This window comes from Paraburkholderia sp. BL10I2N1 (assembly GCF_004361815.1).
GTDB lineage: Bacteria > Pseudomonadota > Gammaproteobacteria > Burkholderiales > Burkholderiaceae > Paraburkholderia.
On sequence record NZ_SNWA01000003.1, the window covers coordinates 567,837 to 625,507 of the forward strand.

Here is a 57,671-nt window from a genome sequence, read left to right on the forward strand (position 1 = left end):
CGCGATGCTCGAGCCGGTGGCGGACTTCATTGCCTCCGCTGCCCGCGACGGCACGATCAGCGTACCCGACGCACCCGATGCCGCACGCGACCTGCTAACGCTGGTGGCCGGCAGCACCGAAGTGCTGATGGGTATTCCGACCACACGCGCGCAACGCTTGCAGCGCGCCGCGCACATTCAGCAGTTGTTGCTCCTGGCGTGGAGGTACAAAGCGCCCAGCCAGACCGACGCCGCGCAGACCTAGCGCCCGACAGCCGCCCGACGCCTCCATCTGCCCCATCACCTGGAATTGCGCTGATGCCTGAGCGATACGTTGACCGTTCGCCCAGATCGAACAATCAGAAAACACCACGCGCTTACCGGTTCGAAGCACCTCCACGTGAGCCTCGACCCAATCGCCGGGCTGAGCGTTACCCAGAAAATTGACCGTCAAACTGGTGGTCAAAACCTTGAGTGCGGGCTCGCGCGAATACTTGCTCGCCCATTTGATGGCGGTATCCGCCAGCATGCAGACCATTCCGCCGTGCATCATCTGCCCGAGGTTGCAATGTTGCTCGCGCACACGCATCCCGACCACCGGCCCCCGCTCGCTTTTCCTGTACCAGGTCGCGCCGACCAGTTCGTGGAACGGCCCGAACGCCGGCATCAGTTCGAACCCCTCGGGGACATCATCGACGTCGTCCTCCGCAACGCGGGCCACAGCATTGATCAGGGTTTGCATCAAACGTTCTCCTTGCGCGCCTTTTTGTGCCTTGCGACGGGACGACACGCTTCTTCATGATAAAAATGTAGCGTATCATTATTCGCACACAAGTCAACTATACGTACGGAGACGAAGTTGATCACTGCGCCCTTATTTACACCACTGTCGGTCCGCGGAGTCACGCTCGCAAACCGTGTCGTCATGTCGCCCATGACCCGGGGCTTCTCTCCTGACGGCCTGCCAGGACCCGATGTCGCTTCGTACTACCAGCGGCGCGCCGAAGGCGAGACGGGACTCATCATCACTGAAGGCGTCGGCATCGATCATCCATCGGCGCTCGGTGAAGCCGGACTCGGAGAGAATTCGATTCCGACGCTGGCAGGATCAGAGTCGGTCGAAGCCTGGCGGCGCGTGACGGATGGGGTTCACGCGAGTGGCGGTGTGATTTTCCCGCAGTTGTGGCATATGGGTCCGATGAAGGAAGCCAATACCGGGCCTGTCCCCACTGCTCCGCCGATGCGTCCGTCTGGACTGTGGGGCCCGGCGGGTCGCCAGACCTCGCTCGACGCAAACTATCTGACTCGCGTGCAACCCGCCACCCGCGCAATGACCGACGAAGAGATCGCCGATGTCATCGCCGCCTATCGCCGCAGCGCGTCGTATGCGAAAGCTGCGGGATTCGACGGGATCGCCCTCCACGGCGGCCACGGTTATCTCATCGATTCGTTTCTGTGGAACGAAACCAATCAACGCATCGACGCGTGGGGCAAAGACCGGGCCGCGAGGAGCCGTTTCGCCGCGGAGGTGGTGCGCGCAATCCGTGCGGAGATCGGCGATACGATCCCCATCAGTTTCCGCTTTTCGCAGTGGAAGCAGCAGGATTTCAAGGCGCGACTTGCAACCACGCCCGACGAGCTCGAACAGATTCTCACCCCGCTCGCCGAGGCTGGCGTCGATATCTTCGAGGCAAGCACACGGTATTTCAATCGCGCAGAGTTCGAAGGCTCGGATATGAATCTCGCCGGCTGGGCGAAAAAGGTGACTGGCAAGCTGTCGATGACCGTCGGCGGAATCGGGATCAACAAGGGCTACTATGACTCGATGGCGGGCGCGGAAACGATTGCTCAACCCGACCTCGCCCCCTTGCTCGCTCGCTTCCTTAGCGGCGAATTCGATCTGATCGGCGTGGGACGATCGTTGCTGCACGATGCGCAGTGGGCCCGACGCGCACGCCTCGGCGAGCCGTTCCTTGGTTTCAGCACGGATTCTCTGACGAGCCTGACCTGAGCACCAGAGTCTTCAATCCGACAGCGGAACGGAGGTCCAATCCGCTGTCGGTCTGTTCGGGTCGCACAGGTTGATCGCAACAACGAGCGGCTCGACGCCGCGTGATCTACAAGCGGCCGGTGACGGGGATCGACGCGCCCGTCACGGCAGACGCAGCGCGCGAAGCGAGGAAGAGAATAACCGCTGCGATGTCTGCGGGCTGCACCCAGCGCGAAAAATCGGCATCGGGCATGTCCTTGCGGTTCTGCGGCGTATCAATGATCCCCGGCAGGATCGCGTTGACGGTAATCCCGCGATCCTTCAGCTCATCGGAGAGGGCCTCGGTGAGGCGCAGCACACCGGCCTTCGACGCTGCATAGGCGCCCATCCCCGCGCCAGCCCGCAGCGCAGCGCCTGCGCCGATATTGACAATGCGCCCGCCTTCCGGCCCATCCGCGAACTGCTCCAGCGCTGCCCTCGACGCGGTCGCCGCCGTACGGACGTTCATCTGGTACATCAGGTCCCACGTCTCCAGATTGCTGTCCGTCAGCTTTTCCCAGCGAAAGCCGCCGGCCACGTTGATCAGCGCGTTCAGGGGGCCGAGCTGTTCGGCCACCGACGACATGGCCTTCCGCGCGCTACCGAGGTCGGTCAGATCGACACCGCCCAGCGGCCATTGCGCGTCCTGCCCGTCCGGGGTTGGAATATCAGGCGCCGGCGCCCGGTCCAGCAATGCAACCTTCCACCCATCAGCGGCAAATACGCTGCCAACCGCCCGTCCGAGGGTGCCGAACCCTCCTGTAATCGCGACTACACGTTGCATCTGGAACACTCCTGTTTCGACGGCTGCGCGCGATTGGATCGTTCATGCCGCAGCCAGGCGAGCATGACTTAACGGCCCTTGAACACCGGCTCGCGCTTCTCGCGAAACGCATTTACCGCTTCCTGGTGATCCTCGGTCTGATTCGACAGCGCCTCATACGCAATGGACGCATCGAGTATCGAATGAGCGAGCTGCTTCAGACCAATGTTGATCGATGTCTTGGTCCACTGGATAGCCTGTGACGCGCCCGTTGCGAGGCGCTTCGCCATTGCGGCGACGACCGCATCGAGTTCGTCTGCAGGAACGGCATGATTGATCAGCCCGAGGCGAGCCGCCTCTTGCGCGTCGAGCAGATCGCCGGTCAGCAGGTATTCCTTGGCCCTGGCGTAGCCGATCAGTTGCGGCCAGATCACCGCGCCCCCGTCCCCCGCGACGAAACCGACCTTCACATGTGGATCGCCAATCTTCGCGTGGTTTGCCGCATAACTCAGATCGGCGAAGAGCGCGATGGTCGCCCCGAGGCCAACGGCATGACCGTTGATCTTCGCGATGATGGGCTTCGGACAGTCGAGCATCGAAAAGATGATTTTTTTCGCTCGCTGCATGCCGGCGAGAAACAACGACTGATCGTCGATCACCTGCTGCATGTGTTCGATGTCGCCGCCAGCGCTGAACGCGCGACCCGCTCCCGTGAGCACAACGACGCGCGTTTCGGGATCTTCCGCGACATCGACGAAGAGCCGCGACATTTCGATGTCCATCTGTTCGTCGAACGCGTTCAACGTATCGGGGCGGTTGAGGGTAACGGTGAGGATGCCGCCGTCGCGCTCCAGCAACAACGCCTGATAGTCCAGTAAATTCATGGCTTGCCTGTCCACAGTGACGCAAACGCGCGGGACATTGCAAGTTCTCCCACGATCGCTTCCGTAATCATTTGATCAAACAAAAGACCGCACGAGGCACACCTGACGACGTGCCTCGCCGTTATTCAGGCACTCTGCAGTTACGCCCGGACCGGCATGAAGCGGCGTCCGTTGTCGTACATGATTTTCTGGGTGTCCTGTGCGGACAACGGCTCACACGCCTCACGCGCAAAATCGTTCGGTTCGGGCACGCCTTCCGCGTGCGGGTAGTCTGAGCCCATCAACAGAAAGTCCGCCGAGCCGGTTTGCGCGACGATCTGCGCGAGGTCGTCTTCTGGATACGCTACCACGAAGACATTCTCCTTGAAAATCTGGCTCGGCCGGCTCTTCAGCTGACCGCAGGGCCAGTAGCCGTTTTTCGACATGCCCCGGCACTTGTCCATCTTGACCAGCATCGAGGGCACCCATTCGGCACCGTTTTCCGCGCTGCACAGTTTGACGTTCGGAAAACGTTCGAAGAAATTGTAGAAGATGAACGACGAGAGCGTCTCGATCACTGGACGCTCGCCGTAACCATGCATCCATACAAAAGCAGTCTGGCGCTGGCGCGACTGCTGCACCGGCTCGCCCCATACGGCCATATGGTCCTTCATGTAAATCGCTTCGGAAACGTGGAACGTGACGCGCACACCTGCTTCGTTGAGAATCGCCCAGTACGGATCGAAATACGGGTCGGCGGGTGCGCGTCCATTGAACGGTCCCATCGGCATCAGGATCACGCGCACGCCATTTGCCACCAGCCATTTCGCCTCGGCAACAGCGGCGTCGAGATCGTCGAGCGTGACAATCGGGGTACTGTAGATGCGATCCTTGTAGTTGAAGGTCCAGTCATCCAGCATCCAGCGGTTGTAGGCGTGCAGCACGGCGTTTGCAGCGACCGGTTCGTTCAGATAGGAAATACATGCGACCATTTCGCCGACATACATCGTGCACGCCTCGACACCGAATTCATCCATCTTCTTCAGACGCGCGTCGCGGTTAAACATGTCCGCAGTGGGAGGAACCCGCATTTCCACATTATCCTTGCCGTCCTTCATCGCCCGCAGCCATTCGTGCAGTTTCCCGGGCGGCGGCACCAGTCCCTCAGCTGATGTGTAGCCTTCACTGATCTCGACCTTGCGATCGCCGACGTACATGCAGCGATTGCCTTCCGGGGTGACCCGGCTTGTGAACCCCCATTCCTTCTTGAACTTTTCTGGCAGGTAGCGGCTGTACGCGTCCTCCACTTCGTAGAAGTGCGTGTCGGCGTCGTAGATCTTTCCTTGAAAAGTTTGCATGAAAAAGTCTCCTGTTTATGTGACGAGCGATAAGAACCGTACCCTTGAATGAAAGTATCGGTGCACGCAGTTGGCGCACAAACCTCCATATCGAGACGAGAAATCGCAATACCGGATTGATATCAAAAAAAGCGACCGCACCGAAGCAACGCCAGCCCCCTCAATAAACACAACTATACGTACATCGTTCAACTATGAGAGGATACGAAAAATCCAATCCAAGGGGACATCCCATGCTGGCTGACGCACCGCCGCAATCGTCTTGGCGCGAGCCGCTCACAGAAGGTCGGCGGCGCTGGTTCCTGCTCGCGGTGCTGATGTCAGCCGTGGCGGCATCGTCCGGCATCACTGTGATCTACACGATGCTGGTGACGCTGTATCGGGTTTTTCCCGGGTCGGCGTCGGTGGGCTGGACCGTCACCGTCTATTGGCTTGGCGCGGCAATCTTCGCGGCTATCTGCGGGCGCCTGGGTGACCTGCTAGGCTACCGGCGCGTTTTGCTCATCGTGCTGGTGATCGCTGCCGTGGGAGGCGTGGTGGCGGCCTGCGCGCCCAGTATTGCCGTGCTGATCGCGGGCTGCGCAATGCAGTCGATCGCGTCTGGCATCACGCCACTTTCGATGGGGCTCGTCCGCGAAAACCTGCCCGCTCGACAGATCCCTTCTGCGGTCGGGTTAATCAGCGCTGCAGGTATGGTGTCGGCCGGATTGATCTACATCTGCGCCGGTGTTGTAGTCGATCACTACTCGTGGCAAGGCGGGTTCTGGCTCAAGGTGGCGTTGTGTGCGATGACGATCGCGGCGGTGCGTTGCTGCGTGCCGAAATCGCATCGCCGCTCAGGCGCGCGAATCGACTTCGTGCGCGGCCTCGCCTTCGCTCCGGCATTGTGCGCGATCCTCTTTGCGGTACAGCAGGTCCATGCCTGGGGACTCCAGGATCCGCGGATATGGGGCTTGGTGACGGCCAGTCTGGTGGTGCTGTGGCTTTGGACGAGGCATCAGCGCAGGGTAACGGTTCCGCTTATCAACATCCGCTTGCTGGCAAAACGTCAGGTCATTCTCGCGAATGCCTGCATGATGTGCGTGGCGATCGGCGCGATGCAACTCGGACAGGTCTTCTCGCTGCTGTTACAGCAGCCGGCGTGGACGCATGCAGGCTTCGGACTGACCGCGACTCAGGCGGGATTTCTGATGTTCACCATCAACATTGTTGCGATGGTTGCCAGTCCGTGGAGCGGGCGCATCGCTACTCGCTACGAGGCGCGTCGGGCTGCGCTGATGGGCATGACCATGCTGGTGATCACGTGGACCTCCCTGATCCTGCTTCATCGCAGTATGTTGCTGTTCGTTCCGGGCGCGATGCTCTGCTCGTTCGGCCTCGCCTTTGCGCACACCGCCGTCTACAACCTGATCATCGAAGCGACGCCCGCCGAACAGACAGGCGAGGCGACCGGCCTGCTCTATGTATTTTTCTCGTGTTTCTTCGCGGTCGGGGCGCAAGCCGTATTCACGCTGCTGCAGGGCGCATCCGTCAGTGAAGGCGGCGCGTCCTTCCCGGCGGCGCAAAGCTATGTGGCGGTGTTCGGATATGTCGCCGGCAGTGCGCTAGTGGGACTCGTTGTCGCGTATGCGTTACCGAAGCAGGGCAACCCGGGCCGTCGTTCCCGCGTTACGGACGGCGGAGGATTGAGCGGCCCGGCACGCACGCGGTGAGTGTGTGACCGGCGCTGCCGCACGCCGCCGTAAGGTGCCAGAAATGTTGCGCACGCGGGCGCGTCAGCAGCGTTACTCTTCTTCGCTCACTTTGCCCAACGCCGACGCGCGTTGTGCAACGACGAGCATATGTTCCTCCAGGCGTTCCCGTTCGCGATCGAATCGCTCAAGCGGCGCGCCGACCGCCATCGCCGCGATCACTTCGCCATCAGGCCCAAAAATCGGCGACGACAGACCTGCCGAGTCGGGCAGCAGCTCGCCGCGGCTGACCGACAAACCTGTCTCAACAATGTTTTGCAGCTCCTCGCGCAGGACTTTCTTGTTGACTGTTGTGTGCTCGGTGTGGCGCTCGAGTTTGACGGTACGCAGGTACTCGGCCAGAAAATCTTCCGATTGGTACGCCAGCAAAACACGCCCGGCGGCGGTGCAATACAGCGGGCGACGCATCCCGACCAGCATCGAATATCGAACAGACTGTGCACTTTCGATGACGTCGACGTACGTAATGACCTTATGCTCCGCGTCGAGCACGCCGATATAGACCGTTTCGTGAGTGCGCTCCGACAATTCGACCAAATACGGACGCAGCATCTTCGAAAAATTCCACACCGCCATCACATTCGCCGACAGCCGGAAGATGGACGGTCCCAACCGGTACCGGCCGCCGTCGTGCATCAGAAATCCTTCTGCCACTAGCGGCCGCAACAGGTTGAGCAGGCTGCTTTTGGGCGACTCCAGTGCGACATTCAGTTCTGCAAGAGACATCCCGTCCGGCGCTTTCGCCAGTACATCGAACAGCCCGAGCAGGCGAGTCAGCGAACGCGGTCCGGTGACATCTTTGTCTGCCGAGGCCAGGATTTCTTTCGACATATCACTCCCCTTCCATTTAATTCAACTCATTATAAATGAACCATTCACATAGTCTCACGTCGGTCGCCGGTTTAGCACACATATTCTTTGGGGATCCGGGATAACGCCAAGGCCACGAGACGGCCCATTCTCTATATAATTGAACGACGTTCGCAAATTTGACCATGACAACATCGCACAATATTGTGGGCCGGTTTGATCTGTGGCGTGTGTGCGTTTTCCATCGGCATGTTACGAAGGAGTTGATTAATGAACGGACTACAGAACCGTGTTGCGATCGTGACCGGCGGCGGGCAAGGATTAGGGCTCGGTATCGCGACTGCGCTGGCACGAGAAGGCACGAACCTTGTCCTGACGGGACGCACCGAAGCGAAGCTCAGACAGGCGGAGTCAACAATGAAGGCGCATGGCGTTCAAGTACTGGTGGTGCCTGGGGACACGCGCAGGCGCGCCGACGCAGACAACACGGTCGCACTCGCAATCGAACACTTCGGACGCGTCGATGCGCTCGTGAACAACGCGCAAAGCAGCACGCCGGGAGTGCCTCTGGAAGCGGTCACCGATGAAAACTGGTGCGAAACGCTCGAATCCGGCCTTTACGGCACACTGTATTTCATGCAGGCCGTCTTGCCGCACATGAAGCATCAGCGTAGCGGCAGGATCGTTAATTTCGGGTCGCGTACCGGCATCGAAGGCACACAGGGATTCGGTCCGTATGCGGCTGCCAAGGAGGGCATCCGCGGCTTGTCGCGAGTCGCCGCACGCGAATGGGGCGCTTACGGCATTACGGTCAATGTGGTGTGCCCCGCTGCGCTGACACCTGCCGCAAACACATATCTGGAAGCGAATCCCAGCGAACGCGCGCGCTATCTGTCCGAGATTGCGCTTGGTCGTTTTGGCGACCCCGAGAAGGATATTGGACGCGTAGTTGCATTTCTATGCAGCGAGAGCTCGGGTTACGTCACGGGCCAGACCATCAACGTCGATGGCGGTCAGTCGATGCTTTAGATGCGCAAGGCGACTCCCAGATCTTCAACGCGCAACGCCGGTTGGCAACGCAGATTTCTCCTCCATCGAACTTCGCGAGAGTGCGATGAAGTTTGGCCCTTGCTCCTTCACCGGAGTCAGGGCCATTTTTTGCCAGGAGTGCGCCGCATGACAGCGCCTGACGGATCAGGCGATGAGCCTAGATGACCTTGCGCGCACGCAACGCGTCGATATCCGCACTTGACATCTCCAGCAGCTCGCGCAACACCACATCGGTATGCTGGCCGAGCATCGGAGGCGGGGTGCAGGAATCGATCGGCGTGCCAGACATCTTCACCGGATTTGCGACCATTCTCACGGCCTGGTCCGACAGCGGATGCGTGACTTCGACGCACATGCCACGCGCCTGAACATGCGGATCAGCGAACACCTGCTGCAAGTTATTGATTGGACCTGCCGGCACGCCCGCGGCGTCGAGCGCAGACAGCAACTCGTCGCTCTGCCACTGTACGATCAGCGGCTCGAACACCTCGCCGAGCGCCCGGCGGTTCCTGACCCGCAGTGCGATTTCACTAAAACGCGGGTCCATTGCCAGTTCCGGATGGTTCAGCACCTGGCACAACCGCGCATACTGTTCGTTGTTACCCGCCACGATCATGATGTCGCGGTCCGCGCACCGAAACATGCGCGACGGCATGCCACCGTTGCCCTCGGTGCCACGTCGCACTGGAACCTCGCCAGATACCAGATACTGGCTGGCGTAGTGCGAGGTAGCGGCGATCATGGAATCCAGCAGCGAGAGGTCGATATATTGTCCGTCGCGATCCGGTCCACCGCCGGCGTCGCGATGATAGAGCGCCGCTACGATAGCAGACGCTGCATATTGCCCGCAGAGAATATCGGCAAGACTCGGTCCGGTTTTCATCGGACCGCCGCCGGGCACGTCGTCGCCATTTCCCGTGATGCTCATCAGGCCGCCCATCGCCTGGAAAATCGAATCGTAGCCAGGGCGCGGACTGTACGGTCCGGTCTGGCCGAAACCCGTGATCGAGCAGTAGACGAGACGCGGATTGACGAGCTTAAGACTTGCGTAATCGAGACCGTATCGCATCAGGTCTCCTACCTTGTAGTTTTCCAGCAGCACGTCGCATTTCACCACAAGCGACCGGATCAACGCCTGACCCTCGGGGGTCGCGATGTCGCAGGTAATCGACTTCTTGCCACGGTTCGCGCTGATGAAGAAAGTCGATTCACGTGTGTCGTTGCCATCGCGGTCCTTCAGGAACGGCGGCCCGAACTGGCGCGAGTCGTCGCCCTTGCCCGGCCGCTCGACCTTGATCACTTCCGCCCCCAGATCCGCCAGCATCTGAGCACCCCATGGCCCTGCGAGGATGCGGCTCAGATCGAGCACGCGAATCCCGGCCAACGCACCTTTTGTCATATCGAACCGTTTCCGTTGAATTCATGCCGGACGCAACGTCCAGACCTTTCGACCAGGCGTGACAGCGGCACCAGATGCCGCCCGCCAGTGCCCAGCTTGTTGCCAGGTTAGCGCCCGGCAAATCTTGCCGTGCGTTTTTCGACAAACGACTGGACACCCTCTTTGGCATCTTCCGTGTTGTAGAGAACCTGCTGGGTCGACTGGATCTTCGAGTATGCGTCTTGCCAGCCGGACCCGAGCGACAGACGCGCATTTGCCATGGTAGCCTGCACGGCCAGCGGCGCCTGGGCGGCGATGCGCTCCGCGATCTCCAGCGCCCGCTTAAATTCTTCGCCCGCCGGCACCACTTCCTGCACGAAATTCATGCGATACGCCTCCTGTGCCGTGAACTCGTCACCCGTGAGCAGGATCTTCATCGCGTTGCCCCACCCCGCGCGCTCCACCATCCGTATCGTCGCGCCGCAGCCTGCCATGATGCCGCGCCTGACTTCCAGTTGAGAGAAACGGCAGTTATCCGCGGCTACGGCCACCTCTGAGGCCAGCATCAGTTCGACGGCCACAGTGAAGCTGATGCCCTTCAGTGCAATCACCACCGGCTTCTTGCGCAGCGGTTCGCGCAGATTGAACGGGTCGACTTCGCCAACGGGAAAGAGCGGCTTACCCTCGCGGCGCAACGGCACGATCTTCGGCATGTCGAGGCCGGCGGTAAAGTGATCACCCTCCGCATAAAGCAGCCCACAGAAAATATCGGGGCTCGCTTCGAGACGCGTGTACGCCCTCGCCAGTTCCTCGAACATTTTGGGGGTAAAGCCATTGCGCTTTTCCGGACGGTCGATGCCGATCAAGAGAATATGGCCGCGCTGTTCCACGCGGATCTGTCCGTCCTCATGGCGTGTCGTCATGCTGTGCCTCCTTGCCTCTTTTGATGAAGCGTCGACCCGAAGCTCAATTGACAAAGCCCCGTCGCGCATTCAGAATTATAAACATCGTTCAAAATACGGGCAAGCCCGGTCCATGCCGGCTCGCCCAGCCCGGTGCTGCGATGCAGCACCGGAAGCAGGTGCGCACAGTCAGCCTGCCTTGTTGCAACTGCGGCAGGCTGGCATCGGTGTTCGTCCGCATTCATGTAAGGAAAACTCATGGCCTACGAAACGATCATCGTCGAAACGCGCGGCAAAACGGGGCTCATCAAGCTTAACCGACCGCAGGCATACAACGCGCTGAACAACCTCTTGATGGACGAGTTGACTGCCGCGCTCGATGGTTTCGAAGCCGACGAGGCGATTGGTGCAATCGTGCTGACAGGCAATGAGAAAGCATTTGCTGCCGGTGCCGACATTAAGATGATGGGCGAATGGACTTACATGGACGTGTTCAAGAGACAGTTCATCACCTCCAACTGGGAACGCACGGCGCGTTGCCGCAAGCCGGTGATCGCCGCGGTGGCCGGCCTCGCGCTGGGTGGCGGTTGCGAGCTGGCCATGATGTGCGACTTCATTCTCGCTGCCGACAACGCCCGCTTCGCATTACCCGAAATCACGCTCGCGACCATTCCGGGCGCTGGGGGCACACAACGTCTCACCCGGGCACTCGGCAAATCGAAGGCGATGGAAATGATCCTCACGGGTCGCAGGATGGATGCCATCGAAGCCGAACGCTGCGGCCTCGTCAGCCGCATCGTGCCTGTCGACGCATTGGTGGACCAAGCGCTGAAAACGGCGGACGCCATCGCCGGATTCTCGCAACCCGTCGTTGCGATCGCGAAGGAATGTGTCAATCGCGCGTACGAGTCCAGTCTCGCCGAAGGCATCCTGTTCGAGCGACGCATGGCCTACGCAACCTTCGCAACGGAAGACCGCAAGGAAGGTATGGCCGCGTTCGCGGAAAAGCGTCAGCCCGTGTTTCGCAATTGTTGATAATCAGGCGCGGGCATGCATCCGCCTTCGTCAGGATCGATTGAAGCGCATGCATTCGACTGATTCCAATTCAACCTGTCATTCGCCCATATGGCCTTACGACCGACCATGAACCCTCACAAGAATCGCATCACCGAATTGCTTGGCATCGACTACCCGATTATCCAGGGAGGCATGCGCTGGGTGGCTCGCGCGGAGCTCGCGGCCGCAGTCGGCAATGCTGGCGGGCTCGGATTCATTTCCGCTCATACGCATGCGAACGCCGACGCGCTGGCGCTAGAGATCGACCGAGTGCGCGCGCTCGGCGACAAACCGTTCGGCGTAAACCTCACGCTGCTCGGCAGTAACGCCGGGCTCGACTATGAAGGCTACGCGCGCACGATCATTGAACGGGGCGTGCCCGTCGTTGAAACGGCTGGAAGCAATCCCGCGAAATACATCGCCATGTTCAAGGCTGGCGGTGTCAAGGTAATCCACAAGTGCGTTGCCGTGCGGCATGCGCTGAAAGCCGAAGCACTAGGCGCGGACGCGGTGAGTATCGATGGATTCGAATGCGCGGGGCATCCGGGTGAAGACGATATTCCGGGGCTGATCCTGATCCCCGCCGCTGCTGACCAGCTGAAGATTCCGCTGCTCGCGTCCGGCGGGTTCGCCGATGGCCGGGGCCTGATGGCCGCGCTCGCGCTTGGCGCGGACGGCATCAACATGGGCACGCGCTTCATGCTCACGCAGGAATCACGTGTTCATCCGGCCATCAAACAGCGCCTGCTGGAAGCAACCGAGCGGGATACGTTGCTGGTTGGACGCACGCTCGGCGATTCGAGCCGCGTGATCAAAAACAGCGTCAGTCTGGCGGCAGTCGAACTGGAGCGCGCACGTGGCGTCACGTCTGCCGATCTGTATGCGCTGACCGGCGCGAGCCGCTGGATGGACGCATTCGCGAGTGGCGATGTCGAAGGCGGTGCCTTTCCGGCTGGCATGGTGACGGGCCTGATCCACGATCTGCCGACCTGCGCCGATCTGATCACGGCAATCATGCGGCAAGCAGCCGAAATTGCGCAACGCGGCTTCCCGTTCAAGGTGCCTGCCGCATGAAGCTTTCGGGCGTTCGCGTCGTCGATCTGTCGCAGTTCATGCCGGGGCCGATGCTCGCGTCGAATCTTGCCGATCATGGCGCAGACGTCATCAAGGTCGAACCGCTGACAGGCGACGCCGCCCGCGGCTCGCTGGAATCGGACAGCGAGTTTTTTGTCGCGCTCAATCGGGGCAAGCGGAGCATCGCACTCGATCTGAAACATCCCGATGGTCTTGCCGTCGCATTGAGATTGATCGACGAGGCCGATATCGTGATCGAGTCGTCGCGGCCTGGCGTCGCGGCGCGTCTGGGCATCGGTTACGACGCGGTGAGCCGCACCAATCCTCGTCTCGTCTACTGTTCCCTGACAGCCTTCGGTCAGACAGGCCCCCTTTCGCATATGCCGGCGCATGACCCCGTCATCCAGGCCCTGGCGGGAACCTTGCCACGCGACGAGCGCGGCGCGCCCGTGACGTCGGGCGCATCGCTCGCTGCATTGGCGGGCTCGCTCACGGCATTGTCAGCGGTGTTGATGGCGTTGTTGCACGCGCGCGAAACAGGTCGGGGAGACTTCGTCGACATTTCGCTCTACGACGCAGCGCTGACGGCACAACCGCATCTGACTGGACGCGCGCTCAACCCTGTTGAAGGGGACGCTGTCGAAACCGCGCATGGCGGCAATGCGATTGCCCTGCTCGCCGCGTATCGGACGGCCGATTCGCAATGGCTATGTCTCGGCGGCCGCGAACTCGACTTCGCGACCAATCTGCTGACGCCGCTTGGCCGGCCGGATCTGATTGCCGTCGCGGTCGGAGCCGCCGGCGAAGCACAGGCCGATCTGCGTACGTTCCTCACCCAGGTTTTTCTGACGCGCACGCTGGGCGAATGGCTCGCCTGGTTCGAAGGCCGTCGAGTGAGCGTCGCACCGGTGCTGTCGTTACGTGAGGCGCTCGCGCATCCGCACACTCACGCCCGTCAGATGGTGAAAGTGGACGCTGCCGGCCGCCAGCACGGCGCAAGCGCGATTCGGTTCCGGCGCGATCCAGCACAACCCGCTCTGTCGATACCCGCCATCGGCGAGCACACGGCGGAGATTCTCAACACGCTCGGTTATGGGCCGGAACACATCGCCGCACTCGGTTCATCCGGCGCCATCCGCGCACAGAACGCCACCGCGAAGGCGTAATGTCATGCCCTCGCCAATGTCATGATCAGCAACCTGCCGCCCCTGCCCTTCGCGACCTTACAGCCTCATGCCTAAGCTCCTGCAACCCGGGTCCATCGACTTCGCGTCCATCGTTCTGCCTGGTGACACCATTATGTGGGGTCAGGCAAACGCAGAACCGGTGCCGTTGACCCAGGCGCTCGTCGCGCAACGACACCGTATCGGCCAGTTCCGCGTGTTCCTTGGCGCAGGCGCCACCGATACCTGCAAGCCCGAGCACGCCGACTGCATCGACTTCGTTTCCTACTGCGGCACCGGCACGAATCGCGCACTGGCGCGCGCGGGCGCGCTCGATGTCCTGCCGTGCCACTATTCGCAGTTTCCGCAGATGATCCGCTCCGGTGCGCTCAAGGTAGACGTGCTACTGCTGCAACTCGCGCCGCCGGATGAGGAAGGCCGCTACAGTCTGTCGATCGCACACGAGTATCTGATTCCGGCACTCGACACGGCCCGCATTATCGTCGCCGAGATCAACGATCAGGCGCCGTGGACGTATGGTGAGCGGTATCTGCGCGACGACGATCTCGACTTCACGCTGCCAACATCGCGCGCGCCACTCGAAAACGCGCCAGGAAAAGCTGGCGACATTGAGCTGGCGATAGCCGGTCACGTTGCTGACTGGATCGAAGACGGTGCGACGCTACAGTTCGGTCTCGGTGCGATTCCTGAAGCCGTGCTCGCGCGTCTGTCGGACCGGCGGGACCTTGGCGTTCACTCGGGTACGATCGGCGACAAGGTTGCCGATTTGATGGACGCTGGCGTGATCAACAACACGCGAAAGAGCGTTGACAGGGGGCTGACGGTGGCTGGCGTCATGATGGGCAGCCGCCGCATTCACGACTTCGCGCATCGCAACAGTGCCGTGCAGTTTCGCTCGACGAGCTACACACACGATCCGGACGTGCTGGCCCACATCGACCGTTTTGTCGCGCTCAATTCAGCGCTCGAAGTTGATCTCAGCGGGCAGATCAACGCAGAGATAGCGGGCGGCGGCTATGTCGGCGCGGTCGGCGGCGCACTCGACTTCCTGCGCGCTGCACGGCGCGCCAAAGGCGGCTTGCCCGTGGTCGCCTTGCCTTCGACAACGGGCAAGGGCGCGAGCCGCATCGTGTCGACGCTCAGTGGCCCGGTCAGCACGCCGCGCAGCGACGCCGGCATCATCGTGACGGAATACGGCGTCGCGGATCTACGCGGACTCACCCTCACGCAGCGACGCGAGCGCCTACTGGCAATTGCGCATCCCGACTACCGGGCCGTACTCGAACACTCCACCAGCGGAGCCGCCTGAAGCAATCCGGTCAGGACGATGCAGCCGGCCAAACCTGGTATGGTAGCCAGCACTTTCCGCGCCATTTGAAGGAGCTCATATGAAGCGAGCAGCGATCGTCTCTCCTGTACGCACCCCCGTTGGCACGTTTGGCGGCAGTCTGCGCAGCGTGCCGGTCGAAGAACTCGGCGCTCTGGTCATCAGAGAAGTCTTGAAGCGCATCGGGCTCGATCCCGCCCGCATCGACGACGTGGTTTTCGCGCAGTCGTACGCGAATAGCGAGACGCCCTGCGTCGGGCGCTGGGTCGCGTTGCAGGCGGGACTGCCAGTGGAGGTGCCCGGCATGCAACTCGATCGACGCTGCGGCGGCGGACTGCAGGCACTCGCGACAGCAGCGATGATGGTCCAGACCGGAGCCGCCGATGTCGTGCTCGCGGGCGGAGTCGAAAGCATGAGCAACATCGAGTACTACAGCACCGACATGCGGTGGGGCGCGCGCGCGGGTTCAGTGCAATTTCATGACCGGCTCGCGCGTGGCCGCGAACGCTCGCAACCCGAGGAACGCTTCGGCTATATCCCGGGCATGATCGAAACGGCCGAAAACCTCGCGAACGACTATCACATCAGCCGCGAACAGGCGGACGAGTATGCGGTGCGCAGCCATCGACGGGCGGCCGAAGCGTGGGCGTCGGGCCGCATGGCGGACGAAACGGTGGCCGTCACTGTGCCGCAGAAAAAAGGCACACCACTGCTCGTTGCCAGAGACGAAGGCTTCCGCGAGGACGCCAGCATGGAGAGCCTCGGCAAGCTGCGCACGTTGATCCCGGGTGGCACCGTCACGGCAGGCAATTCCAGCCAGCAGAACGATGCGGCAGCCGCCTGCCTTGTGGTCGCCGAGGACAAGCTCGAAGCACTCGGTCTGGAGCCGATGGCCTGGTTCAACGGTTGGGCCGCAGCGGGTTGCGAGCCTTCGCGCATGGGCATCGGCCCGGTACCCGCCGTACAGAAACTGATGGCGCGCACCGGGCTGTCGATCGATCAGATGGATCTTGTCGAACTGAACGAAGCCTTCGCGTGCCAGGTGCTGGCCGTGCTCAAAGGATGGGGATGGAACGATCCGGACCGTCTGAACGTCAACGGCTCGGGCATCTCACTGGGCCATCCTATCGGCGCAACGGGTGTACGCATGATGACCACCCTGCTCTTCGAACTGCAACGTCGCAAGGGCCGCTATGGTCTCGCGGCAATGTGCATCGGTGGCGGCCAGGGTCTCGCCGCGCTATTCGAGCGGGCTTGAGCAGCGCCTGCGATGTTATTGCAGCAGTGGTGACAAAACGGGGGGATCTGATGGATCCGGCGCGCGACCGCGCGCGCCGCTGCGCTGATCGGGTCTCTTGCCAATCAATCCGGCCCCGACGGCGGTCCGTTTGATCCTTGATTGAAAAAGCGCTCGCGCTGAATACGCACTTCGTCGGAGGTCATCAAAGCATCGAAAATGGCTCGCGCGCTTTGCATGCCCGCTTCGAAGTCGATACATTCGACCGAAGCGGCGATCGCCTCCAGCGCCTGCGCGCGCGCGTGAGTATTCCCCCCATTTGCCGCGAGTCCCGCGCGCGCCGTCGCGAGAACCTGTGTAGCGTGACTTCTGGATACCGTGAGATTCCGGATCAAAGGCAGCGACAGGTCGTTATGCTCAACCAGTGCGTGCGCCACCCGCCTGGCGGAATTCAGAGCCTGACCAGGCTCGACGATACGATCAAACAAAACGGTCCCGGCAAACGACGCTGCCCGTTCTATCCGCGCCGAGAGGATCATGTCGATGGCCCGCCGGAGGCCGACCGCGCGCGGCATGCGTTGCGTGCCCGACAACGGAATGGTGGCGAGCCCGACTTCCGGCAGCCCGATCCGCGCATCGGCTTCGACGACGCGATAGTGGCACACCAGCGCGGTTTCCAGGCCACCACCCACCGCCATGCCATGAATGGCGGCGATGACAGGCTTGTTCATTGACTCGATCAGCGGATGAATGTGCATCGACAGTCCGGGCGGTGCGGCAGCCGCGGGCGTTCCAAATTCGCGGATATCTCCGCCCGCGCAAAAGCCGTTGCCGTGCCCGGTCAGAATGACCGCCTTCGCGTGCCCGTCTGCTCGAGCCCGCTCGAAGGCTTGTATCAAACCGGCTCGCACCACGACGTTCAACGCATTGACTGGCGGGTAGTCAATCGTGATAGTTGCGACATCGCCGGCGCGAACATAGCGTACCGGCTCAGCACTAATACTGGCCACTGACGGCTGCACCGCGCCCCTCGTCTGGTTCGGACCTCGGGCCGCCTGTCACTGTTCGGCGCATGCTGTGATGACAGGTATGAGCAAGGTCCGCCTGAGCGATCGAGTTTGAAACAGTTATTGCCCGCGCAAGCACTAGCCAATCAGCGGACACGCAGTGCAGGTCGAAAGAAGCGCGCCCGGCAGCCTGCATCAGACTTGAATCATCACAAATTCAGCTTTCGCCGCACCGCATTCCGGGCAAGCCCAATCGTCGGGAATGTCGGCCCAACGCGTGCCCGATGGAAAACCTTCCGCCGGGAGACCGACTGCTTCGTCGTAGAAAAAGCCGCAGAATATACATTGCCATTGTTTCATCGTTTTCGTCCTGTCATGGATAAGGGAAGAGAGTCAGGACGCGACTTTCCATGTAAGCGGCAGATAAAGCATCCCGTTCACGGCGCCGGAGCCACAACGCGGCTTGTCACCTTCGCGAATCCTGAAATCGGGAATGCGCTTCAGCCATTCCTGCAAAAACACCTTGATTTCGGTGCGCGCGAGGAACGATCCTGGACAGCGATGCGGTCCATTGCCGAATGCAGCGTGCAGCACCGGCTTGCGGGTCAGGTCGACATCGAGCGGATTGGAGAATTTGCGGTCGTCAAGACCAAACAACGAGTTGGGCAACTGGATCTGGTCGCCCTTCTTCAGCGTCACACCCTTGTACTCGATGTCTTCGGTGACGAGCCGCGCCGTGTTCGCCACGCCGAACCGGCGAATCAGTTCGTCGACAGACGAAATCATCAGTTCGGGATTCTCGATCAGTTGACGTCGATGGCTCGGGTTCTCGGCAAGAAAGCGGGCGATGAAGCCCATCAGCGAAGCGACCGTATCGAGACCGCCGAACAGCACAACGATGAACATACCGAACATGCGATCGGGCCGCATCGGTGCGCCGTCGATCTGCGCATTCGCGATCAGGCTGATCAGGTCGCCGCCCGCGTTGGCCTGGCGTTCCGCCACCCAGGTAGAGATATAGGCGCCAAGCAGATTCTGCGATTCCATACGTTCCTCGAGCTTGCCGCGAACCGACATCTCAGCCCATTCGAGCAGCCGTTCACGGTCACTCAGCGGTAGATCGGCAAGGCGCAGAAAAATCACGATCGGCAAGATCTTGGCGAACTCGGAAACGAATTCACATTTGCCGCGCGGCGCCAGCTTTTCAATTAACTCCACGGCGAGGGCGCGTACATCATCTTCGAGCGAAGCGATTGCCTTCGGCAGAAACGACGGCGTAATCAAGTTCCGATAAGCGGTATGCTCGGGCGGATCGAGTTCGAGCGGTACGAGCTGCACCTGGCTCAACGGCGGAATATTGACGCTGCGATGCGAGAAATGCGTATGATCCTTCTGCATCGCTTCGATGTCTTCTCCGCGCGTTGCGATCCAGTGTCCACCATAGTATGGAGACCACACGATGTCCGGACCGGCATGCAACGCCTTCCATGCCAGATGAACGTCATCGGCGGCGCCCGGTGGATTCATGTAGTCAAAATCCACCACTCGCTCATGCGGTACATGGTCCGGCACGCTCCAGTTCTCTGGCAATGTCATCTTGTGGTCTCCTCGCAGATTGGGATCGCGCCGCGCATAGTTCATAATATGCAACGCTGTTCAGTTTTGTTATTATAGGCCGATGGATTTTCTACATCAACGCCTGTATCGAATGGAGACGACAGTGAGCGATATCGTGAAGGACAAGGTTGTGGTCGTAACGGGAGCGGGGGCCGGCATCGGCCGCGATTTCGCACTCCAGTTTGCGGCGGCTGGCGCGAAGGTCGTGGTCAACGATCTGGGCCGCCATGCGGAGAGCGGTGAGTTCGCGGCCCATCGTGTCGTGGCGGAAATCAAGGAAGCAGGCGGCGAGGCAGTAGCCAGTACAGATAGCGTCGCCGAATGGGATTCGGCGCAGAAGATCGTGCAGGCCGCGCTGGACACCTTCGGGCGGATCGATTGCGTCGTGAACAACGCGGGCATCGTGCGCGACCGGATGTTCTTCAATATGAGCCCGGAAGAATGGAAGGCCGTCGTCGACGTGCATCTGAACGGTTCGTTTTTTGTGGCCCGGGCCGCCGCGCCGCACTTCAAGGCGCAAAACGGCGGCAGTTACGTCCACATGACATCCACCTCCGGTCTGATCGGCAATATCGGCCAGGCCAACTACTCGGCCGCCAAGATGGGCGTCGTGGGACTGTCGAAGTCGATTGCGCTCGACATGGCGAAATTCAACGTGCGCTCGAACTGTATTGCGCCGTGGGCATGGACCGCGATGACTGCATCGATTCCGTCTGATACGCCGGAGCAAAAGGCCCGCGTCGAGATCATGAAGAAGATGGAATCCCGCAAGGTCGCCCCGCTCGCGGTCTATCTGGCATCGGACCGCGCTGCCAAGGTATCCGGGCAGATCTTCGGCGTGCGCGCGAACGAAATCTATTTTTTCAACCAGATCCGCATGGTCCGCTCGTTGCACCGCGACGGCGGCTGGACGCCGGAATCGATCGCCGATCAGGTCATGCCCGCGTTCGAGTCCAGCTTCTTCCCGAACGTACCGTCGCTCACCCTTACGCCCTGGGACCCGGTTTAACGCACACGGTCTGCATGCAACAGGCCGCCGCCAACTACAGCGACCTCCATGGTCAGCCGCTCATCTGCGGCTGGCCAGGTTGGAGTTCAACCAGGCGCGTTAACACCCGCCTGCCTGCAACGGGCGTTTCGCCGGCGCAGGTACCGGCTGGCGCATTGCAACCTACGCGCCCGTCGACCTGCGCTCCATCATTGCCAGCTGGCGCCTCGCCTTGAGGAGAACCGGCAGGTCCACCATCCGGCCGTTCACCGATACCGCGCCGCCACCTGCGCGCGCGAACGCTTCGACCACTTCTCGCGCCTTCGCAAGGTCCTCTTCACTCGGGCTGAAAGCGGCATTGACCTGGGCGATCTGTTTTGGATGGATGCAAAGCTTGCCGCCGAATCCCAGATTTCTCGCACTCGATGCATCGGTCGCGAGTTGAGCGGCGTCATCGAGCGTCACGGTCACACCATCCACTGGAGGCAATAACCCGGCCACCCGAGACGCGAGCACGATCCGCGAACGCGCATAGAGCAGCGCCTCCCCAGAACCCGAGCAATCTACATCGAGTTCGAAATCGACCGAGCCGAACACGAGCCGTTCAACGCCAGGCATCTGCGCCACCTCGAGTACCTGCCATACGCCAAGCGCCGATTCGATGATCGGCAGAATCGGCCTGGCGGTCGCGCGAGCGACAGCTTCGAGGGCCAAAGCGCTCTCCGCCTTCGGCAATACGACGCCGTCGAGGCCGCCCAACGCCAGCAACGAGAGGTCTTCACCGAACCATGGCGTGCCAAACCCATTGATGCGCAGATACACGCGCGTGGTCGATGCGGCGAATGCCGCCATTGCATCTGCGACATGCTGGCGAGCCGGCCCCTTGTCCGCTTCACTAACGGCGTCTTCGAGATCCACGATCACCGCGTCGGCGCCAGAGTCGAGCGCCTTGGCGAAGCGCTCAGGCCGGATACCGGGAACAAATAGAAACGAGCGCATAACACCCCAGGAAAAATGAAGGTCAGATACCCGCGTGACCGCTATTTACATCAGGCAACAAAGCAGACAGCTACGCGAGAACAGCGTTGGCCTCCATGCGCAATGTGCCATCACTGCCGGCGATCCACAGTTTGACCGTTTTACCCTCCTCGCTTTCGGGCCGCCCGCAAACAAAAAATGGACTCGTGTCGATCACCGGGCTCATTGCGCGAAACGAAAAAGCCGTGACCGCCTCCTGTGGCCGTTCACGGCGCAGCAGATCGAGCAACAGCGTCGCCAGCAGCGGGCCATGCACGACGAGGCCCTGATAGCCCTCCTGCTCCGTGGCGTACGGTCGGTCGTAATGGATGCGATGACCATTCAATGTCAGCGCTGAATAGCGAAACAGCAGCACCGGGTCGGGACGAATCTCGCGCGTCCACTGCGCGCCCTCCGGTGCGAGTCGGAGTACCGGCGACTCCTCGTTGGCAGCGGGATGATCACGATAGACGATGTCCTGGCGTTCCGTAATCGCCACGCCTGCGGCGTCGCTGATCTCATGCAGCACCTTGACAAATACGAGGTCGCCGCTGCGGCCGTGCTTGTGCGTAACGTCCTCGATGGTCGACAGACGGGTAACCGCATCGCCGGCCCTCAGCGTCCGCGAAAACGCGAGCTGACTGCCCGCCCACATTCGACGGGGTAATTCCACCGGTGGCAGGAAACCGCCGCGCTTCGGGTGCCCGTCCGGGCCTATGAGCGACTGTCGGTGCACCGGCAAAAAATAGAGCCAGTGCCATAGGGGTGGCAGCGCATCCCCTGGCGCGACTGGCAAACCGTCGTGGTCGAGCGTAGCGGCGAGCGCGGCCATTGGCGTCAGCGTAAGCGTGTCGGAAACACGTTCGCTCCTGCCGATCCATTTCTGTAAATGAGCGAGATCTATTGTCATGACATCAACTAGCTCAGGTTCAATGCCTGGCGGATCGCCTGCGCGATCGGCAACAGGGCATCCTCTTCCGGCGATGTTGGGTTAAACAGCTTGTTGTGGCAGATTGCAACGGCCAGACCGATGTCCGGATCAGCCCAGCCGATCGAATTCCCCTGCCCCGGATGACACAATGCGCGCGGCGACTGAACCGCCGTCACCGGCGGATGATTGCCGCCGAACCAGAACCCGCCGATGGTGATCGGTATCGGAAATCCGAACATGACCGGATCAGGTTCCTCGCTGTTCGCCCGCGGCGTGTTCAATGTCGCGACAAGTTCTTTCGACAGCAGCCGCACGCCGTCGATCTCGCCACCGCCAGCCAGCATCGCCCAGAAGCGCGCTTCGCTGCGTGCGTTAAATATGCCTCCCACACCGGCCACCTCCGCGCGACGCACATCGGGCCGTTCGAACACAGTGGGATTCAGCGCAACCTGCTCGGGCATCGACGCCAGGAAAAGCGGCGGCAGATATTCGGACGGAACTGGCACCATCGCGTCGGTGAGTTTCGCGATGCGTGGCTCGACGGCGTCCGGGATGCCGATCCAGAGGTCCGAAATACCGAGCGGCTCTGCGATTTCTTCACGCACAAAGCGCCCCAGCGAGCGCCCCTGCGGATCCGCGCGCCGCACCAGTTCGCCGACGATCCAGCCAAAGGTCATCGAAAGATAGAGCGTCTTCGTGCCAGGCTCCGCCAACGGCTTCAGGTCGGCGATCGCAGCGGTCATCCAGGCCCAGTCGCACATTCGCTCGGGCGTCACGCCGTCGGGCATCTGTGGCACGCACGCACGATGCGTCAGCACATCCCGAACCGTCGTGCGCGCCTTGCCGTGCGCGCCATACTCAGGCCAGTAGCGCACCACCGGCGCGTCATAGTCGATGCGGCCGCGATCGGCCAGGATGTGCAATGCGGTCGCCGCGACGGCCTTGGTCACCGAGTAGACATTAAACAGCGTCTCGCCGTCCACCGGGCGTCCGGTCGCCAGATCGGCCACCCCGCTCCATGCGTCGATCACCAGCTTGCCATCCAGATAAGCGGCGACCTGGACGCCGATTTCGCCACCTTCGCGAGTCGCGTAGCCCAGCGCCTGCTGGACGATCTGGGTATCGTTCAAAGTTTGCGCCGATACGTTCATGCAGTATCTCCTTGATCAAGATTCCGTGGGTGCTGCCGCGCCGTTCACGCCTGCGCTGCAACGCTGCCGAGCCCTTCAAGAGCGAGGCCGTAGCCCAGTTCCTCGAGCATCCGGCGCTTGAACGGCTGGACAAACACCGTGCGCGTGTACCGCAGTGTTGCGGCCGGTTTTGCCGCCAGTTCTCTCGCGAGATCCCAGGCACGCTCAAGCAGGCGCTCAGGCGCCAGCACTTCACTGACGACACCGAGTTCCAGCGCCTGATGTGCCGAAAGACGCTGACCCGTGAGCAGAAAATAGCGGCTGCGGTTGTGGCCGAGCAGCATCGGCCACACAACCTGCACGCCGTCCGCCGGCACCACGCCATGGATGAAGTGCGCCTGATCGGCGATGTCTGCATGGCTCGAGGCCAGAACGATATCGGACAGCGCGGGCAACTCCGCGTGAATGTGCGCGGGTCCGTTTATCGCGCCAATCACCGGGACCGGGATATCGAGCAGTTGCATCAGAAGGTCCTGCCCCTCGCGCTGCAGACGCGGCCAGACCTTCGACATCGGCTCCGACGGCAGTTCCGCGTAATTCATGTTGTCGCAGAACACGTCGCCGGTGCCGGTCAGGATGACCACCTTGTTCTCGAGGTCGCGCGCGACCTGGTAGAACGCCTCGCCGAGTTGCGTATGAATGCTGCCGTCGAGTGCCCCCCATCTGAGCGGACCGCCTTCGGTATGCAGCCGGATCAGGAGAATGCCATCCTGCCTGTCGAAATGAATGTTTGCGTAACGTTCGCGATACTCGTCAAGCCGGGTCATCGTGCGTCCTCCAGGATCAGATCGGCGGCCCGCCATGCCATAGCCATCATCGGGCCGTTCGTGTTGCCGGAAATCATCGTCGGCGTGATGGACAGATCCATCACGCGCAAGCCGCCAACACCCCGAACACGCAGCCGCGAATCGAGCACGGCAAGGCTATCGGTGCCCATCTTGCAGGTGCCGCAAGCGTGATAGCCCGACTGGCCTTCGCGCCGGTACAGATCCAGGATCTCGTCGTCGGACTGCAAGGCGAAGCCGGGTCGCGTTTCGCCATCCATCAGGCTCGCCAACGGTTCTGCTGCGAAGACCTTGCGCATCAGCCGGAACGCGTTGATCGCCATCCGCTGGTCATAGGGATCGGCGAGGTAGTTGGCGACGACCTCCGGTGGCGCGTTGTGGTCGGCGGAAACAATCCTCACGTGCCCTTGACTCTCGGGCCTGAGCGGATAGCTGAAAAGCTGCATGCCGGGGAACGGCTCGAAACCATACCCGGCAGCGCCAAAATCCAGGGAATACGGCGCCATCATCAATTGCACGTCAGGCCGGGTGGCATCGCGCGCAGTTTTGACGAACCCTCCCACCTGATACGAGCCAAGCGCCATGACGCCGCTATGGAACAGAAAATATTGCAGCGCATTGCGCCACAGGCGCGCCCCGGCAAACTCCCGATTCTGCGAATCGCGCGATTGCCTAAGGCGTGCCTGAATCATGTACAGCAAATGTTCCCGCATGTTCAGGCCGACCCCGGGGCTCGCAGCAACCACACGGATGCCCAACGACTGCAGATGCTCGGGATTACCCACGCCCGACAGCTGCAAAAGCCGCGGCGACTCGAGTGCACCTGCTGACAGCACCACTTCACGTTTTGCCTTGTATGTCATCTCGACGCCCGCGCGCCTGCATTGCACGCCCACGGCGCGCGTGCCTTCGAATATGACCCGACTGACTTCTGTGCCCGTGACGACCACCAGGTTTTTTCGCTTCCTCGCGGGCTTGAGAAACGCTTCAGCGGAGCTTTGCCGACGACCATTTCGGATCGTGTAGGTCAGGTACGCCACGCCTTCGTGATCGAGCCTGTTGATGTCTTCGAGGCGTGGCACGCCGAGCGACTGACAGGCGTTGAGTACCGCTTCGCCGAGACGGTTGCGCTGCGCGTACAGCGACACTTTCAACGGACCGCCTTCGCCACGCAGTTCATCCGCGCCCAGCGCGTGGTCTTCGATGCGCCTGAAGCACGGAGCCACGTCCTGCCAGCCCCAGCCCTCCACGCCAAGCGCCGACCACCCGTCATAGTCTTCGGGATGGCCGCGCATGTAAACCATGCCGTTGATGCTGCTCGATCCGCCGAGCATCTTGCCGCGCAACCAGACTTCGTTGCGATGGCCATTGCCGTTATCCGGCTGCACCGGGATGAACCACGCGTGAGTGGGATCGCAAAGCAGCTTGCCGAACCCTTTTGGCATCCGGATGAGGGGGCTCGTATCCTCCGGGCCCGCCTCGATCACCAGTACTTCATGGCGCCCACTCTCCGACAGGCGGTTTGCCAGCACGCATCCGGCGGCCCCCGCCCCCACGACGATATAGTCGAATTCGGTCATCAGTTCAGTCTCCGACCGCCGGCCGAACGATCTCGCTTCCGGCAAGCGGCATTCGCGGCCGCGTGTTGTTATGGATATAGAGACAGGGTCCAGCACGATAGGCCGGGTGGACCCCTGCGCCTTTTGCACTCAATCGAATACGACCGGAATCGAATGCGGAACGCGCATCATGATGCCGTTGATGAGGGGCGACGGAGCCGCAGGATCGAGACGCAGATTCGGCAACCGGTCGAGGATCGCGTTGAGTGCACGCGTCATCTCGACGCGCGCCAGATGCTGACCGATGCACACGTGCGGCCCGTATGCGAACGCGAAATGCCGGTGCGTGCTGGTGCGGAAAATATCGAACCGGTCAGGATCCGTGAAGCGGCTGGGATCGCGGTTGGCGCTACCCGCCACCACGTCGAGAAACGCTCCCGCCGGAATATCGACACCCCCCAGCGTCACATCGCGCGCCGCCACGCGCGACTGCATCAACACCGGGCCATCCCAGCGCAAGGCTTCTTCAATGGCACGCGGCACAAGCGTGCGGTCGCGGCGCACGGCGTCGAGTTGATCCGGATTTCTCAGCAGTCCGAGCAGCAATACGCTGGTCGCACGGTAGGTCGTGTCGCCGCCCGCATTCACCAATTGCCGGAGAAATGAAATGACGACTTCTTCTGGCAGGAACTCGCCTTCGACCTCAGCCGTGGCCAGCATGCTGACGAGGTCGTCGCCGGGGCTATCTCTGCGCTGCGCGACGAGTTGCGCGAAATAACTTCCCAGCTTGGTAGAAGCTTCGACGCCGTGCTCGATATCGACTGAGACGAGCGTCTGAGCGATGGCGAGCTTGTGGAATATCTTGACGTCTTCCGGTGGCAGCGCCAGCTGACGGTAAATGATGTTGAACGGGTAGTGCAGCGTAAATTCCTGCACGAGATCGGCACGGCCGCGACCGGCGAATTTTTCCATCAGGTCGCTCACCACCGGGTCGACCAGCGTATCGCCCCACGCAGCCACCGTATTGGGCAGGAAGGCCTTCTGGAAAATCCGCCGGTACCTGGGATGCTCGGGGGCGTCCATGGTCGAGATGCTGCGGCCGAAACTGATACCGATATTGCGTTCGTAAGACCGATTCGAAAATGTCGCCGGATCGCCGAGCACCTGCGAAACCTCGTCATAGCCGAACACACAATAATGCGCGACGTCGGCCATTGTCAGGTCGGCATGCGTGCCCATGAGTACACGATAGTCTCCCTTCTGCACTGAGCCTTGCACGCGTAACCCGGCAATACGCGGATAAGGATCGCTATCCGCGCCGTAGGCCAGAGCATCCTCGAAAAAGGGATTGAACGCAGGATCGTCGAAATCCTGAAGTCGCAGCCGGTCACCCATGATGCTGTCTCCTGTTTATGAGTTCGCATAAGGCCTGCGCGCAAACGCGTCGCCAAGTGCTAATATGCGAACTATGTTCGATTTTGCACGATTGTGCAAGACGCATTTATTGTCTGAAGATGGCGTCGATGTCACCGGATACGGGACAGCGTCGCCCCTCTGGTATCAGTAACAGGGAAGTACGCCATGCCGTCTAACAGCAACAGCTCCACGCGCACCACCGCCGCGGGCAGACCCGCCACGGTGGCCGCGCCAGTTGCGGTCGCCCGACGCACAACGCCCGAGCGCATCCTTGACACCGCCGAGGAACTTTTCGCATTGCACGGATACTTCGGCACATCGATCCGCGACATCATGCAAGCCTGCGGACTGGAATTCAGCCTCGCGCGTTATCACTTCGGGAACAAGGACGCGTTGTTCCGCGAAGCGATCGGACGGCGCGCAGGAGAGATCAGCAAGCAGGTCATTGCTTCGCTCGATGCGTTGCTGGAAAGCACCGGCAACATGCCGCCCGGCATCGAGGCCATCGTGACTGCACTGTCCACGCCTGCATTCGAGCACCTGAAGAGCGGCGACCGCGGCTGGCACAACTACCTGCGCCTGCTGACCCAGAACAGTTGTCTGCTCGAGCGGCCCGACCTCACTGCGCCCTTTTACGATCAATATTCACCGGCCGCAGCGCGTTATCGCGAGGCGTTTGCGCTCGCGCTACCCAACGCGGATACCGACACGGTCAGGCTGGTGCAGAGCTTCGTCGAATCGGTATTTCATCTGGTGCTGAATGAGCTGTACGCGCGCGCCGCGAAGGCAGGTGCAAACGCCAGCGCACCGCCGCTTTCACCGAGGGAGGTCGAACGAATGCGCACGTATCTCATCCGCTTCGCCGTTGGTGGCATCGATGCGCTTGCACGACCGGGCTCACCACCCGGGAATCCCGAGCATTGACAGTCGACCGACAAAGCGTTCACACTTAAGAACGCTATTCAAAAAAATAAAATGATTGTTTTGGCATCGCAGGGCGCGCGATGACAACGCGAGACAGGAGTTCGCCTCTATGACCACCGTAGACCCAAAAGACATCGCACTGATCGTCGGTGCCGGCCATGCAGCCGGCGAGTGCGCAACGAGCATTCGCGATCAGGGCTGGACGGGCCGCATCGTGCTGGTCGGAGAGGAGGCGCATCTGCCCTATCAGCGGCCGCCGCTATCAAAGGCTTTTCTTTCGGGCGAACTGACCGCTGAACAACTTTACCTTAAGCCACAAGCCACTTACGACAAGGCCCGGATCGAATTCATTCCGAATACCCGAGCTGAGCGCATCGATCGCGCAGCGCACACGGTTGCCCTGTCGGACGGCCGCGAAATCGCCTATACGAAGCTCGTGATCGCCACCGGCGGGCGCGCACGGAGGCTCGCTTTGCCGGGTATCGAAGCGATCGAGCGGCAGCCGAACTTTCACTATCTGCGCACGCTCGACCACGTCGCGCGCATCCGCACGCAGTTCCATGCCGGCGCGCGCCTCGTCATCATCGGTGGCGGCTATATCGGCCTCGAAGTGGCCGCGATCGCTGTCAAGCGTGGCCTGCACGTCACTGTTCTGGAAGCATTGCCGCGCGTGCTCGCGAGGGTCACGGCCCCGGAGCTTTCAGCCTTCTACGAACGCGTGCACCGTGAGGCTGGCGTCGACATCCGCACCAGCACGGCGGTTAGCGGCTTCGAACTCGACACGTCGGGCGATGCGGTCGCGGCAGTCGTCTGCACAGATGGTTCGCGTATCCCGGCGGATCTCGTCATCGTCGGTGTCGGACTGCAGCCCGCCACGGATCTTGCGGAAGCGGCGGGCCTCGCCGTGGACAACGGCATCGTGGTGGACGAGCGTACCCGCACGTCAGATCCCGACATCTTTGCTATCGGCGACTGCACCAATCACCCCAACGGACTGCTTGGCCGGCGCTTGCGGCTCGAGTCGGTGCCGAACGCGATGGAACAGGCGCGCACGGCTGCGGCCACGCTGTGCGGCAGGGAACGCGTGTACAACAGCGTGCCATGGTTCTGGTCCGATCAATACGATCTGAAGCTGAAGATGGTGGGCCTGTCGCAGGGCTATGACGAACTCGTGCTGCGCGGCGCACCGGAAAGCCGCTCGTTCTCGGCGTTTTATCTGAAGGAAGGCGTGGTGCTCGCCGCCGATACCGTCAGCCGTCCACAGGAATTCATGTTGGCCAAGCGTTTCGTTGGCGAAAGGATTCCCGTGCGAGCGATCGAACTCGCCGACGATTCGATCCCGCTCAAAAGCCTGCTTCCTGCAGCCTGATCGACCTTTCTACACTCAACAACATCATGCCTATTATCCGTTTCATCCAGGCCGACGGGCACGAGACCGTCGCGTCAGCCAACGTCGGCGAATCCGTCATGCAGACCGCCATCAGCCATCAGGTACCTGGCATCCTTGGAGATTGTGGCGGAAGTTGCAGTTGCGCAACCTGTCACGCCTATGTCGACGAAGCGTGGGTTAGCCAAATGCCACCCGCCGAGCCGTATGAGATCGACATGCTGACGTGCGCCATGGACGTACGGGAGCATAGCCGGCTCACTTGCCAGATCAACGTCACACCGGAACTTGACGGTCTGGTGGTTCGGCTGCCGAGCACGGCCTGAGAGAGCGCAGCGGCGCGCCCGGCTCCGCTGCCAGCCGCTCCGCCCGGAGGCAGCGCCGGCGGTAGCGGTAGCGTCAGGGCCAACGCGTCAGCGTGTCGATCGTGGCCGGATCGCAAGCTTCCCAGAACGACGCCCACGCCGGGAAAGACTGCGGAAGGCGCGGCTGATATTTGTCCCTATCGTACTTGCCGGGCCAGTTCTGAAAACGCGGTGTTCCCGGCCGTTCCAGCCAGTCGGTCGAATACCAGTGGCGCTCGTCCCGGCGCTCAAAATACCAGGCGCCATCGCGGCGCACGTAGTGATCGAAATAGCAGATTGCCATCACCACCCATTTGCCGTTGTCCTCGTGCTCCGCGCGGCAATACACCCGGCCCGTCGCATGGTCGGGGTCGACCAGGTCGATGGCGTGCCCGCAGATCTGGTGAATGCTGCGGTAGAAGCTGCGAAGAATATGCTCCGACCCGTAGAACGTTTTCAGCGCTGCACGGCCGGTGCCCCACCGGCCGCAATTCACGTCGTCGATGAAGAGTGCAACAAGGCTGTCGAGGTCACGCGAATCGACGGCGAGTGCATAGCGAATGGGCAACTGCTGGATCGCCAGTTGCGCTTCGATACGGTCGATCCGGGCGAGCAGGTCGGGCGTGATGGTCATGTCGTCCTCCTCACGCCCTTCGTCACGCTACCTGCGCGCGGGCGCGGATTTCATCTGCATAGTACGGTTGATGCGACAGCAGCCCACCGTCCACGTTGATGATTTGCCCCGTCACAAAAGCCGCCTCGTCGGACGCCAGATACACCACAGCATGGGCGATGTCTTCGGGCTGACCGAGCCGCGGAGTGAGATGATGGCTGAGCATCATCTCACCCGCAGGTCCCGCGTAATGGCCGACTGTAGCCGGCGTAACGATCAGTCCGGGCGCAATCGCATTGCAGCGAATGCCCTCCTTGCCGTGCTGCGTGGCCACATAGCGCGTCAACGCTTCGATACCTGCCTTGCAGACGCCGTAAGCGCTATACCCGAGCGCGCCCGCCTGAGCCGCGCCCGATGACGTGTTGATGATCGAACCGCCACCGCGTGCGCGCATCAGCGGGATGGCATAGCGCGAGGCCAGCATGGTGCCGCGCAGGTTGATACGCATCGTGTCGTCCCAGACAGAGACATCGACCGTTTCCACGGCGGCATCGACGGTGCTCGACAGCGACGTTGCCGCCGCATTGTTGTGCAGCACGTCGAGGCCTCCCCAGGTTTCGCGGGTGAGCGCAAACAATGCCGCTATCGATGCCTCATCGCCGATATCGACCCGCGCGGCCATGGCTTGCCCACCCTGCTGCTCGATGCGCCGGACCTGCGCGTGGGCCCCGTCGAAATCCCGGTCCGCCACGACCACCTGCGCGCCTTCAACAGCGAGCATCGCGGCACACGCCGCACCGATACCTGACGCTGCGCCCGTGACGATGGCGATCCTGCCTTTGAGTCGCGACATAAGTGAAAATCCTCGTGAATGAACATCTGGCCCGATTCAATGCGTCGCCGCAAAACGCGCGAGGTGAAAGTCGATGTCACCGAACATCTTTTCCATCATCGTCATCTTGCGGAAGTAGTGGCCGACCTGATACTCCTCGGTCATCCCCATGCCGCCGTGCAACTGGATGCCTTGCGCACACACGAATCGGCTCGCGCGCCCGGCGACTGCCTTGGCCGCCGAAATCACGCGGCTGCGTTCGTTTGCCGGCCGATCCAGATGGGCGATCCCGCAATAGAGCATCGAGCGGGTCTCCTGCACGGCCACAAACATTTCGGCCATGCGGTGTTGCAGCGCCTGAAATTTGCCAATCGGCTGACCGAACTGCACCCGGGCCTTGATGTATCCGGCGGTGATTTCCATCACCGCTTCCATCACGCCGAGGATCTCGGCCACGCTGGCGAGCGTGGCGAGTCCAGTCGCTCCTTCAAGCACCTCGCGTGCGCGATCCGGAACGATGAGCAGCGCGGATTCATCCAGTTCGACGTTGCGAAATTCGATGTCGGCGGCGCGAGAACCATCGAGCAGACGATACGTGTGGCAGGTCACGCCCGCGGCGCGGCGGTCCACGACGAAAATCCCTGGCTCTTTCACTGAATCGTCGAGTCGCGCGGTCACGAGCAACTGGTCCGCCGAACCGCCCGCGCTTACCAGCGTCTTGGCGCCGCTCAGCAGATAGCCGTCCGGCGTCTTGTGCGCAACGGTATGCTCGGCACAACCGAGCCTGAACCGCGTACCCGCTTCACTGTCAGCCAACGACAGCAGTAACCGGCCTTCGATCACGGCAGGCAGGAGAGCCTGCCGTTTAGCCTCCGAGTCACTGTGATCGATGATGGTCGAGCACAGCAGCGCCGTTTGAACGAATGGCTCGAGCACCATGCCGCGCCCGAACGCTTCCATCACGATGGCCGTCTCGACAAACGAGCAGGCTAGCCCGCCGACATCTTCGGGCAGCGTCAGGCCGAGCCACCCGAGGTCCGCGTAATCCTGCCAGCGAGCACGGCTAATGCCCTCGTCGCTCGCGGCAATCGCCCGGCGCGTTTCAAATCCGTATTGCTGCTGGATGAATCGCTCCACGCCGTCCTTCAACATCAATTGCTCTTCGGAAAGATTGAAGTCCATGGTCAAAGTCCAAAGGCGAGCCGGGCGATAATGTTCTTCTGCACTTCCCGCGTGCCGCCGTAGATGGTCGAAGCACGCGCGATGAGATACCCCGTCGTGCGGCCTGCCACGTAGACGGGCCATGCGTCATGTGCGGACGGCTCGTCAAAGGGCCAGTCTCCGTGCTCCTGAAAGCGCATGCTGCGCGGACCGAGAGCGTCGATCTGCAGTTCCGTGACACGCTGCTGCATCTCCGAGCCACTGATCTTGAGCGCCGACACAACCGCATCGAGATCGCGTGTGTTCTTTTCTTCGGCGAGGATTCGCAATACCGACCACTCAAGCGCCAGCAGATCCACTTCAACCGAAGCCAGCTTGCGGGCAAAGTCCGGAGTATCGATCAGACGAACGCCATCCACCCTCTCCTGCTCGGCAATGCTTTTTGCGCGCTGCAATTCGCGCTTGTTGAAATACAGGAAGGCACTCGTCGTCCGCTCCTTTTCGAGCAGATATTTGGCGTATGTCCAGCCCATGCCAGCTTCACCGACGAGGTGCGTGCGCGGCACGCGGACATTCTCGAGAAAGACTTCGTTCAGCCCCGTTCCGCCTTCGATTGAAACGATCGGGCGCACCGTGATTCCCGGCGTGTCCATCTTGACGAGCAGAAACGAGATGCCACGCTGGGGCTTGACCGTCGTGTCCGTCTTGACGAGGAAAAATCCCCACTCGGCAATCGTGGCGTCGCTGGTCCAGATCTTCTGACCGTTGATCACGTATTCGTCGCCGTCGAGTACCGCCGTCGTCCTGAGACCCGCGAGGTCCGAACCCGCATTCGGCTCGGAAAAGCCCTGACACCAGAATTCCTCTCCGGAGAGAATCGCTGGCAGAAAGCGCTTTTTCTGCCAATCCGAACCGAACGCGATGATCACGGGTGCAACCATATGCACGGCTTGCCAGCCGTAATCCATCGCGTCCGCGTTGTACAGCTCTTCCATGAAAATATGCTTGCGAAACGCAGTCCATCCCGTTCCGCCATGCTCCACTGGCCAATGCGGCGCGCCCCAACCGCGCTGATGCAAAATGCGCTGCCACGCGCGGATGTCTTCCTTCAACGGTGGGTGCGCACCAATCGTCCAGCGATGCGAGATCGCTGGGGGCAACTGCTCCTTGAAGAACTTTCTGACTTCCTGACGAAACGCTTCGTCTTCCGGGCTGTACGCGAAATGCATGCCTGACTCCTCCCGCTATTTCCCCGCTCGCAAGGTCCTGCCATGGCTCGCTGTGTCTCCGGTCCACAGCCGCTTGCGTCGGGTTCTGTAATTGGCCTAACGTCCCCTGAACGAAGGCGCCCGCTTTTCCCGCGCAGCGAGTCGTCCTTCGGCGGCATCTTCGGAATTCACTGCTAGCGCAACGGAATTCAGTTCCTGGACAAGAAACTCTTCCATGCTGCCCGCGTTCAAACGGAACAGTTGCTTGGTCAGTCCGATCGAGAAGGTCGGCATCGCAGCCAGTTCGGCGCCCAACTCCTCAGCGGCTTCCATGAGCCTGGCATCCTCGACGACGCGACTTGCGAGGCCGCACTCAAACGCCTCCTGCCCGGTCAGCTTGCGATTGAGATACATGATCTCCTTCGCGCGGAACTCGCCGCAGTGACGCGCAAGAAGATGCACCATTCCGCCCTCCGGCAACGTCGCACGCATCAGGAACGCCGGAATGAACTGGGCTGTGTCCGACACCAGCAGCATATCGGCGCAGAGCGCATAGCTCCATGCAATACCCACCGCCACGCCTCGTACCGCCGCGACCACGGGTTTGTTGAGGTTGTAGAGCTTCAGCGCAATCTGCTGATAGACGGCCATCGACTGGCGCGCATGCGACACGCTCATCCGCGGCGGTGCTGCGCCGCTGCCCTTGATATCAGCGCCCGCGCAAAAGGCTCGTCCTGCGCCCGTCAGGATGACTGCGCGGATTTCCGGATCGCGCTCGATGCGATCGAGATGTTCGATCAGCATGGCCAGCATGTCAGGCGTCAATGCATTGAGCTTCTCGGGACGGTTCAGGCCCAGCGTGGCGACCGTGCCCTTCAATGAAAGTTCGACATCCATGATTGCGGTTTTTCAGTGAGTCAGTCGGATGGTTCGGATGGGGCCGCATGACGAGCGGCCGCCTCATTCACCGCGCGCATGCAGCTTGATCATGCCGTCCCCGAAAGGCTCATCACGACGCTTGAGCGCTTCCTTCAGACCATTGGCTTCCATATCCGCCTTGAACTGCGCGCGGCGCGGCCCCTGGCTCTGATGCGCGCGAGCATCGTTCTCGACCGCGAGGCGCTGCAGCGTACGTGCGCCCGCCAGTTCAAGACCGAGATTCACGATCCGTTTGTTGGCCGACAGCAGATCGGCGTCGACAAAGGACAGCCGGCGTGCCAGTTCCGCTACTTCGGCGTCGAGTTCGCTGGCCGGAACAGCGTCCATCACGAGACCGATTTTCGCGGCATCGCGGCCCGTCAACGAATCGCCTGAGAGCAACAGGCGTTTCGCCCACTGCGGACCGACGTGATAGAACCACATGTGCGCCGGCGGCGAGCCGTTGGCACGCGTCGCCGGAAAGCCGATCCGCGCGTTGTCCGCCGCAAGCACCATGTCGCAGGCCAGCGCCAGATCAGTGCCGCCCGCGAGGCAGTTGCCATGCACCTGCGCGATAATCGGCTTGTGGATCTCGGCCATCAGGTTGACGGTTTCGGCCTGCCGCTCCATCGACCAGCAGTCGTCATCGAAGCTGCGTACCGTGCCGCGATAGTCACCCGGATCGATCTGCTCCGCCGCCCGGTCCGAATACGTCGTGACGAGGTCATAACCGGCGCAGAAGTCCTTGCCGGCTCCGCACAATACGATCACGTTAACTGATTTCAGATCGTCCGCCTCGAGCAGCGCCTCTTTCAGTTCCCGCAACAGGACACCGTTAATCGCATTCCGCTTGTCCGGGCGATTCAGCGTGATTCGCGCAACACGCTCGGCCACGTCGAATTGAACGCATTCCGTACTTTCGAGCCATTTGCCCATGATTCACTCTCATTCGAAGAAGGCGGCGTGGCCGCCACGCGTTCTCAGCTGCCGAACCGCTGACGCAACACGACCTTGCTGATCTTTCCGGTGGGCAGACGTGGGAGTTCGTCGACGAACTCGATGGACTTTGGACATTTGTAGCTGGCGATCAACTCGCGGCAAAACGCAATCAGGTCGGTCTCCTGCGCCATTTCGCCGGCGCGCAGCACGACAATCGCCTTCACGCATTCGCCCCATTTCTCGTGCGGCACCCCGATTGCTGCCGCATCGATCACGGCAGGATGCTGAAGCAACGCCTCTTCGACTTCGCGGCTATAGATGTTTTCGCCGCCCGAGATGATCATGTCCTTCTTGCGGTCCACCAGGAACACATAGCCGTGGCTGTCCTGATAGCCCATGTCGCCGCTGCGATACCAGCCGTCGCGCAACGCTTCGACCGTCGCCACGCTGTTGTTCCAGTAGCCCGTCAGCTGGGTCGCGGAGCGCAGCCACACTTCGCCCGTCTGGCCCTGCGGAAGGTCGATGCCGTTATCGTCGACGATGCGCAATTCAATGCCCGGGCACGGATGGCCAACCGAAGCCAGACGCCGGATCTCTTCAGGGGTGCCATGCGGCCGCACTTCATGTGCGGGCAGCCAGCAGGCATTGCTTTCGGTCATGCCGTACTGGACCGCGAATACCGGGCCAAGCACCTCGATGCCGCGCTGGAGCAGCGGCACAGGCACAGGTGCGGCCGCCGTCGTAATGTTCTCGATACTCGACAGATCGTACGATCGCAATTCGGGCACATCGAGCAACGCCTGCAGCATCGCGGAGACAAGGAACGTGAACGTGATGCGCTCGGCCTGGATGGTGTCGAGCATCGCCTTCGGTTCGAAGCCGCGGTGCAGTACGGTCGTGCCGCCCACCCATGCAACCGCGTTCACATAACCGATGCCACCCACATGAAACGCCGGCGTGGTCTGCAACACCCGAGAGTGCCCGGTGAATTCGGTGACAAGCGCGCAGCTATCGGCGGTCGCGCACATCGCGCGATGCGTGCGCACCACGCCCTTCGGGCGCCCGGTCGTGCCGCTGGTGTAGATCAGGTACGCGAAGTCGTCGGGCTGCGAGCGGATGGGCGGCCCGTCAGCTGATCCGGTCTCCATGACGGATTCGAATGACATCGCCCACGACGGCGCGTCACCGATGCAGATGTACCGTTCGATGTCCGGCATCTGCGGGCGCAGACTGTCCACCAGGGCGGCATACTGTGCCTCGAAGACGAGCGCCTTCGGCGCGACGTCCTTCAGGATGTACGAGATTTCGGCGGGCGCGAGCCGGAAGTTGACCGTGGCGAGCAGAAAGCCGGCCCATTCGCAGGCGCGGTAGGTCTCGTAGTATTCGGCGCAATTCATCGCCAGCACCGCAACCCGGTCCTGGCGGCGCAAACCCTGCCGATACAGCGCATCCGAAAAGCGGCGGGCGCGCACCGCCATCTCGCCGTGAGTCACACGCCGGTTGCCAAAAACCAGCGCTTCCCGGTCCGTATAGAAGCGGGCGTTGCGCTCTATCATCTCCCCAAGCGTTTTCATCTCGATCCTGTCGTTGTGTGTCTGCTGCCTGGGCGTCAGGCTGCGAGTGCCTGCGGATCTGCGAGCATCGTGGCAATGCAGGCCGTAAAGCGAGCTGCGTCCGCTCCGTTGATCACGCGGTGGTCGTAGCTCAGCGACAGCGGCAGCATCTTGCGCCAATCCACTCCACCGTCAGCCGAGGGCTGCGGCGTCAGCCGGGTTTTCGTCGCCCCGAGAATGGCGACTTCAGGGGCGTTGATGATCGGCGTGAAACCCGTGCCCCCGAATCCTCCCAGCGAACTGATCGAGAAGCAGCCGCCCGACATTTCCGCCATCGAAAGGCCTTTCTCACGCGCCTTCTGCGACACCGCCGCGAGTTCCACCGCCAGCTGCACGACGCTCTTTTTGTCGCAATCGCGTAGTACGGGCACTAGCAGGCCAAAGCGCGTGTCTACCGCCACCCCAATGTGAAAGTACTTCTTCAGCACGAGGTTCTTGCCGTCGCCGTCAAGCGATGCGTTGAATTGCGGAAATGCCTGCAACGCACGCACCACTGCCTTGATGAGAAACACCAGCGGCGTCAGCTTCACCGAAGGTCCCGCTTCGTTATACGCCTTGCGGAAAGCCTCAAGGGTCGTAATATCGGCGTCGTCCTGATGCGTTACATGCGGAATCGCCAGCCAGTTTCGCGACAGGAATGCCCCCGTCAACTTCTGTATGCGGGAAACCGGCGTAACCTCGACTTCTCCAAACTCGGCGAAGTCGATCTGCGGCCACGGCGGCAGATTCGCGCCGATCCCGGCTGGCGCTGAACCTGGTACAGCGGCAGGCGCAGTTGTGGGTACTGGGGATGAGATGGATTCGACACTCATGACGGACGCCTCGCTAGACTGCTTCAACCAACCTGAATGACGGGCAATGGCTCAGATGATCTCCGCCAGCACCGTGCCAACCGGATACACCTCGCCTACCTGAGCGACGATCCGCAGCGTTCCCGACGCCGGCGACTCGACTTCCTGCACCGACTTGTCACTCTCCAGCGCATAGAGCGCCTGGCCCTCTGTGACTGTCTCGCCATCCGCCAGCAGCCATTCGGTCAGCGTGCCTTCGTTCATTGAGAAGCCCAGCTTCGGAAGCAAGACCTGTGTGGACATAAATGTTCTCTTTAAGTTTAGGAAAACTGGGAGGAGGCTCGCGACCCTGCGTCATCCAGCGTCGCGCGAATTGCTGCCTCGATCTGTGCGGCCCCGGGCACGAAGGCGTCTTCAAGCGGCTTCGAGAACGGCACCGGGCAAAACTGTGAGCCGACTCGCTGCACGGGCGCCTTGAGTTCACGAAACAGCGATTCATAGATACGCGACGCGATTTCCGCGCCCACACCAAATGGCTTCACCGCCTCGTGCACGACAACGGCGCGGCCCGTTTTAGCCACGGATGTCAGGATCGTTTCCGTGTCGAGCGGCGAAATCGTGCGCAAATCGACCACCTCGCATGAGATGCCGGCTGTGCCAAGCTTTTCCGCCACCGCCATCACGTCGTGCACGCGGCGGCTATAGCTGATGGCCGTCACGTCTGTGCCGCTGCGCACCACGTTGGCCTTGCCGAGCGGAATCCGCACGCCGCGCTCGGGAGCCTTGCCCGGGTTCCAGTAGCTCGGCATGTTCTCGATGAAGAGGCACGGATCATCATCTTCGATGCAGGAAAGCATCAGGCCGTAGGCATCGGCGGGCGTGGACGGCGCAACCACCTTGATGCCCGCGACATGCGCGAACCACGCTTCCAGATAGTCGGCGTGCTGGCCGCCGGTGCCGAACCCTGCACCGGTCATCGTGCGAATCACGAGCGGCACATGCGTCTGGCCACCCGACATGAAGCGCAACTTCGCGGCGTGGTTGACGATCATGTCCATTGCAACCGTCGTAAAGTTCATCAGCATGATCTCGGCCACCGGGCGCATGCCGACAATCGACGCGCCTATCGCCGCACCGATGATGGCCTGCTCCGAAATGGGCGTCGACCGGACGCGCGAAGTGCCATATTTCGTCGACAGACCTTTGGTCACACCAACAATGCCGCCTTCCTGCCCGTCGGCCACGTCCTCGCCGAGTACGATGACATTGACATCGGCGGCCATCGCATCGTCAAGCGCAAGATTGACGGCCTGAATCGTATTGATGTCAGTCTGCATCTGGTTCATGCAAGCACCTCGTCTTTAAAGATGTCGCGCCGCAGTTCGGCGACGTCCGGATAGTCGCTCGCCAGTGCAAACTCGACGGCCGCGTCAATTTCCGCGTCGTGGGCGGCTTCCATCTCAGCCAGTTGCGCTTCGGTAGCATGCTTTGCTGCGATCAGCCATGCGCGGAAGAGCGGCACCGGATCCTTTGCCACCCACGCCGCCTTTTCGTGCTGGTCCATATACGCATCCGGGTCGCCGAACACATGGCCGTGAAAACGGAACGTGTTGGCTTCGATCAACGTCGGGCCGCCACCTTCGCGAGCCCTCTCGATAGCCTCGCGCGCCACTCGGTGCATCGCGATCGGGTCGTTGCCGTCGACGGTGATGCCGGGCATCTGATACGCCACGGCACGCTGGGCAATGTTCGGCACGGACGTACCGTAAGCGTATTTCGTATGTTCGGCATAGCCGTTGTTCTGACAGACGAAAACAACCGGCAGCTTCCAGACCGACGCCATGTTCAGCGACTCATGGAACGCGCCGATGTTGGCCGCGCCATCGCCGAAATAGGCGACCGCCACGCGCGATTCCCCACGAATCTGCGCGGCCAGCGCAAGACCATTCGCGATGGGCATCGAGCTGCCGACAATCCCGGTTGTAACCATCACGCCGGAAGCCGGGTGGGTGACGTGCATCGGGCCGCCCTTGCCCTTGCAGGTGCCGGTGACGCGTCCTCCCAGTTCGGCCCAGAGATCCTTGAGCGGCACACCTTTGGCGATCATGTCGTGCACGCCGCGATAGATCGTGCAGATGTAATCGTCGTCGGTCAGACAGACGGACACTGCCGACGGAATCGCCTCCTGGCCGCGCGGCGAGTAGTACGGCATGACCAGCTTGCCGGATTTGATGACTGAGCGGAAACGCTCGTCGTTCTGCTTGATCAGCGTCATGCGCCGATAGATATCGACCAGTACTTCACTGCTGGGCGGCTGATGGACTTTCATGCGAAGGTCTCCTTCGATCACCAGATCGTTTGTGCGCCGCTGGCATGCAGCGCGGCGATGTAGCCGAATACGAATGACGCGCCGATACTGCTGCCCGCGCCGGGATAACAGCGGCCTACCACGGACGCCGTGCAGTTGCCTGTCGCGTAAAGCCCCGGAATCACCGAACCGTCGTCCTTGAGCACGCGGGCGTATTCGTCCGTGACGAGTCCACCAGCCGTGCCGACGTCGCCGGGATACATGCGGACGGCGTAAAACGGCGCCTGCTCGATCGGGCCGAGGTTCGGGTTCGGCTTGATCGTCGGGTCGCCGTGGCAGCGGTCGAAAGCCCGAGAGCCTCGCCCATAGTCGCTGTCCACGCCCGTCCTGCAGAAACCGTTGAAGCGCGTCACAGTTGCCTGCAGGCCGGCGGCATCAATACCGCATTTCGCAGCCAGCTCGTCGATCGATCCAGCCTTGATCATGTAACCGCTGTCCAGCCATTGCTGCGGGATCTGCCCCTGCATCGCGGTGCCCCAGGGGTAATACTTACGCTGACGGCTGTCCATGACCACCCAGCTCGGCACGGCCTTACCAGTCTCCTTCTGGCGCTGATACATCCGCTGACCGATCTCCATGTAGGCGCCGGCTTCATCGCAAAAGCGCTGACCGTCCTGGTCTACCATGATCGAGAACGGCAACGACAGGTCGAGGTGGTGCATGAAGGGCAGCGGCGTGCCGTCCGGCGCACGTGCGCCCTCGGGCAGCGTCTCATCGGGACCGAGCGAAGTGACGACCCACCAGGCTTCTTCCATGCAATCCACTGCGCCGCCGATCGCTACGGCCGCCTCGAGAATCTCGCCGGTGTCGCCAGGGTTGGCGTTCGTCCAGTTACTGGAGGACGGCTGCGGCTGGTACTTGCGGCGCATTTCAGCATTGCGCGAAAAGCCGCCCGTGTTCAACAGCACGCCCTCGCGAGCACACACGCGCATTTCGCGCCCACCGCGCACTGCGATCACACCCCTGACGCGGCCGTCCTCGACGATGAGATCGCGCACCGGTGTATCGGTCCAGATAGGAATATCGGCACGCAGCGCCATTTGCAGCATGCGCCCCTGGATCGCCGCACCGTTTGAAACCAGCTCCTTGCCCGTCACCTTCTGATACAGCATCCGGCCCACGAGCTGCATCGCCTTGCGTTTGCCGCCCCATGTACGCTTTAACAGGAACAACTCAGGGAACTCGTTCGAGTTCGCAGGAATCGACGGCCCCTTGTACCGCGAGAGTTTCGGAGCCCACTCGCCCAGTTCCTTGATGTCGAACAGTTTGGCCAGCAACGAGCGGCCGCGAGGTTCGCCACCCGGCAACGTGTCGTAGTAGTCGGACCAGCCATCACCATAGACAAACTGCATGCCCTGCTGTTCGAGAAACTCGGCCATCTTCGGACCCGTGCGCAAATACGCCTCCCGACGAGCCGGAGATGTTCCGGGACCCTGATACGTGACTGCCGCATCGAAATATTCCCGCGCGCGTTCGTATGAGTCGTGCACGCCGTGGCGCTTCATCACGTGATTGTTCGGCAGCCACCAGACACCGCCGGAGTAACCCGTCGAGCCTCCTACTTTTGGCTGCTTCTCAATGATGACGGCTTCTTTACCTGCCTTCTTGCACGCAAGCGCGGCGCACATCGAACCGCCGCCACTGCCCACCACCACGAAGTCGTAGCTTGCATCCCAACTGGCCATGCTCAATCCCCCTGCGCAATGAATTCCCGCAGCGCGCGGTGGAAATTGGACACAGACGTCTCCTGCAACGGGTTCGTGCGCGAGCCTTTGAAACCCCGCGATTTCATGCCCTGCTGCACGTTCGACATGTTCTGGAAATCCTGCCACAGGATGAGACCGAAATTCTCCAGTGCGTTCTGTTTCCAGTCGTCGACACCGTAGTAGAACTCACGCTTGAGCGGCGGCTCGGCACCGGGCGCATAACGCACCAGCGACCAGATATCGTAAATACAGGAATCGGGGTTGTCGCCATCCGGCCGCGCGCGATAGAACAGCGCGCCATCAGGGTATGGCAGGAAGATCAGGTTCGGGAACACGTGCCAGTCAGCGCCCGCGCGCCCCATCTGCTCGAAAGAGATTTCGGGCCAGCCCGCGCCTTCGGCGACGGCTGCTTCACGCTGGAATTCCATGGCCTTCGCCAGCACTTCGAACTGGTTGCCGCTGGGCGCCATTTCGGTCAGCAGACGTTTGGAAGCTTCGTAGTCGCGCGCTGAATTGATGGCCTTCAGCGTGTCTTCCATCACCTTGAAGAAATTGACCAGCCCCTGGCGCACGTCTTCAGGCATCGGCTTGCCGGTACGCGATGAAGGGGCGCCGATGAAACGCTGTGCTGTCGCGTAGCCGAACATCCCGTGGCGTCCGTAGGCAAAACTGCGGGTGACATCGTCGCCGGCCACGTCGAGCAGTTGCGGGTGTGTGGCAGAAACGTGATAGCCCTCGTTGAATGCCTCAAGCGCGACCTTCCAGTTGCACGGCAACCGAATCGACTTGTACCAGCGGTAACGCATCTTTTCAAACTCGAAGCAGTTCGTGATTTCGGGTACGGGTTCAAGGAACTTTGCAAGTGGCTCCGCGTTGGGATCCATGTTGATGAACACGAATCCACCCCACGTATCGACCTGCACTTCCTGCAGGCGCAGATCGCCGTCGGCCATGTCGGGGCAGCCTTCCCAATCGCTGCGATCGAGCACGCGCGCGATGCTGCCGTCAAGGTTCCATTGCCAGCCGTGGTAGTTGCAGTGAAACTTCGCTGCCTTGCCGCAGCCGTTCGTCAGACGCCTGCCACGATGCTGGCAGACGTTGTAATAGGCCTTGATCTGGTCGGCCGCAGTGCGCACAACGATGATCGACTCACCGATCACGTCGAATGTCACATAGTCGCCGACGCCAGTCAGCTCCTCCAGCCGGCATGCCACCTGCCACACGCGCGGCCACAGGTTCCGGGTTTCCCGGTCGAGGAACTGCTTTGAAAGGTAACTATCCTTTGGAACGAAATCGAGGCGGACGGCATGCTCACCCGAACTGGAACTCGTGTCGCGCATTGATATCTCCTTCGTGGTATCGCCGGCTTGCTTGCTGATTCTGGATTCTTGTTATCCGGTTCGCCGGCCCGCGAAGGCTTCGTGGCGCATCGGTCGGTATATATGAACATCGTTCAAAATACTAGGCTGACGTAAAGAACGTTGTCAATCCGGGTGAACGTCAGCCCAGCGCCTCTGTGAGTGCTGGAACGGCTTCAAAAAGATCGGCTGCGAGACCATAATCGGCGACCTGAAAAATTGGCGCCTCGCTATCCTTGTTGATCGCAACGATGACCTTCGAATCCTTCATGCCTGCCAGATGCTGGATTGCGCCGGAGATGCCTACGGCGATGTAAAGCTGCGGCGCGACGATCTTGCCGGTCTGCCCGACCTGGTAGTCGTTCGGCACGAATCCCGCATCCACTGCTGCGCGCGATGCGCCGACCGCTGCGCCGAGTTTGTCGGCGAGTGCATCGAGCAGCCTGAAGTTCTCGCCGTTCTGCATGCCGCGGCCGCCGGATACGACGATGCTGGCGGCCGCCAGTTCTGGACGGCTCGATTTCGTCAGTTCCCGGTCGACGAAACGCGCGCGTTCAAAGGCTGGCGCGACCTGCACGGACTCGACCGGCGCACTGCCTTCCAACAGCGCGGCGTCGAAGGTTGTCGTGCGGATGGTCAGGACTTTGACAGGATCGACCGACCTGACAGTGGCGAGCGCATTCCCGGCGTAGATCGGCCGCACAAAAGTATCCACCGCCTTGATGGCCACGACTTCGGAAATCTGCGCGCAGTCGAGCAACGCGGCCACACGGGGCATGAAGTTCTTGCCGACGGCTGTCGAAGCAGCTATCACGTGGCTGTACGGCTGCGCCAGCGACACCACCAGCGCAGCGAGGTTCTCTGGCAACGCGTGCGCATACGCAGCGGCGTCCACGTGCAGGACCTTGCTCACCCCGCTTACTTTCGTAGCGTCGGCCACCGCACCAGACGCTTCGTAGCCGGCGACCAGCAGATGAACGTCGCCGCCGATCTGCATCGCGGCAGTGACCGCGCTGAGCGTCGCACGGTGGAGCATTGCATTGTCGTGTTCAGCAATAACAAGAATGGACATGGTCAGATCACCTTGGCTTCATTGCGCAGTTTTTCGAGCAACGACTCGACGTCGGGCACCATCATTCCGCTCTTGCGCGATGGCGGCTCGGTCACTTCCAGCACAGTAAGGCGCGGCGTCACATCCACACCCAGGATTTCAGGCGTCAGGGTATCGAGCGGCTTCTTCTTCGCTTTCATGATGTTGGGCAGCGTCACATAGCGCGGACTGTTCAGGCGCAGATCGGTGGTGATCACCGCGGGAAGATCTAGCGCAACGCGTTCGAGCCCACCGTCGATTTCGCGCGTCACGGTCAGCACGCCGTCCGCGACTTCTGTCCTGAAGGCGAAGGTGGCCTGCGGCCAACCGAGCAGTCCGGCGAGTTTCTGACCGGTCTGGCCGGCGTCATTGTCAATAGCCTGCTTGCCCAGCAGCACCAGTTGTGGTGCTTCACGCTCGACGATGGCGGCCATGAGCTTTGCGACCGCGAGAGGCTGTAGTTCGACTGCTGTCTCGACCAGGATCGCGCGATCGGCGCCCATGGCAAGCGCTGTGCGCAAGACCTCCTGCGACTGGGCGGTGCCAGCGGAAATCACGAGGACCTCGTTGGCGACCCCCGCTTCCTTCAGCCGCACGGCCTCTTCCACCGCGATTTCGTCGAACGGATTCATAGCCATTTTGACGTTGGCCAGATCGACGCCGGACCCATCGGTTTTAACCCGAGGCTTCACGTTGTAGTCGATCACGCGCTTCACCGCGACCAGTATTTTCAATTGACTCTCCAGACGCTTTTGTGAACAATGTTCTACATTCTGAACCTGTTCTTTCTCTGCTGTCAACGACAACGCAGGTCCCTTGGAGGACGATTCAGGTACCCAGTAGACAATTACGGAGGCGACAAATGAAGCTGTATCGCTGCGCACGGATGGAGGGTATTGCAGGGCTGGAGTTGCGTGAGGAACCGGATCTGCCGTCACCGGGGCCACATCAGGTGCTAATGAAAGTGAATGCCAGTTCATTGAATTTTCGCGAGCTGCTATTCATGAACGGGGCGCTCGGCGACTCGCTGCGGCCTGACTTCATTCCGGCCTCCGACGGAGCGGGCACCGTAGTCGCCGTCGGTTCCCGAGTGCGGCGCGTGAAGCCTGGAGACCGGGTCGTGGCGACTTTCTATGACAACTGGACGGGCGGTACGATACCGCAGCACGCCGACACACTGGGACGCGGCGCGATCGTCGAAGGCATGCTGCGCGATAGGGCGCTGCTGAGCGAAGAAGAACTGGTCACGATACCGGACCACTTGTCGGACGAAGAAGCAGCCACGCTGCCGTGTGCGGCCCTCACCGCCTGGAATGCGTTGTGCCTGCACGCGCCGCTCCTGCCCGGCCAGAGCGTGGTAGTGCAAGGAACGGGCGGGGTGTCGATCTTCGCCCTGCAACTTGCCAGGTTCTTCGGCGCGCGAGTCATCGCCACGTCCTCGAGCGACGCGAAGCTCGCCCGGCTCGCGGCATTGGGCGCCGATGCGACCATCAACTACCGCGACACGCCGCAATGGGCGGACGCCGTACTGGAGTTCACCGGCGGCCAGGGCGCAGACCTAATCGTCGAGGTCGGTGGCGCGGCAACCTTCGCCCAGTCGGTCGCCGCCGCCCGCAAAGGCGGCCGGATCAGCGTGGTAGGCATGCTCACCGGTGCACCCTCGCCCGGCGACGGTTTTTTCATGCGCGGTCTGTCTATCGCGCCGATTCACGTGGGTTCCAGGCAGGATTTCGAAGCCATGAACCGCGCAATCGATTTCCACCGGCTGAAGCCCGTGATCGATTCGACATTTCCCTTTGCGGACGTGCCGGACGCACTGCGTCACCTGGAAAGCCAGCGCCATTTCGGCAAGATCGTGATCCGGCACGGCTAGCGATTGGGGGCGGACGGCTGGCCCCTGCCTGTGGCGATCCGCGCTGTTTCCGATCCCGGTGCCCCCGCGTATACCCCATTTCACGGCCGCCTTAAATTATTCATAATGTAGAACATCGTTCGAATGTTCCAATCTGCCGTCGATCTACTGGCTATGCAGTTCGTCATCGGATAGCCGACGGTTCCTGGTGCAAACTCGCCAATGAAAATGTTCTCACTCGATGGTCAAGTCGCGCTCGTCACGGGTGCCTCACGCGGTCTGGGACTGGCGATGGCGAGCGCACTCGCGTTCGCCGGCGCGACTGTCGTGCTTGCCGCGCGCTCGCGCGCCAGCCTCGAAGCGGCCGCCGCGTCCACTCGCAGCGCCACTGGCGCCGGCAGCGAACGAATCGACTTCGAGCCATTCGATCTCACCGATCAGCCCGGCCTTGAGACGGCCGTACGGAATGTCCTCGCGCGCCATGGAAGGATCGACATTCTGCTGAACAATGCCGGTATCTGCGAGTGGAGCGATTTCCTGCAATCGACCCCGCAGATGTGGCACCGAACGATGGACACCAATGTCACCGCGGCCTACCTGCTTGCGCAGCAAGTATCCCCGTCGATGATCGAGCACGGACACGGCCGCATCATCAATGTCGGCTCGTACGTTTCGGTACTCGGGCGCGAAAAGTTGCAGGCTTACGTGGCGAGCAAACACGCAGTGGCGGGCCTCACGAAGGCGCTCGGCGCCGAACTGGGACGCCACGGAATCCGCTGTAATTGCATTTGCCCCGGTTACTTCATGACCGACATGGCCGAGCCTGTCACATCGAATCCGCAGATGAAAGAGATCGTCCGGTCGCACATTTCCGTCGGACGCTGGGGACGTCCAGAAGAACTTGGCGGCGCAGCCGTATTCCTCGCCTCAGAAGCCAGTTCCTATATGAACGGACAAATGCTGATGGTCGACGGCGGTGTCTCGGAGATCCTCTGCTTCCCGATGTCAGTGGTCTAGCCCTTCTGTCGTGCGCAAGCGGCTTGCGAAGTCACGCAGCGAAGCCGTGTCATCAATCCCTCAAGAGAGTACTTACATGAACACCAGGTCGTTGGCTTCGCTGCTGGATCTCCGCGGCAAGACCGCACTCGTTACCGGCGCGGCGCAGGGCATCGGCGAAGCCATTGCAATACGACTCGCGGAAGCTGGCTCAGCCGTCGTGATCTGCGATATCAATGGTGAGCGGGCAGAACAAACCGCCCAGTCGATCAGGGACACCGGCGCCCAGGCCATTGCGATCAGAGCCGACGTCGCCCGCGTCGCCGACACCCAGACGGCGATCAACGCTGCGGTCGAAACCTTCGGCAGCATCGATATCCTCGTCAACAACGCTGCACTGGTCGCCCCCTCGCCGGTCATGGAGATCGACGAAAAGCTCTGGGATACCGTGCTCGATATCGATCTAAAGGGCGTGTTTTTCCAGGCGCAGGCAGCGGCGCGTCAGATGATCGCCGCAGGGCGAGGCGGCAAGATCATCAATATCGCTTCGGTCGATGCCGTGCTGCCGGTTGGCGGACTGGTTCCCTACGATTCAGCCAAGGGCGGCGTCGCGATGATGACCAGGTCGCTCGCCAAGGAACTCGGCAAACACGGGATCACGGTGAACGCGGTCGCCCCCGGTGGCGTCGCAACGCCGGGCGCGCGCGAAGCATCGCCAGGAATCATGGCCGTCCTCGGCATCGCGCCCGAAGCAATCGCCAATCTGCCGATCCGCTCGACCCTCGGCCGCTACGCTGAACCTGACGACATCGCCAAGGTCGTCTACTTCCTGAGCACAGGTCTAGCCGATTACATGACCGGCGCATTCGTGACCGTCGACGGAGGTTATCTGCTGATCTGACCGGGCGCGGGTCGGACGGTTGCCAGCCGGCTACCCGAAACAACGTTGACAACCCCGGCATCGGCGTTTATATTTACGAACACTATTCACCTTTTTCCATCTCGGGCGACGAAGAAAGCGACCTGCAATCTGGAGAGAGCCCGGTCAGCAGAACGCAGTGGTCAACGGTGGACCTCACTCCATCGAACGTTGAAAAAAGCGGACGAAGTTTCGCAGGCTTAATCGGACATCTGAGCAGTCGGCCAAAAGGTTCAACATAGAGGAGACAAAATGAAACACCACCGACCGCGGCCCACGCCAATCAGTGTCGCCGTATGGACCACCTGCATGGCCGCAGCCTGCGGGCTCTACAGCACAAGCGGGCTGGCTTTCGAGATCACCACGCCGAATCCGGACATCGAGATGCACTGGGACAACACGGTGCGCGGCGATTACGGCATGCGTCTGCAAGGCCGCGACGGCTTCTACACCAACAGTCCGACCTACGACGAAGGCGATCTGTCGACATCGAAATTCGGCACGATTCAGGCGCGCCTGAACCTCTTCAGCGAGTTCGACCTCAAGTACAAGGACAACTGGGGGTTCCGCGTGAGCGCCGCCGCGTGGTACGACCCCAGCTACACCAATCACGTCAGCAACAACACCTCTTTGCCGTCGCCCAACAACCTTCCGAACTACCCGGGCAACACCTACACGAGCTATATCGAGAAATACTACGGGGGCCCCAGCGGCGAACTGCGCGATGCGTTCGTGTTTGGCTCATTCAATCTTGGCGATCACCCGGTCGACGTCAAGCTGGGTCGCACCGCCATCACCTGGGGCCAGTCCGCCTTCGCGACCCTCGGCGGCACAAACTCGATCGCGTTCGCCCAGCAGCCGATCGACCTGTACAAGGCCACCATCAGCCCGAGCGCCTCGCTGAAAGAGGTGGTGCTGCCGACCACCCAGGCGGTCGTGTCGACCAAACTGACCGACACCATCACCCTCGCGGCGCAGTACACCTTCGAATGGGACTACGACCGCATTCCGGAAGGCGGTACGTATTTTGGTGGCGCAGACGCGATTCTCTACGGGCCGCCGGTTGCCGCTTATACGGAGATTCCGGGACTTGGGCCGGTACCGCTGAACCGGGTCGCTCCGATCAAGGGCCAGTCGGGTGACGTCGGCGTCGAGGGCAAGTGGCGAATCGATGCGATCGGCAGCACAGCGGAACTGGCCTTCCGTCACTTTGCGATGAAATTCCCGTGGGCCGCTCTGGTCGCCCCCGGCCGCGGCGTAAACCTGGGTTTCGTTACGCTGCCCGGCATCCAGGCGCAATATGGCAATAACGTCAATCTGGTCGGCGCCGGAATCAACGGCCCGCTCGGCAACGCCGCATACGCAGCTGAAATTTCCTATCGCTGGAATATGCCGCTAAGCCCCACCAGTACGACCACGATCAACAACGCCCCGACGGGTCGCACGCTGCACGGGTTGTTCAACCTGACGGAGTCTGTCGGCAAGACGCCGTTCTGGGACAACATGTTCATCCAGGGCGAATTCGCGTTCAACCGGCTGATGTCCGTGCAAAGCAATGCGGGCAATCTCGCATTGTCCGGCTACGATACGTCAGGACAATGCTCGGCTAGCGGTAACAATCCGTTCAACAACTGCGCGTCTCGCTTCTGGATGGGCCTGGGTATCGGCGCGAGTCCGCAGTGGTATCAGGTATTTCCGGGTGTCGATCTGACCATGCCCCTCTTCATCAACCTGAACCTCAAGGGCTACTCACCGGTAATCAACAACGCTGGCGAATCGCAAGGCTTCAATACCTTCCTGATCGGCCTGGACTTTAATATCCACAACAAGCATGAGATAGATATCACCTACACGTACTACACGAACAAGAAAGGATTCTCGAGTAGCGGCTCGGCTTCCGCGGTCGGCGGCCCTTATAGCGACAAATCCTGGCTCGGCATCACCTACCAGACCACGTTCTAAGACAGATGGAGACAGCTGTGAAACGCATATCAAAACTCGTCAAGGCGCTCGCGGTCGTTGTACCGCTGTGCGCCGCGCCCCTTATGGGTTCTCCCGCACTCGCCAACGAGTCGGGCCTCACGCCGTTCGGCGCTGAAATCGCGGGTAACAAGGACGGCTCCATTCCCGCCTATGCCGGTGGCCTCACCACCGCGCCAGCGGGCTTCAAGCCCGACAGCGGCAAATGGGCCGACCCGTACCCCGATGAAAAACCGATACTGCAGATCACCGCGCAGAACTATCAGCAATACGCTGACAAACTGAGCGCCAGCGCGCAGGAGCTTTTCAAGCGCTATCCGACTTACCGGATGGATGTGTACCCGACGCATCGCAGCGCATCGTACCCGGACTGGTATCTGGCAAATTCGGAGAAAAATGCCTCTACCGCGAAGCTGGACAAAAACGGCCTGTACCTGAGCGGCGCCTTTGCCGGCAAGCCGTTCCCGGTACCCAAGACCGGCCAGGAAGCGATCTGGGACTGGGAACTGCGCTATGTCGGTACCGCGCAACGCAACACCGTGAAGACGTTTCTGGTCGACACCGCAGGCAACCCGACGCTCGCTGCGCAGTTCAAGAGTTCTCTCCTGTACCCCTATTACGACACCAAGAACGAGGACGAATTCAAGAAGAAAGGTGGCGAAACAATCTGGTACCAGGTCTACAACGACTACGGCGCGCCTGCGCGTCTGATCGGCGAAACGACACTCTTCTGGTATTTCATGGATTCCGCCGACCACGATCAGCAATCGTGGATGTACAGCCCAGGCCAGCGCCGCGTGCGGGTCGCACCCGACCTCGCCTACGACACGCCTAACCCGGGTTACTCAGGCGCAATCACGATGGACGACATCCAGTTGTTCTACGGCCGGCTGGACCGCTGGAACATGAAACTGGTCGGCAAGAAGGAAATGTACATTCCGTACAACGACTACAAGCAGCAATACGAAACGCCTGCAAGCAAGATCCTCACCCCGAAGTTCGTCAACCCGGACACGACGCGTTGGGAATTGCACCGCGTATGGGTCGTCGAGTTGACACTCAAGCCTAATGTCCGTCACGTGTACAGCAAGAAGATGATGTACATGGATGAAGACGGCGGCGGCGGAGCGATGGATGCCTACGACCAGTCAGGAAAGCTGTACCGAGGCGGCTTTGAAACCACGGTGCCGGCGTACGACTACAAGGTGCCCTACTCGCTTGGCAACTGGTTCTACGACTTCGGTAGTGGCGTATACATCTTCGGCAGCCATCCGGCCGAGTCGCCGGGGATCTTCTTCAATGTCAGCTTCCCCAGGGATTACTTCACGCCGGACCGGATGCAGTCGACAGGTATCCGCTAGAGCACGACGGCAGGCATTGCGCGACGCATGGCTTGCCGTCGCCGCGCAATGCCGCACCAGGATAAGAATAAGAACGAGACAGACCGTCGCGGCGCCGCGCGCGCCGCGACGGCGCAAGGAGATGAAATGAGCCTCAGAACACCCCGCGTTCCTGTTTCGGGCATCCCGGCTCTCACGCTGGCGCTGGTGGCCGCTGCGTGTCTCGCGACCGGCGAGGCGAGCGCCGCTTTTCACGACCCGATCGACACTCCTGCCGCGATGGCCCCCAATGCCGCCCACGAACCTATGATGTCTATCGCCCAGGCAGGCAAGCGGCTCGTCGCTGTCGGGCCGCGCGGCGTCATTCTCCTGTCCGACGACGACGCCGCACATTGGCGTCAGGTGCCAAGCCCGGTGAGTTCGGATCTGGTCTCAATCATGTTCGCGACGCCGCAGCACGGCTGGGCGGTGGGACACGACGGACAGGTACTGCAAAGTGCGGACGGCGGCGCCACGTGGCACAAGCAGCTCGACGGCATGCAGGCGGCAAAACTGATGCAGAGCTTCTATTCGCAGCAGACCGGCGCTTCGCCGGACCTGAAGGCGGCACAAGATGAAGCCGCACGCTTTCTCGCCGACATGGGCGGCCGCCCATTCCTTGACGTATGGTTCGACAACGACCGCTCGGGCTGGGTGATTGGCTCGTTTAACATCATTTTTCATACCCAGGACGGCGGAAAGAGCTGGGAGCCATGGTTCGACCGCGTTGACAATCCGAACGCGCTGAACCTGCACACCATCCGCCGCATCGGGTCCACGCTTTATATTGCCGGCGAACAGGGTCTCCTGCTCAGGCTCGACGAAGGCGCGCAGCGTTTTGTCGCGCTCAAGACACCGTCGAAGAGCAGCTTCTTTGGCCTTGTTTCAAGCGGCTCGACGCTGATCGCCTACGGCCTGCTGGGTAACGCGGTCCGCACCGACGACAACGGCGAGACGTGGCAAAAAATCACACTACCGACCGGCGCGAGCATACTGGCCGGCGGACAACTGGCAGACGGCCGGCTACTGCTTGCGACGCAGGCGGGCGAGCTGCTGGTCAGTAGCGACCGGGGCACAACCTTCACCCGCCTCGGCGCGCCCGTACCTGGCGCTGTCTTCAGCCTGACAACGCGTGGCAGCGAGGTTATCGTGACCGGCGCCGCCGGACTATCCCGTGTCGACCTCCCGGCCGCGGGCGCCACAAAATAAGCGTGTTATTCCATCGCATTCCAGGAGTCAGACATGGCGGCAGGTAACAACGCCCAATTCGACAAGATGCCGGTAGTCACTGATCCCACTATGTTCGACCGGCGTTCCGGAAACGCACTCGAACGGCTCATTTTCAATCGTCGTCCGTGGCTTGTGCTGATCTGCGCAATCGTGACAGTAATTCTCGGTTTTCAGGCGTCGCGGCTCGAAGTCAATGCAAGCTTCGAGAAGATGATCCCGCTCTCGCACCCCTCCATCCGCAACTATCTGACGAACAAGGCAGATCTCAAGGGTCTCGGTAATTCGATCCGCGTGGTCGTCGAAGCGAAGAACGGCAATGTTTATGATCCAACCTATCTGAATGCGCTAAAACGGATCAACGATGCCTTGTTCCTGATCCCGGGCGTCGATCGGCCAGGCGTCAAATCGTTGTGGATGCCGATCGTGCGCTGGAATACGGTGACTGAAAATGGCTTTGCGGGCGGTCCTGTCATGCCCGAAAGCTACGACGGCTCAGCCGCGCAGATCGACCGGCTCCGCACCAATGTTGCGCGCGCCAACATAGTCGGCAGCCTCGTCGCGAATGATCTGAAGTCGAGCATGATCCAGATCCCGCTGCTCGACGCGTACCCTGATACTGGCAAGCCGCTTGATTACGCGAAGCTCACTCACCAGATCGAAGACGTCCTGCAGCGCGAGTCGCATGGCGAGGTCCGCGTACACGTGGTCGGATTCGCCAAGCTGGTCGGCGACCTGATATCGGGGCTCAAGCTCATCACGATGTACTTCGGGGTGTCGGCACTGATCGCACTCGTACTGATTTTTCTGTACACGCGCTGCATTCGCAGCACTCTGCTGGTCGTGAGCTGCTCGCTGATCGCCGTGATCTGGCAGCTTGGCATCATCAAGACGCTGGGTTTTGTGCTCGACCCCTACTCGATCCTGGTGCCATTCCTTGTGTTCGCGATAGGCGTGTCGCACGGCGCCCAGAAGATGAACGGCATCACACAGGATGTCGGCCGAGGCACACACAAGTATGTCGCCGCACGTTACACCTTCCGGCGTCTGTTCCTTGCCGGCCTCACCGCCCTGCTCGCGGACGTGGTCGGATTCGCCGTGCTGATGGTGATCGACATTCCCGTCATCAAGGATCTCGCCTTTACCGCGAGCGTCGGGGTTGGCGTGCTGGTGTTCACGAACCTGCTATTGCTGCCGGTACTGCTTTCGTACATCGGCGTCAGCCCGTCGGCTGCGCGGCGCAGTGTCAAGACTGAGAAAGAAGAAAACGTGGGGCACAATGCGACGGGTTCGCTATGGAATCTGCTCGACCGTTTCACTGAGCGTCGCTGGGCCACTGCGGCGATTGTGTGCGCAGCGCTCCTCGCCGTTATGGGCTGGAGCGTCAGTCTGAAGCTTCAGATCGGCGACCTCGACGCAGGCGCACCGGAACTGCGACCAGACTCCCGCTATAACATCGACAACGCTTACATCAATGCACACTACGGATTATCGAGCGATCTGTTCGTGATCATCGGAAAGTCTGCGCAAACCAGTTGTGACGGCAACAACTTTCCGCTTGCAGTCGAAGCCGACCGGCTTGAGACCATGCTACGCACCGTGCCTGGCGTCCAGACCACCACCTCGATCGGCGCCCTTTCCCGTTGGGTCACGTCCGGGTTCTACGAGGGTTACCCGAAGTGGTACACGATCGACCGGGTGCCGTCCATCCAGAACAAGACCGTCTCGCAGATCGTGCTCGACCACCCGGACCTGCTGAATGCGACATGTACGACCGCGCCGATCATTGCCTACCTGACGGACCACAAGGCAGCAACATTGGCGCGCGTCATGGCAGCCGCTGAAGATTTTGCCAGGGCACACGACGACAAGGATCACCAGTTTCTGATGGTGGCCGGCTCCGCCGGCATCGATGCGGTGACGAACGTAGTCGTCGCGCGGGCCAACCGGTTGATGTTGTTCATGGTGTATGGAGCGGTAATCCTGCTTTGCTTCATCACCTTCCGTAGCTGGCGCGCTGTGATCGTCGCTGTCGTACCGCTCGCAGTCACGTCGATTCTCTGCGAAGCGTTGATGGTGGTGCTCGGTATCGGCGTGAAAGTATCGACATTGCCGGTAATCGCGTTAGGTGTCGGCATCGGCGTCGACTACGCACTCTATCTGCTGAGCGTTCAGCTGTCGTATCAGCGAGCCGGGCAGCCGCTGGCGGCCGCGTACCGTCATGCGGTGCAGTTCACTGGCAAGGTGGTCGCGCTGGTCGGCGTGACGCTTGCGGCAGGTGTCATTACGTGGGCGTTTTCGCCGATCAAGTTTCAGGCGGACATGGGCATCCTGCTGACATTCATGTTCCTGTGGAACATGATCGGCGCGCTGATCCTCATTCCCGCCCTGTCGCATTTCCTGCTGCGCGGCATTTCCGATGCGGCAAGCAAAGCGGCGGCGACGCCCGTGAAGGCCGAAGCGCCGCAGCAACCGCTGCGCGCGGTGCGTGCCGAGAATCCTGGCGCAACGGGCAGCGCCACCGCTGAACAGACTACACGGGGCTGACCGGAACGACGTGGGCGCGTGAAGCAAACGCGCCCGCTTCGCTCACAGGCAGCCCGTCGATCACTTCCTGACCTTGCATGACCAGGCCGTCGCAGGGGCAATTGGAAGATCGGATCCTCTGGCCTCCAGACTCAGACGCCCCTTTTAGCCGCCTGCACGGCTTCGGGCGCTATCTTGAGACGTATGAGCAGCGCGGCGGCCTCTAGTACATCAGCACGATGAAACCGTGGCATCTCAAGTTCGATATTGAGCGCAGAGACGGCCAATGGCCGTCGAGCTACCCCAGGACAACAGGGCGCCGAAGCGCCCCATCGCTCTTCTTAACGCACGTCCCACACCAGCGGCAGATAATAAAGCGTGCCGTTGACGCCGCCATGCACACCCGCCTTTTCACCCGGCTTGACCTGAAAGTGGGGAATACGCTTGAGCCACTCCTGCAGGAAGACCTTGAGTTCCACGCGCGCGAGAAATGATCCCGGACAGCGATGCGCGCCGTTACCGAAAGTGGAATGAATCGGCGTCGGACGAGAAAAGTCCACCGCAAGCGGATCGTTGAACTTGCGATCGTCCAGACCGTGCAGCGTGGTCGGAATAATGATCATGTCGCCTTCCTTCATCTGCACGCCCTTGTATTCGAAGTCGTGCGTGATGCGACGTCCCTGATTCACCACCGGAAAGCGTCGCAACAGTTCGTCGACCGCCTTTTGTGTGAGTTCTGGATGCTCAATCAGCTGCTTGCGATGCACCGGGCTCTTCGCAAGAAAATTCGCGATAAAGCCCATCGCGGACGCGACCGTATCGAGCCCGCCAATCAGCACGAGTCCGCAGAGGCCCTTGAGCTCCTGATCGGTTAGCGCACGCCCGTCGATGTTCGACTGAACGATGCGGCTGATCAGGTCGTCGCCTGGATTGGCGCGCCGCTCGGCGATCTTGACGCCGAGATACTCGAAAATCGCACCGAGCGCCGTCAGTTTTTCCTGCGCCGCTGCGGGCCGCACCATCTTGTCGGCCAGACCGAGGAGATAGTCACGATCTTCTGGCGGCAACGCGACCATGTTCATAAAGATGCCAATCGGGAGATGTTGCGCGAAGCCGGACACAAATTCCACCTCGCCCCTTTGATAAAAACCGTCGATCAACTCGATCGTCATCTCGCGGGCCTTCTCTTCGAGCTTGCTGATCGCCTGCGGCATGAAGGCCGGCGCAATCAGCGCACGGTACGCCGTGTGCAATGGCGGATCGAAGAAGATCGGCGGCAGCGGCGCATGCTCGACCAGCGGCACGGTCAACTGCTTCGACGAGAAATTCTCGTAGTCCTTGAAGATCTGATAGATGTCGTCGCCGCGCGTCGCGATCCAGTGGCCACCGTTGCGTGGTGTCCAGAAGATGTCGGGAATGCCGTCGTCGTGCAACCTCTTCAGCGCGAGATGGTAGTCATCTTCGGCGCCGGGAGGATGGTAGATGTCCATATCCACAACCAGATGCGGGGGTACGTGTGCGGGAATCGGCGCCGACTCGGGAAGGGCTGCTTGACCAGTTGCTGACATTCGGTGTCTCCTTTTCTCGAGGTGACCGGACGTACCGGCGTAGCAGGTATCGCGCCGGCCTACAGATGAATGATGCTTACAGATAAGCCCCGTACAGTTCGACGTGATGTTCGATGTTGCCCCAGGTCATATCGATACAGGTCAGGCGCTTCACGTACCAGCCGACCGACAGTTCATCGGTCATTCCCATCCCGCCGTGCAATTGCACGGCCTGCTGCGCAATGAAGCGCCCGCTACGGCCGATCATCGCCTTTGCTGCGCAGACAGCGCGATGGCTCTCGCTCGCGTCGTCGCCATCGAGCTTTGCGGCGGCGAAATAGACCATTGAACGCGCCTGCTCCACAGCGGTCAAGATATCGGCGGCGCGATGCTGCAGCGCCTGGAACTTGCCGATCGGCGAGCCGAACTGCTTGCGCGTGCGCAGATAGTCGTAGGTCAGATCGGCCAGTTTCGCCATCGTCCCCACGGCTTCCGCGCACAACGCGAAGATGCCGTGATCGACGGTCCACTCCAGCAGCGGGTAGCCCTCGCCCACCGCGCCGAGCACTGCGTCCGCACCGACCTCCACCTCCGCTAGCGTGATCTCCGCGACCCGCTGACCATCGAGTGCCGGAAAGCCTTTGACCGTCACGCCGGGAGCCTTCGCGTCGACCGCGAACAGCGTGATGCCCGCCGTGTCCGTAGCGCCGCCTGATGTGCGC

The 57,671-nt window shown here is 61.3% G+C and carries 52 protein-coding genes and 1 pseudogene (2 of these 53 cut by a window edge); 20 read left to right on the forward strand and 33 right to left on the reverse strand.

Annotated elements, in window-relative coordinates; translation table 11 throughout:
• A pseudogene (locus tag B0G77_RS45115) lies at positions 1-70 on the forward strand (TetR/AcrR family transcriptional regulator) (its annotated part extends 467 nt beyond the left edge of the window); the annotation flags it as partial.
• A gap of 24 nt (positions 71-94) precedes the next feature.
• Here the strand turns inward: B0G77_RS45115 and B0G77_RS40635 are convergent.
• A complete protein-coding gene (locus B0G77_RS40635) occupies positions 95-721 on the reverse strand; it encodes a PaaI family thioesterase (RefSeq protein ID WP_133667472.1) in 627 nt (208 codons plus the stop codon).
• A 117-nt stretch (positions 722-838) separates the two neighbouring features.
• On the opposite strand from B0G77_RS40635, the gene B0G77_RS40640 reads away from it, so the two are divergent.
• Positions 839-1,990, forward strand: coding sequence for an NADH:flavin oxidoreductase (locus B0G77_RS40640; RefSeq protein ID WP_133667473.1), 1,152 nt, complete (start codon positions 839-841; stop codon positions 1,988-1,990).
• A gap of 106 nt (positions 1,991-2,096) precedes the next feature.
• On the opposite strand, the gene B0G77_RS40645 is transcribed toward B0G77_RS40640, so the two are convergent.
• The 3 genes from B0G77_RS40645 to B0G77_RS40655 all read right to left on the reverse strand — a co-directional run bounded on the left by B0G77_RS40645 (position 2,097) and on the right by B0G77_RS40655 (position 4,992).
• Complete coding sequence (locus B0G77_RS40645) at positions 2,097-2,792, reverse strand: SDR family NAD(P)-dependent oxidoreductase (protein WP_133667474.1); 696 nt, start codon at positions 2,790-2,792, stop codon at positions 2,097-2,099.
• 68 nt (positions 2,793-2,860) lie between these two features.
• Positions 2,861-3,655, reverse strand: a complete 795-nt coding sequence (locus B0G77_RS40650; RefSeq protein WP_133667475.1) for an enoyl-CoA hydratase-related protein — start codon at positions 3,653-3,655, stop codon at positions 2,861-2,863.
• Between the two features lie 140 nt (positions 3,656-3,795).
• A complete protein-coding gene (locus B0G77_RS40655; protein ID WP_133667476.1) occupies positions 3,796-4,992 on the reverse strand; it encodes an amidohydrolase family protein in 1,197 nt (398 codons plus the stop codon).
• Positions 4,993-5,225: 233 nt separating this feature from the next.
• Here B0G77_RS40655 and B0G77_RS40660 point away from each other — a divergent pair, with 233 nt between their 5' ends.
• Complete coding sequence (locus B0G77_RS40660) at positions 5,226-6,704, forward strand: MFS transporter (RefSeq protein WP_133667477.1); 1,479 nt, start codon at positions 5,226-5,228, stop codon at positions 6,702-6,704.
• 72 nt (positions 6,705-6,776) lie between these two features.
• Here B0G77_RS40660 and B0G77_RS40665 read toward each other — a convergent pair whose 3' ends face one another.
• A complete protein-coding gene (locus B0G77_RS40665; RefSeq protein WP_133667478.1) occupies positions 6,777-7,574 on the reverse strand; it encodes an IclR family transcriptional regulator in 798 nt (265 codons plus the stop codon).
• A gap of 249 nt (positions 7,575-7,823) precedes the next feature.
• Here B0G77_RS40665 and B0G77_RS40670 point away from each other — a divergent pair, with 249 nt between their 5' ends.
• Positions 7,824-8,582, forward strand: coding sequence for an SDR family NAD(P)-dependent oxidoreductase (locus tag B0G77_RS40670; RefSeq protein WP_133667479.1), 759 nt, complete (start codon positions 7,824-7,826; stop codon positions 8,580-8,582).
• 178 nt (positions 8,583-8,760) lie between these two features.
• On the opposite strand, the gene B0G77_RS40675 is transcribed toward B0G77_RS40670, so the two are convergent.
• Together B0G77_RS40675 and B0G77_RS40680 are read right to left on the reverse strand one after the other, a co-directional pair.
• Positions 8,761-10,002 (reverse strand): CaiB/BaiF CoA-transferase family protein, encoded by a 1,242-nt coding sequence (locus B0G77_RS40675; protein ID WP_133667480.1) that lies wholly within the window; start codon positions 10,000-10,002, stop codon positions 8,761-8,763.
• Positions 10,003-10,109: 107 nt separating this feature from the next.
• Positions 10,110-10,904 carry a crotonase/enoyl-CoA hydratase family protein gene (locus tag B0G77_RS40680; protein WP_133667481.1) on the reverse strand — a complete coding sequence of 265 codons (795 nt, stop codon included), beginning with the start codon at positions 10,902-10,904 and terminating at the stop codon, positions 10,110-10,112.
• Positions 10,905-11,141: 237 nt separating this feature from the next.
• Between B0G77_RS40680 and B0G77_RS40685 the strand changes: the two genes are divergently transcribed.
• The 5 genes from B0G77_RS40685 to B0G77_RS40705 all read left to right on the forward strand — a co-directional run bounded on the left by B0G77_RS40685 (position 11,142) and on the right by B0G77_RS40705 (position 16,782).
• Positions 11,142-11,918, forward strand: coding sequence for an enoyl-CoA hydratase (locus B0G77_RS40685; RefSeq protein WP_133667482.1), 777 nt, complete (start codon positions 11,142-11,144; stop codon positions 11,916-11,918).
• Between the two features lie 108 nt (positions 11,919-12,026).
• Positions 12,027-13,013: a nitronate monooxygenase gene (locus tag B0G77_RS40690; RefSeq protein WP_133667483.1), complete on the forward strand. Its 987-nt coding sequence runs from the start codon at positions 12,027-12,029 to the stop codon at positions 13,011-13,013.
• Positions 13,010-14,179 (forward strand): CaiB/BaiF CoA-transferase family protein, encoded by a 1,170-nt coding sequence (locus tag B0G77_RS40695; RefSeq protein ID WP_133667484.1) that lies wholly within the window; start codon positions 13,010-13,012, stop codon positions 14,177-14,179. The genes B0G77_RS40690 and B0G77_RS40695 overlap by 4 nt, the downstream gene beginning before the upstream one ends.
• 67 nt (positions 14,180-14,246) lie before the next feature.
• Entirely contained in the window at positions 14,247-15,506 is a 1,260-nt protein-coding gene (locus B0G77_RS40700) for an acetyl-CoA hydrolase/transferase C-terminal domain-containing protein (RefSeq protein ID WP_133667485.1), read from the forward strand.
• 79 nt (positions 15,507-15,585) lie between these two features.
• On the forward strand, positions 15,586-16,782 hold the full coding sequence (locus tag B0G77_RS40705; RefSeq protein ID WP_133667486.1) for an acetyl-CoA C-acetyltransferase: 1,197 nt from the start codon (positions 15,586-15,588) through the stop codon (positions 16,780-16,782).
• Between the two features lie 104 nt (positions 16,783-16,886).
• Here the strand turns inward: B0G77_RS40705 and B0G77_RS40710 are convergent, their stop codons facing one another.
• The 3 genes from B0G77_RS40710 to B0G77_RS40720 form a co-directional block, all read right to left on the reverse strand.
• Positions 16,887-17,771 (reverse strand): enoyl-CoA hydratase/isomerase family protein, encoded by an 885-nt coding sequence (locus B0G77_RS40710; RefSeq protein ID WP_243751499.1) that lies wholly within the window; start codon positions 17,769-17,771, stop codon positions 16,887-16,889.
• A gap of 192 nt (positions 17,772-17,963) precedes the next feature.
• Positions 17,964-18,128 (reverse strand): rubredoxin, encoded by a 165-nt coding sequence (locus B0G77_RS40715; protein WP_133667487.1) that lies wholly within the window; start codon positions 18,126-18,128, stop codon positions 17,964-17,966.
• 33 nt (positions 18,129-18,161) lie between these two features.
• Positions 18,162-19,364: a cytochrome P450 gene (locus B0G77_RS40720; protein WP_133667488.1), complete on the reverse strand. Its 1,203-nt coding sequence runs from the start codon at positions 19,362-19,364 to the stop codon at positions 18,162-18,164.
• A gap of 124 nt (positions 19,365-19,488) precedes the next feature.
• On the opposite strand from B0G77_RS40720, the gene B0G77_RS40725 reads away from it, so the two are divergent.
• Positions 19,489-20,394, forward strand: coding sequence for an SDR family NAD(P)-dependent oxidoreductase (locus B0G77_RS40725; protein ID WP_133667489.1), 906 nt, complete (start codon positions 19,489-19,491; stop codon positions 20,392-20,394).
• 162 nt (positions 20,395-20,556) lie between these two features.
• Here B0G77_RS40725 and B0G77_RS40730 read toward each other — a convergent pair whose 3' ends face one another.
• The 6 genes from B0G77_RS40730 to B0G77_RS40755 form a co-directional block, all read right to left on the reverse strand.
• Positions 20,557-21,372, reverse strand: coding sequence for a CoA ester lyase (locus tag B0G77_RS40730; protein WP_133667490.1), 816 nt, complete (start codon positions 21,370-21,372; stop codon positions 20,557-20,559).
• A 70-nt stretch (positions 21,373-21,442) separates the two neighbouring features.
• Positions 21,443-22,300: a MaoC family dehydratase N-terminal domain-containing protein gene (locus B0G77_RS40735; protein ID WP_133667491.1), complete on the reverse strand. Its 858-nt coding sequence runs from the start codon at positions 22,298-22,300 to the stop codon at positions 21,443-21,445.
• Positions 22,301-22,308: 8 nt separating this feature from the next.
• On the reverse strand, positions 22,309-23,472 hold the full coding sequence (locus B0G77_RS40740) for a serine hydrolase domain-containing protein (protein ID WP_133667492.1): 1,164 nt from the start codon (positions 23,470-23,472) through the stop codon (positions 22,309-22,311).
• A gap of 44 nt (positions 23,473-23,516) precedes the next feature.
• Positions 23,517-24,278, reverse strand: a complete 762-nt coding sequence (locus B0G77_RS40745; RefSeq protein WP_133667493.1) for an enoyl-CoA hydratase/isomerase family protein — start codon at positions 24,276-24,278, stop codon at positions 23,517-23,519.
• Positions 24,275-25,876, reverse strand: coding sequence for a GMC family oxidoreductase N-terminal domain-containing protein (locus tag B0G77_RS40750; RefSeq protein WP_133667494.1), 1,602 nt, complete (start codon positions 25,874-25,876; stop codon positions 24,275-24,277). Before B0G77_RS40750 ends, B0G77_RS40745 begins: the two co-directional genes overlap by 4 nt.
• A 129-nt stretch (positions 25,877-26,005) precedes the next feature.
• Positions 26,006-27,250 carry a cytochrome P450 gene (locus B0G77_RS40755; protein ID WP_133667495.1) on the reverse strand — a complete coding sequence of 415 codons (1,245 nt, stop codon included), beginning with the start codon at positions 27,248-27,250 and terminating at the stop codon, positions 26,006-26,008.
• Positions 27,251-27,436: 186 nt separating this feature from the next.
• Here B0G77_RS40755 and B0G77_RS40760 point away from each other — a divergent pair, with 186 nt between their 5' ends.
• From B0G77_RS40760 to B0G77_RS40770, 3 genes are all read left to right on the forward strand, one after another.
• The gene (locus tag B0G77_RS40760) at positions 27,437-28,195 is read left to right on the forward strand and encodes a TetR/AcrR family transcriptional regulator (RefSeq protein ID WP_133667496.1); all 759 of its coding nucleotides are present in this window, start codon (positions 27,437-27,439) and stop codon (positions 28,193-28,195) included.
• Between the two features lie 109 nt (positions 28,196-28,304).
• On the forward strand, positions 28,305-29,564 hold the full coding sequence (locus tag B0G77_RS40765; protein ID WP_133667497.1) for an FAD-dependent oxidoreductase: 1,260 nt from the start codon (positions 28,305-28,307) through the stop codon (positions 29,562-29,564).
• Positions 29,565-29,590: 26 nt separating this feature from the next.
• Positions 29,591-29,908 (forward strand): 2Fe-2S iron-sulfur cluster-binding protein, encoded by a 318-nt coding sequence (locus tag B0G77_RS40770; protein WP_133667498.1) that lies wholly within the window; start codon positions 29,591-29,593, stop codon positions 29,906-29,908.
• Between the two features lie 73 nt (positions 29,909-29,981).
• On the opposite strand, the gene B0G77_RS40775 is transcribed toward B0G77_RS40770, so the two are convergent.
• The 15 genes from B0G77_RS40775 to B0G77_RS40845 form a co-directional block, all read right to left on the reverse strand.
• Complete coding sequence (locus B0G77_RS40775; RefSeq protein WP_133667499.1) at positions 29,982-30,560, reverse strand: nuclear transport factor 2 family protein; 579 nt, start codon at positions 30,558-30,560, stop codon at positions 29,982-29,984.
• Between the two features lie 22 nt (positions 30,561-30,582).
• Positions 30,583-31,392, reverse strand: a complete 810-nt coding sequence (locus B0G77_RS40780; RefSeq protein ID WP_133667500.1) for an SDR family oxidoreductase — start codon at positions 31,390-31,392, stop codon at positions 30,583-30,585.
• Positions 31,393-31,428: 36 nt separating this feature from the next.
• A complete protein-coding gene (locus B0G77_RS40785; RefSeq protein ID WP_133667501.1) occupies positions 31,429-32,553 on the reverse strand; it encodes an acyl-CoA dehydrogenase family protein in 1,125 nt (374 codons plus the stop codon).
• Between the two features lie 2 nt (positions 32,554-32,555).
• Positions 32,556-33,761, reverse strand: coding sequence for an acyl-CoA dehydrogenase family protein (locus B0G77_RS40790; protein WP_133667502.1), 1,206 nt, complete (start codon positions 33,759-33,761; stop codon positions 32,556-32,558).
• Positions 33,762-33,857: 96 nt separating this feature from the next.
• A complete protein-coding gene (locus B0G77_RS40795) occupies positions 33,858-34,637 on the reverse strand; it encodes an enoyl-CoA hydratase/isomerase family protein (protein WP_133667503.1) in 780 nt (259 codons plus the stop codon).
• A gap of 63 nt (positions 34,638-34,700) precedes the next feature.
• On the reverse strand, positions 34,701-35,594 hold the full coding sequence (locus B0G77_RS40800; RefSeq protein ID WP_133667504.1) for a crotonase/enoyl-CoA hydratase family protein: 894 nt from the start codon (positions 35,592-35,594) through the stop codon (positions 34,701-34,703).
• A gap of 44 nt (positions 35,595-35,638) precedes the next feature.
• Positions 35,639-37,171 carry a long-chain fatty acid--CoA ligase gene (locus B0G77_RS40805; protein WP_133667505.1) on the reverse strand — a complete coding sequence of 511 codons (1,533 nt, stop codon included), beginning with the start codon at positions 37,169-37,171 and terminating at the stop codon, positions 35,639-35,641.
• Positions 37,172-37,206: 35 nt separating this feature from the next.
• Positions 37,207-38,022 (reverse strand): 2-oxo acid dehydrogenase subunit E2, encoded by an 816-nt coding sequence (locus B0G77_RS40810; RefSeq protein ID WP_133667506.1) that lies wholly within the window; start codon positions 38,020-38,022, stop codon positions 37,207-37,209.
• A 51-nt stretch (positions 38,023-38,073) separates the two neighbouring features.
• The gene (locus B0G77_RS40815; protein WP_133667507.1) at positions 38,074-38,304 is read right to left on the reverse strand and encodes a lipoyl domain-containing protein; all 231 of its coding nucleotides are present in this window, start codon (positions 38,302-38,304) and stop codon (positions 38,074-38,076) included.
• Between the two features lie 17 nt (positions 38,305-38,321).
• Entirely contained in the window at positions 38,322-39,347 is a 1,026-nt protein-coding gene (locus B0G77_RS40820; RefSeq protein WP_133667508.1) for an alpha-ketoacid dehydrogenase subunit beta, read from the reverse strand.
• Positions 39,344-40,330 (reverse strand): thiamine pyrophosphate-dependent dehydrogenase E1 component subunit alpha, encoded by a 987-nt coding sequence (locus B0G77_RS40825; protein WP_133667509.1) that lies wholly within the window; start codon positions 40,328-40,330, stop codon positions 39,344-39,346. The genes B0G77_RS40820 and B0G77_RS40825 overlap by 4 nt, the downstream gene beginning before the upstream one ends.
• Before the next feature lie 17 nt (positions 40,331-40,347).
• A complete protein-coding gene (locus B0G77_RS40830) occupies positions 40,348-42,054 on the reverse strand; it encodes an FAD-binding protein (RefSeq protein ID WP_133667510.1) in 1,707 nt (568 codons plus the stop codon).
• Between the two features lie 2 nt (positions 42,055-42,056).
• Positions 42,057-43,415 (reverse strand): aromatic ring-hydroxylating dioxygenase subunit alpha, encoded by a 1,359-nt coding sequence (locus tag B0G77_RS40835; protein WP_133667511.1) that lies wholly within the window; start codon positions 43,413-43,415, stop codon positions 42,057-42,059.
• A 160-nt stretch (positions 43,416-43,575) separates the two neighbouring features.
• The gene (locus B0G77_RS40840; RefSeq protein ID WP_133667512.1) at positions 43,576-44,505 is read right to left on the reverse strand and encodes an FAD-binding protein; all 930 of its coding nucleotides are present in this window, start codon (positions 44,503-44,505) and stop codon (positions 43,576-43,578) included.
• Positions 44,506-44,507: 2 nt separating this feature from the next.
• On the reverse strand, positions 44,508-45,257 hold the full coding sequence (locus B0G77_RS40845) for an electron transfer flavoprotein subunit beta/FixA family protein (RefSeq protein WP_133667646.1): 750 nt from the start codon (positions 45,255-45,257) through the stop codon (positions 44,508-44,510).
• Between the two features lie 128 nt (positions 45,258-45,385).
• Here B0G77_RS40845 and B0G77_RS40850 point away from each other — a divergent pair, with 128 nt between their 5' ends.
• The 7 genes from B0G77_RS40850 to B0G77_RS40880 all read left to right on the forward strand — a co-directional run bounded on the left by B0G77_RS40850 (position 45,386) and on the right by B0G77_RS40880 (position 55,423).
• Positions 45,386-46,396, forward strand: coding sequence for an NAD(P)-dependent alcohol dehydrogenase (locus B0G77_RS40850; protein ID WP_133667513.1), 1,011 nt, complete (start codon positions 45,386-45,388; stop codon positions 46,394-46,396).
• Positions 46,397-46,597: 201 nt separating this feature from the next.
• Positions 46,598-47,392 (forward strand): glucose 1-dehydrogenase, encoded by a 795-nt coding sequence (locus B0G77_RS40855; protein WP_133667514.1) that lies wholly within the window; start codon positions 46,598-46,600, stop codon positions 47,390-47,392.
• Positions 47,393-47,468: 76 nt separating this feature from the next.
• On the forward strand, positions 47,469-48,272 hold the full coding sequence (locus tag B0G77_RS40860) for an SDR family oxidoreductase (RefSeq protein ID WP_133667515.1): 804 nt from the start codon (positions 47,469-47,471) through the stop codon (positions 48,270-48,272).
• Positions 48,273-48,542: 270 nt separating this feature from the next.
• Positions 48,543-50,252, forward strand: a complete 1,710-nt coding sequence (locus B0G77_RS40865) for a DUF1302 family protein (RefSeq protein WP_133667516.1) — start codon at positions 48,543-48,545, stop codon at positions 50,250-50,252.
• A 17-nt stretch (positions 50,253-50,269) separates the two neighbouring features.
• A complete protein-coding gene (locus tag B0G77_RS40870; protein WP_133667517.1) occupies positions 50,270-51,631 on the forward strand; it encodes a DUF1329 domain-containing protein in 1,362 nt (453 codons plus the stop codon).
• A gap of 126 nt (positions 51,632-51,757) precedes the next feature.
• Positions 51,758-52,858, forward strand: coding sequence for a YCF48-related protein (locus B0G77_RS40875; RefSeq protein WP_133667518.1), 1,101 nt, complete (start codon positions 51,758-51,760; stop codon positions 52,856-52,858).
• A gap of 33 nt (positions 52,859-52,891) precedes the next feature.
• The gene (locus B0G77_RS40880) at positions 52,892-55,423 is read left to right on the forward strand and encodes an MMPL family transporter (RefSeq protein ID WP_133667519.1); all 2,532 of its coding nucleotides are present in this window, start codon (positions 52,892-52,894) and stop codon (positions 55,421-55,423) included.
• A gap of 320 nt (positions 55,424-55,743) precedes the next feature.
• Here B0G77_RS40880 and B0G77_RS40885 read toward each other — a convergent pair whose 3' ends face one another.
• The gene (locus B0G77_RS40885) at positions 55,744-56,970 is read right to left on the reverse strand and encodes a cytochrome P450 (protein WP_133667520.1); all 1,227 of its coding nucleotides are present in this window, start codon (positions 56,968-56,970) and stop codon (positions 55,744-55,746) included.
• 76 nt (positions 56,971-57,046) lie between these two features.
• Positions 57,047-57,671, reverse strand: partial view of an acyl-CoA dehydrogenase gene (locus B0G77_RS40890; protein ID WP_133667521.1) — the 3' portion only. The gene runs 509 nt beyond the window's last position; only the last 625 of its 1,134 coding nucleotides appear in the window; its start codon lies beyond the right edge, outside the window — the gene reads right to left on this strand; its stop codon occupies positions 57,047-57,049.

Coding starts and splice junctions, on each gene's coding strand:
- B0G77_RS40635 (WP_133667472.1), bottom strand. CDS start 721: ATGCAAACCCTGATCAATGCTGTGGCCCGCGTTGCGGAGGACGACGTC.
- B0G77_RS40645 (WP_133667474.1), bottom strand. CDS start 2,792: ATGCAACGTGTAGTCGCGATTACAGGAGGGTTCGGCACCCTCGGACGG.
- B0G77_RS40650 (WP_133667475.1), bottom strand. CDS start 3,655: ATGAATTTACTGGACTATCAGGCGTTGTTGCTGGAGCGCGACGGCGGC.
- B0G77_RS40655 (WP_133667476.1), bottom strand. CDS start 4,992: ATGCAAACTTTTCAAGGAAAGATCTACGACGCCGACACGCACTTCTAC.
- B0G77_RS40660 (WP_133667477.1), top strand. CDS start 5,226: ATGCTGGCTGACGCACCGCCGCAATCGTCTTGGCGCGAGCCGCTCACA.
- B0G77_RS40665 (WP_133667478.1), bottom strand. CDS start 7,574: ATGTCGAAAGAAATCCTGGCCTCGGCAGACAAAGATGTCACCGGACCG.
- B0G77_RS40670 (WP_133667479.1), top strand. CDS start 7,824: ATGAACGGACTACAGAACCGTGTTGCGATCGTGACCGGCGGCGGGCAA.
- B0G77_RS40675 (WP_133667480.1), bottom strand. CDS start 10,002: ATGACAAAAGGTGCGTTGGCCGGGATTCGCGTGCTCGATCTGAGCCGC.
- B0G77_RS40680 (WP_133667481.1), bottom strand. CDS start 10,904: ATGACGACACGCCATGAGGACGGACAGATCCGCGTGGAACAGCGCGGC.
- B0G77_RS40685 (WP_133667482.1), top strand. CDS start 11,142: ATGGCCTACGAAACGATCATCGTCGAAACGCGCGGCAAAACGGGGCTC.
- B0G77_RS40690 (WP_133667483.1), top strand. CDS start 12,027: ATGAACCCTCACAAGAATCGCATCACCGAATTGCTTGGCATCGACTAC.
- B0G77_RS40695 (WP_133667484.1), top strand. CDS start 13,010: ATGAAGCTTTCGGGCGTTCGCGTCGTCGATCTGTCGCAGTTCATGCCG.
- B0G77_RS40700 (WP_133667485.1), top strand. CDS start 14,247: ATGCCTAAGCTCCTGCAACCCGGGTCCATCGACTTCGCGTCCATCGTT.
- B0G77_RS40705 (WP_133667486.1), top strand. CDS start 15,586: ATGAAGCGAGCAGCGATCGTCTCTCCTGTACGCACCCCCGTTGGCACG.
- B0G77_RS40715 (WP_133667487.1), bottom strand. CDS start 18,128: ATGAAACAATGGCAATGTATATTCTGCGGCTTTTTCTACGACGAAGCA.
- B0G77_RS40720 (WP_133667488.1), bottom strand. CDS start 19,364: ATGACATTGCCAGAGAACTGGAGCGTGCCGGACCATGTACCGCATGAG.
- B0G77_RS40730 (WP_133667490.1), bottom strand. CDS start 21,372: ATGCGCTCGTTTCTATTTGTTCCCGGTATCCGGCCTGAGCGCTTCGCC.
- B0G77_RS40735 (WP_133667491.1), bottom strand. CDS start 22,300: ATGACAATAGATCTCGCTCATTTACAGAAATGGATCGGCAGGAGCGAA.
- B0G77_RS40740 (WP_133667492.1), bottom strand. CDS start 23,472: ATGAACGTATCGGCGCAAACTTTGAACGATACCCAGATCGTCCAGCAG.
- B0G77_RS40745 (WP_133667493.1), bottom strand. CDS start 24,278: ATGACCCGGCTTGACGAGTATCGCGAACGTTACGCAAACATTCATTTC.
- B0G77_RS40750 (WP_133667494.1), bottom strand. CDS start 25,876: ATGACCGAATTCGACTATATCGTCGTGGGGGCGGGGGCCGCCGGATGC.
- B0G77_RS40755 (WP_133667495.1), bottom strand. CDS start 27,250: ATGGGTGACCGGCTGCGACTTCAGGATTTCGACGATCCTGCGTTCAAT.
- B0G77_RS40760 (WP_133667496.1), top strand. CDS start 27,437: ATGCCGTCTAACAGCAACAGCTCCACGCGCACCACCGCCGCGGGCAGA.
- B0G77_RS40765 (WP_133667497.1), top strand. CDS start 28,305: ATGACCACCGTAGACCCAAAAGACATCGCACTGATCGTCGGTGCCGGC.
- B0G77_RS40770 (WP_133667498.1), top strand. CDS start 29,591: ATGCCTATTATCCGTTTCATCCAGGCCGACGGGCACGAGACCGTCGCG.
- B0G77_RS40775 (WP_133667499.1), bottom strand. CDS start 30,560: ATGACCATCACGCCCGACCTGCTCGCCCGGATCGACCGTATCGAAGCG.
- B0G77_RS40780 (WP_133667500.1), bottom strand. CDS start 31,392: ATGTCGCGACTCAAAGGCAGGATCGCCATCGTCACGGGCGCAGCGTCA.
- B0G77_RS40785 (WP_133667501.1), bottom strand. CDS start 32,553: ATGGACTTCAATCTTTCCGAAGAGCAATTGATGTTGAAGGACGGCGTG.
- B0G77_RS40790 (WP_133667502.1), bottom strand. CDS start 33,761: ATGCATTTCGCGTACAGCCCGGAAGACGAAGCGTTTCGTCAGGAAGTC.
- B0G77_RS40795 (WP_133667503.1), bottom strand. CDS start 34,637: ATGGATGTCGAACTTTCATTGAAGGGCACGGTCGCCACGCTGGGCCTG.
- B0G77_RS40800 (WP_133667504.1), bottom strand. CDS start 35,594: ATGGGCAAATGGCTCGAAAGTACGGAATGCGTTCAATTCGACGTGGCC.
- B0G77_RS40805 (WP_133667505.1), bottom strand. CDS start 37,171: ATGAAAACGCTTGGGGAGATGATAGAGCGCAACGCCCGCTTCTATACG.
- B0G77_RS40810 (WP_133667506.1), bottom strand. CDS start 38,022: ATGAGTGTCGAATCCATCTCATCCCCAGTACCCACAACTGCGCCTGCC.
- B0G77_RS40815 (WP_133667507.1), bottom strand. CDS start 38,304: ATGTCCACACAGGTCTTGCTTCCGAAGCTGGGCTTCTCAATGAACGAA.
- B0G77_RS40820 (WP_133667508.1), bottom strand. CDS start 39,347: ATGAACCAGATGCAGACTGACATCAATACGATTCAGGCCGTCAATCTT.
- B0G77_RS40825 (WP_133667509.1), bottom strand. CDS start 40,330: ATGAAAGTCCATCAGCCGCCCAGCAGTGAAGTACTGGTCGATATCTAT.
- B0G77_RS40830 (WP_133667510.1), bottom strand. CDS start 42,054: ATGGCCAGTTGGGATGCAAGCTACGACTTCGTGGTGGTGGGCAGTGGC.
- B0G77_RS40835 (WP_133667511.1), bottom strand. CDS start 43,415: ATGCGCGACACGAGTTCCAGTTCGGGTGAGCATGCCGTCCGCCTCGAT.
- B0G77_RS40840 (WP_133667512.1), bottom strand. CDS start 44,505: ATGTCCATTCTTGTTATTGCTGAACACGACAATGCAATGCTCCACCGT.
- B0G77_RS40850 (WP_133667513.1), top strand. CDS start 45,386: ATGAAGCTGTATCGCTGCGCACGGATGGAGGGTATTGCAGGGCTGGAG.
- B0G77_RS40855 (WP_133667514.1), top strand. CDS start 46,598: ATGAAAATGTTCTCACTCGATGGTCAAGTCGCGCTCGTCACGGGTGCC.
- B0G77_RS40860 (WP_133667515.1), top strand. CDS start 47,469: ATGAACACCAGGTCGTTGGCTTCGCTGCTGGATCTCCGCGGCAAGACC.
- B0G77_RS40865 (WP_133667516.1), top strand. CDS start 48,543: ATGAAACACCACCGACCGCGGCCCACGCCAATCAGTGTCGCCGTATGG.
- B0G77_RS40875 (WP_133667518.1), top strand. CDS start 51,758: ATGAGCCTCAGAACACCCCGCGTTCCTGTTTCGGGCATCCCGGCTCTC.
- B0G77_RS40880 (WP_133667519.1), top strand. CDS start 52,892: ATGGCGGCAGGTAACAACGCCCAATTCGACAAGATGCCGGTAGTCACT.
- B0G77_RS40885 (WP_133667520.1), bottom strand. CDS start 56,970: ATGTCAGCAACTGGTCAAGCAGCCCTTCCCGAGTCGGCGCCGATTCCC.